Annotated in this window: 55 protein-coding genes and 1 pseudogene (2 of these 56 running past the window's edge); 29 read left to right on the top strand and 27 right to left on the bottom strand. The window is 74.8% G+C overall.

What is annotated here, in order from left to right:
* The 3 genes from ACWIX6_RS01550 to ACWIX6_RS01540 form a co-directional block, all read left to right on the top strand.
* Window positions 1–658 carry the 3' portion of an NDMA-dependent alcohol dehydrogenase gene (locus tag ACWIX6_RS01550; RefSeq protein ID WP_448615087.1) on the top strand. It extends 554 nt beyond the left edge of the window, so only the last 658 of its 1,212 coding nucleotides appear in the window; the start codon falls outside the window, past its left edge; it ends in the stop codon at window positions 656–658.
* 138 nt (window positions 659–796) lie between these two features.
* On the top strand, window positions 797–1,735 hold the full coding sequence (locus ACWIX6_RS01545; RefSeq protein ID WP_448615086.1) for an AAA family ATPase: 939 nt from the start codon (window positions 797–799) through the stop codon (window positions 1,733–1,735).
* 401 nt (window positions 1,736–2,136) lie between these two features.
* Entirely contained in the window at window positions 2,137–2,799 is a 663-nt protein-coding gene (locus ACWIX6_RS01540; RefSeq protein ID WP_448615085.1) for a vWA domain-containing protein, read from the top strand.
* A 24-nt stretch (window positions 2,800–2,823) separates the two neighbouring features.
* On the opposite strand, the gene ACWIX6_RS01535 is transcribed toward ACWIX6_RS01540, so the two are convergent.
* The 4 genes from ACWIX6_RS01535 to ACWIX6_RS01520 form a co-directional block, all read right to left on the bottom strand.
* Window positions 2,824–3,954, bottom strand: a complete 1,131-nt coding sequence (locus ACWIX6_RS01535) for a M20 family metallopeptidase (protein ID WP_448615084.1) — start codon at window positions 3,952–3,954, stop codon at window positions 2,824–2,826.
* Window positions 3,951–5,540 carry an N-acyl-D-amino-acid deacylase family protein gene (locus ACWIX6_RS01530; RefSeq protein WP_448615083.1) on the bottom strand — a complete coding sequence of 530 codons (1,590 nt, stop codon included), beginning with the start codon at window positions 5,538–5,540 and terminating at the stop codon, window positions 3,951–3,953. The genes ACWIX6_RS01535 and ACWIX6_RS01530 overlap by 4 nt, the downstream gene beginning before the upstream one ends.
* An 8-nt stretch (window positions 5,541–5,548) precedes the next feature.
* Window positions 5,549–7,249, bottom strand: a complete 1,701-nt coding sequence (locus ACWIX6_RS01525; RefSeq protein WP_448615082.1) for an AMP-binding protein — start codon at window positions 7,247–7,249, stop codon at window positions 5,549–5,551.
* Window positions 7,250–7,334: 85 nt separating this feature from the next.
* Window positions 7,335–7,793 carry a MarR family winged helix-turn-helix transcriptional regulator gene (locus ACWIX6_RS01520; protein ID WP_448615081.1) on the bottom strand — a complete coding sequence of 153 codons (459 nt, stop codon included), beginning with the start codon at window positions 7,791–7,793 and terminating at the stop codon, window positions 7,335–7,337.
* Between the two features lie 69 nt (window positions 7,794–7,862).
* On the opposite strand from ACWIX6_RS01520, the gene ACWIX6_RS01515 reads away from it, so the two are divergent.
* Window positions 7,863–8,747, top strand: a complete 885-nt coding sequence (locus ACWIX6_RS01515) for an alpha/beta fold hydrolase (RefSeq protein WP_448615080.1) — start codon at window positions 7,863–7,865, stop codon at window positions 8,745–8,747.
* On the opposite strand, the gene ACWIX6_RS01510 is transcribed toward ACWIX6_RS01515, so the two are convergent.
* Entirely contained in the window at window positions 8,725–9,303 is a 579-nt protein-coding gene (locus ACWIX6_RS01510) for an MOSC domain-containing protein (RefSeq protein WP_448615079.1), read from the bottom strand. The genes ACWIX6_RS01515 and ACWIX6_RS01510 overlap by 23 nt on opposite strands.
* Before the next feature lie 59 nt (window positions 9,304–9,362).
* Here ACWIX6_RS01510 and ACWIX6_RS01505 point away from each other — a divergent pair, with 59 nt between their 5' ends.
* Window positions 9,363–10,763, top strand: a complete 1,401-nt coding sequence (locus ACWIX6_RS01505; protein WP_448615078.1) for a M20 family metallopeptidase — start codon at window positions 9,363–9,365, stop codon at window positions 10,761–10,763.
* Window positions 10,764–10,896: 133 nt separating this feature from the next.
* Here the strand turns inward: ACWIX6_RS01505 and ACWIX6_RS01500 are convergent, their stop codons facing one another.
* Genes ACWIX6_RS01500 through ACWIX6_RS01490 form a run of 3 tightly spaced genes read right to left on the bottom strand, consistent with a single transcriptional unit; the run spans window position 10,897 to window position 14,098 of the window.
* Complete coding sequence (locus tag ACWIX6_RS01500; RefSeq protein WP_448615077.1) at window positions 10,897–12,018, bottom strand: XdhC family protein; 1,122 nt, start codon at window positions 12,016–12,018, stop codon at window positions 10,897–10,899.
* Window positions 12,019–12,033: 15 nt separating this feature from the next.
* Window positions 12,034–13,182: a vWA domain-containing protein gene (locus ACWIX6_RS01495; RefSeq protein ID WP_448615076.1), complete on the bottom strand. Its 1,149-nt coding sequence runs from the start codon at window positions 13,180–13,182 to the stop codon at window positions 12,034–12,036.
* Window positions 13,172–14,098 carry an AAA family ATPase gene (locus ACWIX6_RS01490; RefSeq protein WP_448615075.1) on the bottom strand — a complete coding sequence of 309 codons (927 nt, stop codon included), beginning with the start codon at window positions 14,096–14,098 and terminating at the stop codon, window positions 13,172–13,174. Before ACWIX6_RS01490 ends, ACWIX6_RS01495 begins: the two co-directional genes overlap by 11 nt.
* A gap of 90 nt (window positions 14,099–14,188) precedes the next feature.
* Between ACWIX6_RS01490 and ACWIX6_RS01485 the strand changes: the two genes are divergently transcribed.
* Window positions 14,189–14,839 carry a GNAT family N-acetyltransferase gene (locus tag ACWIX6_RS01485; protein ID WP_448615074.1) on the top strand — a complete coding sequence of 217 codons (651 nt, stop codon included), beginning with the start codon at window positions 14,189–14,191 and terminating at the stop codon, window positions 14,837–14,839.
* A gap of 19 nt (window positions 14,840–14,858) precedes the next feature.
* On the opposite strand, the gene ACWIX6_RS01480 is transcribed toward ACWIX6_RS01485, so the two are convergent.
* The gene (locus ACWIX6_RS01480; RefSeq protein WP_448615073.1) at window positions 14,859–17,192 is read right to left on the bottom strand and encodes a putative bifunctional diguanylate cyclase/phosphodiesterase; all 2,334 of its coding nucleotides are present in this window, start codon (window positions 17,190–17,192) and stop codon (window positions 14,859–14,861) included.
* A gap of 97 nt (window positions 17,193–17,289) precedes the next feature.
* Here ACWIX6_RS01480 and ACWIX6_RS01475 point away from each other — a divergent pair, with 97 nt between their 5' ends.
* From ACWIX6_RS01475 to ppk2, 3 genes are all read left to right on the top strand, one after another.
* Window positions 17,290–18,588, top strand: a complete 1,299-nt coding sequence (locus ACWIX6_RS01475) for a M18 family aminopeptidase (RefSeq protein ID WP_448615072.1) — start codon at window positions 17,290–17,292, stop codon at window positions 18,586–18,588.
* Between the two features lie 187 nt (window positions 18,589–18,775).
* On the top strand, window positions 18,776–19,411 hold the full coding sequence (locus ACWIX6_RS01470) for a hypothetical protein (RefSeq protein WP_448615071.1): 636 nt from the start codon (window positions 18,776–18,778) through the stop codon (window positions 19,409–19,411).
* 82 nt (window positions 19,412–19,493) lie between these two features.
* Window positions 19,494–20,477, top strand: coding sequence for a polyphosphate kinase 2 (gene ppk2 / locus ACWIX6_RS01465; RefSeq protein WP_448615070.1), 984 nt, complete (start codon window positions 19,494–19,496; stop codon window positions 20,475–20,477).
* Between the two features lie 128 nt (window positions 20,478–20,605).
* Here ppk2 and ACWIX6_RS01460 read toward each other — a convergent pair whose 3' ends face one another.
* Window positions 20,606–21,577, bottom strand: a complete 972-nt coding sequence (locus tag ACWIX6_RS01460; RefSeq protein ID WP_448615069.1) for a DUF2382 domain-containing protein — start codon at window positions 21,575–21,577, stop codon at window positions 20,606–20,608.
* Between the two features lie 288 nt (window positions 21,578–21,865).
* Here ACWIX6_RS01460 and ACWIX6_RS01455 point away from each other — a divergent pair, with 288 nt between their 5' ends.
* The 3 genes from ACWIX6_RS01455 (at window position 21,866) to ACWIX6_RS01445 (ending at window position 24,072) form a co-directional block, all read left to right on the top strand.
* Window positions 21,866–22,678 (top strand): DUF3097 domain-containing protein, encoded by an 813-nt coding sequence (locus tag ACWIX6_RS01455; protein WP_448615068.1) that lies wholly within the window; start codon window positions 21,866–21,868, stop codon window positions 22,676–22,678.
* A gap of 82 nt (window positions 22,679–22,760) precedes the next feature.
* Window positions 22,761–23,645 (top strand): hypothetical protein, encoded by an 885-nt coding sequence (locus ACWIX6_RS01450; RefSeq protein WP_448615067.1) that lies wholly within the window; start codon window positions 22,761–22,763, stop codon window positions 23,643–23,645.
* A gap of 7 nt (window positions 23,646–23,652) precedes the next feature.
* Window positions 23,653–24,072, top strand: a complete 420-nt coding sequence (locus tag ACWIX6_RS01445; protein ID WP_448615066.1) for a GntR family transcriptional regulator — start codon at window positions 23,653–23,655, stop codon at window positions 24,070–24,072.
* 15 nt (window positions 24,073–24,087) lie between these two features.
* Here the strand turns inward: ACWIX6_RS01445 and ACWIX6_RS01440 are convergent, their stop codons facing one another.
* On the bottom strand, window positions 24,088–24,924 hold the full coding sequence (locus tag ACWIX6_RS01440) for an aldo/keto reductase (RefSeq protein WP_448615065.1): 837 nt from the start codon (window positions 24,922–24,924) through the stop codon (window positions 24,088–24,090).
* A 150-nt stretch (window positions 24,925–25,074) separates the two neighbouring features.
* On the bottom strand, window positions 25,075–26,334 hold the full coding sequence (locus tag ACWIX6_RS01435) for an MFS transporter (protein ID WP_448615064.1): 1,260 nt from the start codon (window positions 26,332–26,334) through the stop codon (window positions 25,075–25,077).
* A gap of 191 nt (window positions 26,335–26,525) precedes the next feature.
* Between ACWIX6_RS01435 and ACWIX6_RS01430 the strand changes: the two genes are divergently transcribed.
* The 5 genes from ACWIX6_RS01430 (at window position 26,526) to ACWIX6_RS01410 (ending at window position 29,707) form a co-directional block, all read left to right on the top strand.
* A complete protein-coding gene (locus ACWIX6_RS01430; RefSeq protein WP_448615063.1) occupies window positions 26,526–27,386 on the top strand; it encodes a hypothetical protein in 861 nt (286 codons plus the stop codon).
* Between the two features lie 101 nt (window positions 27,387–27,487).
* A complete protein-coding gene (locus ACWIX6_RS01425; protein WP_448615062.1) occupies window positions 27,488–28,021 on the top strand; it encodes a hypothetical protein in 534 nt (177 codons plus the stop codon).
* A gap of 65 nt (window positions 28,022–28,086) precedes the next feature.
* Complete coding sequence (moaA, locus tag ACWIX6_RS01420) at window positions 28,087–29,142, top strand: GTP 3',8-cyclase MoaA (RefSeq protein ID WP_448615061.1); 1,056 nt, start codon at window positions 28,087–28,089, stop codon at window positions 29,140–29,142.
* Window positions 29,139–29,393: a MoaD/ThiS family protein gene (locus ACWIX6_RS01415; protein ID WP_448615060.1), complete on the top strand. Its 255-nt coding sequence runs from the start codon at window positions 29,139–29,141 to the stop codon at window positions 29,391–29,393. The genes moaA and ACWIX6_RS01415 overlap by 4 nt, the downstream gene beginning before the upstream one ends.
* A 77-nt stretch (window positions 29,394–29,470) precedes the next feature.
* Window positions 29,471–29,707 carry a hypothetical protein gene (locus ACWIX6_RS01410; RefSeq protein WP_448615059.1) on the top strand — a complete coding sequence of 79 codons (237 nt, stop codon included), beginning with the start codon at window positions 29,471–29,473 and terminating at the stop codon, window positions 29,705–29,707.
* 13 nt (window positions 29,708–29,720) lie between these two features.
* On the opposite strand, the gene ACWIX6_RS01405 is transcribed toward ACWIX6_RS01410, so the two are convergent.
* The 7 genes from ACWIX6_RS01405 to ACWIX6_RS01375 all read right to left on the bottom strand — a co-directional run bounded on the left by ACWIX6_RS01405 (window position 29,721) and on the right by ACWIX6_RS01375 (window position 34,673).
* Window positions 29,721–30,155 carry a molybdenum cofactor biosynthesis protein MoaE gene (locus ACWIX6_RS01405; RefSeq protein ID WP_448615058.1) on the bottom strand — a complete coding sequence of 145 codons (435 nt, stop codon included), beginning with the start codon at window positions 30,153–30,155 and terminating at the stop codon, window positions 29,721–29,723.
* A gap of 20 nt (window positions 30,156–30,175) precedes the next feature.
* On the bottom strand, window positions 30,176–30,784 hold the full coding sequence (locus ACWIX6_RS01400) for a LysE family translocator (protein WP_448615057.1): 609 nt from the start codon (window positions 30,782–30,784) through the stop codon (window positions 30,176–30,178).
* A gap of 20 nt (window positions 30,785–30,804) precedes the next feature.
* Entirely contained in the window at window positions 30,805–31,374 is a 570-nt protein-coding gene (locus ACWIX6_RS01395) for a nucleotidyltransferase family protein (RefSeq protein ID WP_448615056.1), read from the bottom strand.
* A 106-nt stretch (window positions 31,375–31,480) separates the two neighbouring features.
* Window positions 31,481–32,530 carry an ABC transporter ATP-binding protein gene (locus ACWIX6_RS01390; protein WP_448615055.1) on the bottom strand — a complete coding sequence of 350 codons (1,050 nt, stop codon included), beginning with the start codon at window positions 32,528–32,530 and terminating at the stop codon, window positions 31,481–31,483.
* Entirely contained in the window at window positions 32,527–33,333 is an 807-nt protein-coding gene (gene modB / locus ACWIX6_RS01385) for a molybdate ABC transporter permease subunit (RefSeq protein ID WP_448615054.1), read from the bottom strand. The genes ACWIX6_RS01390 and modB overlap by 4 nt, the downstream gene beginning before the upstream one ends.
* A complete protein-coding gene (gene modA / locus ACWIX6_RS01380; protein ID WP_448615053.1) occupies window positions 33,330–34,157 on the bottom strand; it encodes a molybdate ABC transporter substrate-binding protein in 828 nt (275 codons plus the stop codon). Before modA ends, modB begins: the two co-directional genes overlap by 4 nt.
* Before the next feature lie 120 nt (window positions 34,158–34,277).
* A complete protein-coding gene (locus ACWIX6_RS01375; RefSeq protein WP_448615052.1) occupies window positions 34,278–34,673 on the bottom strand; it encodes a TOBE domain-containing protein in 396 nt (131 codons plus the stop codon).
* A gap of 83 nt (window positions 34,674–34,756) precedes the next feature.
* On the opposite strand from ACWIX6_RS01375, the gene ACWIX6_RS01370 reads away from it, so the two are divergent.
* On the top strand, window positions 34,757–36,496 hold the full coding sequence (locus ACWIX6_RS01370; RefSeq protein WP_448615051.1) for a RecQ family ATP-dependent DNA helicase: 1,740 nt from the start codon (window positions 34,757–34,759) through the stop codon (window positions 36,494–36,496).
* Window positions 36,497–36,506: 10 nt separating this feature from the next.
* Here the strand turns inward: ACWIX6_RS01370 and ACWIX6_RS01365 are convergent, their stop codons facing one another.
* Entirely contained in the window at window positions 36,507–38,960 is a 2,454-nt protein-coding gene (locus ACWIX6_RS01365; RefSeq protein ID WP_448615050.1) for a PAS domain S-box protein, read from the bottom strand.
* Window positions 38,961–39,080: 120 nt separating this feature from the next.
* Between ACWIX6_RS01365 and ACWIX6_RS01360 the strand changes: the two genes are divergently transcribed.
* Window positions 39,081–40,724, top strand: coding sequence for a carbamoyltransferase family protein (locus ACWIX6_RS01360; RefSeq protein ID WP_448615049.1), 1,644 nt, complete (start codon window positions 39,081–39,083; stop codon window positions 40,722–40,724).
* Window positions 40,725–40,827: 103 nt separating this feature from the next.
* Window positions 40,828–42,039, top strand: a complete 1,212-nt coding sequence (locus ACWIX6_RS01355; protein WP_448615048.1) for an acyl-CoA dehydrogenase family protein — start codon at window positions 40,828–40,830, stop codon at window positions 42,037–42,039.
* A gap of 82 nt (window positions 42,040–42,121) precedes the next feature.
* Here the strand turns inward: ACWIX6_RS01355 and ACWIX6_RS01350 are convergent, their stop codons facing one another.
* From ACWIX6_RS01350 to ACWIX6_RS01340, 3 genes are read right to left on the bottom strand one after another with little or no spacing between them, the layout of a single operon-like run.
* Entirely contained in the window at window positions 42,122–42,319 is a 198-nt protein-coding gene (locus tag ACWIX6_RS01350) for a hypothetical protein (protein WP_448615047.1), read from the bottom strand.
* Between the two features lie 37 nt (window positions 42,320–42,356).
* Complete coding sequence (locus tag ACWIX6_RS01345) at window positions 42,357–42,551, bottom strand: hypothetical protein (RefSeq protein WP_448615046.1); 195 nt, start codon at window positions 42,549–42,551, stop codon at window positions 42,357–42,359.
* On the bottom strand, window positions 42,548–42,919 hold the full coding sequence (locus ACWIX6_RS01340; protein ID WP_448615045.1) for a VOC family protein: 372 nt from the start codon (window positions 42,917–42,919) through the stop codon (window positions 42,548–42,550). Before ACWIX6_RS01340 ends, ACWIX6_RS01345 begins: the two co-directional genes overlap by 4 nt.
* A 153-nt stretch (window positions 42,920–43,072) precedes the next feature.
* On the opposite strand from ACWIX6_RS01340, the gene ACWIX6_RS01335 reads away from it, so the two are divergent.
* Genes ACWIX6_RS01335 through ACWIX6_RS01325 form a run of 3 tightly spaced genes read left to right on the top strand, consistent with a single transcriptional unit; the run spans window position 43,073 to window position 45,959 of the window.
* Complete coding sequence (locus ACWIX6_RS01335; RefSeq protein WP_448615044.1) at window positions 43,073–43,852, top strand: (Fe-S)-binding protein; 780 nt, start codon at window positions 43,073–43,075, stop codon at window positions 43,850–43,852.
* Window positions 43,849–45,330: a LutB/LldF family L-lactate oxidation iron-sulfur protein gene (locus ACWIX6_RS01330; RefSeq protein WP_448615043.1), complete on the top strand. Its 1,482-nt coding sequence runs from the start codon at window positions 43,849–43,851 to the stop codon at window positions 45,328–45,330. Before ACWIX6_RS01335 ends, ACWIX6_RS01330 begins: the two co-directional genes overlap by 4 nt.
* Window positions 45,327–45,959 (top strand): LutC/YkgG family protein, encoded by a 633-nt coding sequence (locus tag ACWIX6_RS01325; RefSeq protein WP_448615042.1) that lies wholly within the window; start codon window positions 45,327–45,329, stop codon window positions 45,957–45,959. The genes ACWIX6_RS01330 and ACWIX6_RS01325 overlap by 4 nt, the downstream gene beginning before the upstream one ends.
* A 116-nt stretch (window positions 45,960–46,075) precedes the next feature.
* On the opposite strand, the gene ACWIX6_RS01320 is transcribed toward ACWIX6_RS01325, so the two are convergent.
* Window positions 46,076–47,908, bottom strand: a complete 1,833-nt coding sequence (locus ACWIX6_RS01320; RefSeq protein ID WP_448615041.1) for an LCP family glycopolymer transferase — start codon at window positions 47,906–47,908, stop codon at window positions 46,076–46,078.
* A gap of 380 nt (window positions 47,909–48,288) precedes the next feature.
* On the opposite strand from ACWIX6_RS01320, the gene ACWIX6_RS01315 reads away from it, so the two are divergent.
* Both ACWIX6_RS01315 and ACWIX6_RS01310 read left to right on the top strand, forming a co-directional pair.
* Window positions 48,289–49,251, top strand: coding sequence for an acyl-ACP desaturase (locus tag ACWIX6_RS01315; RefSeq protein ID WP_448615040.1), 963 nt, complete (start codon window positions 48,289–48,291; stop codon window positions 49,249–49,251).
* A 95-nt stretch (window positions 49,252–49,346) separates the two neighbouring features.
* Window positions 49,347–50,150, top strand: coding sequence for an exodeoxyribonuclease III (locus ACWIX6_RS01310; RefSeq protein WP_448615039.1), 804 nt, complete (start codon window positions 49,347–49,349; stop codon window positions 50,148–50,150).
* 269 nt (window positions 50,151–50,419) lie between these two features.
* Here the strand turns inward: ACWIX6_RS01310 and ACWIX6_RS01305 are convergent.
* A pseudogene (locus ACWIX6_RS01305) lies at window positions 50,420–50,972 on the bottom strand (DDE-type integrase/transposase/recombinase); the annotation flags it as partial.
* Between the two features lie 301 nt (window positions 50,973–51,273).
* On the opposite strand from ACWIX6_RS01305, the gene ACWIX6_RS01300 reads away from it, so the two are divergent.
* Window positions 51,274–51,969: a hypothetical protein gene (locus ACWIX6_RS01300; RefSeq protein ID WP_448615038.1), complete on the top strand. Its 696-nt coding sequence runs from the start codon at window positions 51,274–51,276 to the stop codon at window positions 51,967–51,969.
* A 63-nt stretch (window positions 51,970–52,032) separates the two neighbouring features.
* On the opposite strand, the gene ACWIX6_RS01295 is transcribed toward ACWIX6_RS01300, so the two are convergent.
* Window positions 52,033–52,632, bottom strand: a complete 600-nt coding sequence (locus ACWIX6_RS01295; RefSeq protein ID WP_448615037.1) for a TetR/AcrR family transcriptional regulator — start codon at window positions 52,630–52,632, stop codon at window positions 52,033–52,035.
* Window positions 52,633–52,950: 318 nt separating this feature from the next.
* Between ACWIX6_RS01295 and ACWIX6_RS01290 the strand changes: the two genes are divergently transcribed.
* The 3 genes from ACWIX6_RS01290 (at window position 52,951) to ACWIX6_RS01280 (ending at window position 55,517) form a co-directional block, all read left to right on the top strand.
* On the top strand, window positions 52,951–53,757 hold the full coding sequence (locus ACWIX6_RS01290) for a DUF4389 domain-containing protein (RefSeq protein ID WP_448615036.1): 807 nt from the start codon (window positions 52,951–52,953) through the stop codon (window positions 53,755–53,757).
* Window positions 53,758–53,872: 115 nt separating this feature from the next.
* Window positions 53,873–54,466, top strand: a complete 594-nt coding sequence (locus tag ACWIX6_RS01285) for a hypothetical protein (RefSeq protein WP_448615035.1) — start codon at window positions 53,873–53,875, stop codon at window positions 54,464–54,466.
* Window positions 54,467–55,385: 919 nt separating this feature from the next.
* The gene (locus tag ACWIX6_RS01280) at window positions 55,386–55,517 is read left to right on the top strand and encodes a hypothetical protein (RefSeq protein ID WP_448615034.1); all 132 of its coding nucleotides are present in this window, start codon (window positions 55,386–55,388) and stop codon (window positions 55,515–55,517) included.
* A 27-nt stretch (window positions 55,518–55,544) separates the two neighbouring features.
* On the opposite strand, the gene ACWIX6_RS01275 is transcribed toward ACWIX6_RS01280, so the two are convergent.
* A protein-coding gene (locus ACWIX6_RS01275; RefSeq protein WP_448615033.1) for a putative bifunctional diguanylate cyclase/phosphodiesterase crosses the window boundary here: on the bottom strand, window positions 55,545–55,804 show its 3' portion. It continues 1,519 nt past the right edge of the window; 260 of the gene's 1,779 nt are visible here — the last part of the coding sequence; its start codon lies beyond the right edge, outside the window — the gene reads right to left on this strand; it ends in the stop codon at window positions 55,545–55,547.

Below are 55,804 nucleotides of genomic sequence, written 5' to 3'. Positions count from 1 at the left end.
CGTGAAGATCGACAAGAGCATCCCGCTCGAGGTCGCCTGCCTCGTCGGGTGCGGCGTGGGCACGGGGTGGGGCACCGCGGTCCAGGCCGGTGAGGTCCGGGCCGGCGACACCGTCATCGTGATGGGCATCGGCGGCATCGGCATCAACGCCGTGCAGGGCGCGAAGAACGCCGGCGCCAGCCACGTCATCGCCGTCGACCCGATCCCGTTCAAGCGGGAGAAGGCGATGGAGCTCGGCGCCACCCACGCCTTCGAGAGCATCGACGAGGCGGCCGACTTCGCGCGCAGCGTGACCAACGGGCAGGGCGCGGACAAGGCGCTGGTCACCGTGGGGATCCTGAAGGGCGAGCACGTCGCCCAGGCGTTCGAGGCGATCGGCAAGGGTGGGCGGGTCGTCGTCACCGGCCTCGGTGACCTCACCGACGTGGGCATCCCGATCAACCCCAGCATGCTGGCGCTGTTCACCAAGGAGATCCGCGGCGCCCTGTTCGGTGACCAGAACCCCAGCTCGGACATGCTGAAGATGCTGCGCCTCTACCAGGAGGGCACCATCAAGCTCGACGAGCTGATCACCAAGCGGTACAAGCTGGACGAGATCAACCAGGGCTACGACGACCTGCACGAGGGCAAGAACATCCGCGGCGTCATCGTCTACTGAAAAGGACCCCCTCGCCCCCCGCCGCTCGCGAGCTCGCAGCGGGGCCCTGCGAGGGGGCCGGTCCGGGGCGTCCTCTCCTGCCGGGGAGGGCGCCCCGGCGCTCGCTCGTCCCCGCACCGCACTGCAGCAGGGAGTCCCATGGAGAAGGACCACGTCGCCCCCCGGGACTCGCAGGCTCGCCCCGGGACCCTGCAACGGGGCCACGCCGGGCTGGACGCCGTGGGGATGGTCCGCACCGCACAGGAGCGGGTGGTCGCCCGGGTCCGCGAGGCGGAGGTGGTCGCCGCGGCGCTGTCCGCCGGCCGCAACGTCGTCCTGGAGGGCCCGCCGGGCACCGGCAAGACGACGCTGCTGCGCGCCCTCGCCGACGGCACCGGCGTCCCGCTGGTGCTGGTCGAGGGCAACGCCGAGCTCACCCCCACCCGGCTGGTCGGCCACCACGACGCCTCCCGGGTGCTCACCGAGGACTACCGGCCGGAGAACTTCGTGCCCGGCCCGCTCACCCGGGCCATGACCGAGGGCGCGCTGCTCTACGTCGAGGAGTTCAACCGGGTCCCCGAGGAGACGATGAACGTGCTGCTCGGCGTGCTGAGCGAGCGGGAGATGCACGTGCCCCGGTACGGCCGGGTGCCCGCCCGGCCGACGTTCCGGCTGGTCGCGGCCATGAACCCGTTCGACGCCGTGGGCACCGCCCGGATCACCCCGGCGCTGTACGACCGGTCCTGCCGGGTGGCGATGGGCTACCAGGACGAGGACGCCGAGCGGGCCGTGGTCAGCACCGCCACCGGCGGCCCGGCCGACCTGGTCGCGCACGCCGTCCGGGCGGTGCGGATCACCCGGGACCACGCGGAGCTGCGGATCGGCTCCTCGGTGCGGGGCGCCATCGACACCGTGCTCATCGCCGGCGAGCTGGCCGTCGTGCGCGGCCGGGACGAGGTGGACGCCGACGTCGGCGAGGACGCCGCGCTCGCCGCGCTGACCGGCAAGGTCACCCTCGCCGACGGTGCGGCGCGACCGGTCGAGCAGGTCGTGCTGGACATCTGGCGGCGGGCCGGTGAGGAGCTGGGAAAAGCCTGACGCCCGAGTCGGGCGACACCGACCCGGGCGACGGGTCCCCGCCGGACGCCGGGGGGCCGCCCCAGCCGCCGCCACCGGGCGGCGGGCTGGCCGAGCCGCCGGGCCGCCGCCCACAGCTCCGCCCCGCCGTCGAGGACGAGCAGGACGTCGAGCAGCTGCTGCGCGAGCAGCGGGCCCGCCGCGCCGGCCGGGACGAGCTGTCCCGCACGCACGCCGAGTTCCAGCAGGTCAGCCCGCAGGCCGGGGAGCTGGACGAGGAGGCGCTGGCCGACCTCGCCGGCCGGGACCCCGACGCCGCGCTCCGGCTGGTCACCGCTCTCGGCCGGGCGTTCGACCCCGCGCTGCGCACCGCCGCCCGGGCGCTGGCCGCCCGGCTGCCGGTCGGCCCGCCGCGGACCGGTGTGCCGGACCGGTCCGGCAGCCGCCGGGTGGTCACCCGGCGGGACCCCACCGGCTCCGACGTCGACCTGGACGCGACGCTGGCCGCCCGCGGCGCCGAGCCGCACTGGCGGGCCGAGCACCTGCACACCCGCAGCTGGCGGGCCACCGGGCGGGCCTGCGTGCTGCTGGTGGACGCGTCCGGCTCGGTGGCCGGCGACGAGCTCGCCGCGGCGGTGCTGACCGCGGCCGCCCTGGCGCAGCGGATGCGGCCGGGCGACGAGCTGGCCGTGGCGGCGTTCTGGTCCACCGCGGTGCTGCTGCAGCCGCTGTCCGCGCAGCCGCGGCCCGAGGTCGTCGTCGACCGGCTGTTCGACCTGGCCGGCGGGGGCACCACGGACCTGGACCTGGCGCTGCGCACCGCCGCGGGGCAGCTCGCCCGCACCCGCACCGCGGCCCGCGACGTCCTCCTGCTGTCCGACGGGATGCCCACCGACAGCCCCGACCCCCGTCCGGCCGCGGCCGCGCTGGCCCGGTCCGGGGCCCGGCTTCACGTGCTCAACCTGTCCGCGGACCCCGAGTCGGTGGCCAACTGCGCCGACCTCGCCGCGGCCGGCGGCGGCCGCAGCGCCCCGCTGCACTCCCCGTCGCAGGCGCCGGCGGCCGTCCGCACCCTGCTCGACTGACGGGGACGGCTCGGCCTCGGCACGTCACCCGACGACACCCAGGGGGTCGTCGGTCGACAGCAGCGCCCGGACCAGCCGGGCGACGAGCGCGGTGCGCTCGGCCAGCGCGGCGACCGAGACCCACTCCCCGAGCGCGTGCGCGCCGGAGCCCACCGCCCCCAGCCCGTCGAGCGTGGGCACACCCAGACCGGCGGTGAAGTTGCCGTCGGACCCACCCCCGACGGCCCGCCCCGCCGGCAGCGGGAACCCCAGGTCGGCGGCGCACCGGGACGCGAGTCCCATGAGCCCTGCCGACACCGCCGCCTCCATCGGCGGACGGTTCACCCCGCCCAGCAGCTCGAGGGCCGCGCCGGGCACCGTCGGCCGCAGCGACCGCAGGGCGGCGTCCACCCGCTGCTGCTCGGCCGCCGTCCAGGCACGGACGTCGAGGGCCACCTGCGCCGCCGCCGGGACCGTGTTACCGGTCGTCCCCGCCGAGGCGACCGTCGGGGTGACCGTGGTGCCGGAGCCGGCGTCGGCCAGGCCGGTCAGGACGCCGACCTGCGCGGCGAGCTCGACGAGGGCGTTGACACCGGCCTCGGGCTCCAGCCCGGCGTGGCTCGCCCGGCCGTGCACCAGCAGGCGGTACATGGACACGCCCTTGCGCGCCGTCTTCGGCGCGCCCTCGACGCTCGGCTCCAGCACCAGGACGGCGCGGGAGCGGCTCGCCTCCCGTTCGATGAGCGCCCGGGAGGTGGGGGAACCGATCTCCTCGTCGCTGGTCACCAGGAGGTCGACGCCCGCGACCCCGCACGAGCCGATCGCGTGCAGGCCCTGCAGCAGGCCGGCCTTCATGTCGAACACGCCCGGGCCGGTGGCCCGGTCCCCGTCCACGGCGAACGGCCAGTGCGCCGTCGTCCCGGCGGGCCACACGGTGTCCAGGTGCGCCAGCAGCAGGACCGGCCGCTCGGCCCCCGACCGGAGCAGCAGGTGCGGCCGTCCCTCGACCTCCAGTCGGTCCGGGCGCTCGCCCAGCACCTCGTGCACCAGGCCGGCCACCACGTCGGCGCACGCGGAGGTCAGCGGCACGTCCTCGCTCGGCGACTCGGCCATGACCAGCCGCTCCAGCTGCCCGAGCAGAGCGCCGGGCGGCGGCCCGCCGACGGTGCCGGTCACGGCGAGGGCACCAGGCGTGCGCCGGCCCGCACACCCACGTACGTCCCGCGGTCCACGACCAGCCGGCCGCCGATCAGCACGTCGAGGATGCCGGTCGCCGGGCGGACCGGGTCGTCGTAGTCGGCCTCGTCGTCCACGGTCCGCGGGTCCAGGACGACCAGGTCGGCGACCGCCCCCGGGCGCACCTCACCGCGCCCGGCCAGCCCGAACCGCGCAGCCGGCAAGGACGTCATCTTCCGGATGGCCTCCTCCAGGCTGAGGACGCCGGTCTCCCGCACGTACCTGCTCAGCACCCGGGGGAAGGTGCCCCACATCCGGGGGTGCGGCAGGCCGCCCCCGCCGGGCGGCAGCCCGTCCGAGCCGATCATGGTCAGCGGGTGCCGGAGGGCCTGCACGAGGTCCTCCTCCCGCATCGCGAAGACGATCATGCTGGCCTCCAGCTCCTCGCCGCGCAGCACGTCGACCAGCGCCTGGAACGGCTCGACCCCCGCCGCGTCGGCGATCTGCTGCAGGCTCAGGCCGTCGTGCGCGTGGCTGCGGCTGGAGGCGACGACGATGCCCGCCCAGCCGCACGCAGCGACGAAGTCCTCCCACGTCCCGTCGTCGGACTCGACGTCCCGCCGCAGGCGCGCCAGCGCCGCCGGGTCCTCGAGGCGACGGAGGACCGCGGCGTTCCCGCCCTCCTGGAACCACGGCGGGAGCAGGGCGGTGAGCATCGTGCTCCCGGCCAGGTAGGGGTAGACGTCGTGCGTCACGTCGACGCCCCGGTGCCGGGCGTCGTCGAGCAGCTGCAGCGCCTCCCCCATCCGCCCCCAGACGGCCCGCCCGACGGCCTTGAGGTGCGAGACCTGCACCGGCCGGTCGCTGACCTCCCCCACCCTGATCGCCTCCGCGATGCTGTCCATCAGCATGCGTCCCTCGCCACGCACGTGGGTGACGTAGGGCCGGCCGGGGGGCAGGCTCCTCGCCAGCGACTGGAGCTCGTCGTCCCCGGCGAACAGCCCGGGCGGGTAGATGAGCCCGCTGGACAGTCCGAAGGCCCCGTCGGCGAAGGCCTGCTCGGCGGCGCGGCGCATGGCCGCCAGCTCTCCCTGGTCCGGCGCCCTCGCGGCCATCCCCATGGCCGCGATCCGCAGCGCGGCGTGGCCCACGAGCGGCGCGTGGTTGGTGACGGAGCCGGCGGCGTCGACCGTCCGGAAGAACTCGGCGCAGCCGGTCCAGGACACGTCCAGCGGCGGGAAGACGCGCCGCAGCAGGCCGCGCAGCTCCTCGCGGTGCGCCTCGTCGACCGGCGCGAGGCTGAAACCGCAGTTCCCGACCACCTCGGTGGTGACACCCTGGGTGATCTTCGACTGGTCGTCCTCGGCCAGCAGGGGCGCGTTGTCGGCGTGGGAGTGCACGTCGACGAACCCGGGGCACAGCACGGCACCGGCGACGTCGCGCACCGTGGCGCCGTCGACCCGGAGCCGGCCCGGCGGCTGGACCTCCGCCACCAGACCGCCGTCGACGAGGACGTCGGCCGGCCGGGCCGGGCCGCCGGTCCCGTCCACCAGGAGGCCACCGGTGAGCAGGGTGCGCGTGCTCACCAGCCGTCTCAGCTGCGCAGGTCGGGGAAGTCGGTGTCGGCGTACTCGGTCGGGCTCCCCGCCGGCGCGAGCTCCTCCTCGCGGGTGCGCAGCTCGACCCGGCGGATCTTCCCCGAGATCGTCTTGGGCAGCTCGGCGAACTCGATCCTGCGGACCCGCAGGAACGGCGCCAGGTTGGCCCGGGCGTGGGCGAGGATCGAGTGCGCCGTCTCGGCGGTCGGCTCCCAGCCGGCGGCCAGCGACACGTAGGCCTTGGGGACGGCGGCCCGCACCGGGTCGGGCACCGGGACGACGGCGGCCTCGGTGACCGCCGGGTGCTCGATCAGCACGCTCTCCAGCTCGAACGGGCTGATCTTGTAGTCGCTGGCCTTGAAGACGTCGTCGGTGCGCCCGACGTAGGTGATGTAGCCCTCGGCATCCCGGGTCGCGACGTCACCGGTGTGGTACCAACCGCCGGCCGTCGCGTCCGCCTGCCGCTGCGGGTCGCCCTGGTAGCCGGTCATCAGGCTCACCGGACGCGCGGACAGGTCGAGGCAGATCTCCCCCTCGTCCCCCGGCTCCCCGGTGATCGGGTCGACGAGCACCACCGGCACCCCCGGCAGCGGCCGGCCCATCGACCCGGGCTTCAGCGGCGCCCCCGGGGTGTTGCCCACCGACGCGGTCGTCTCGGTCTGCCCGAACCCGTCCCGCAGGGTCAGCCCCCAGGCGGCCCGCACCTGCTCGATGACCTCGGGGTTCAGCGGCTCCCCCGCGGCCGCCACCTCGCGCAGCGACCCGGAGCCGCCGGTGAGGTCGGCCTGGATGAGCATCCGCCACACCGTCGGCGGAGCGCAGAAGGTGGTGATCCGGTCGGTGCGGATCCGCTCGAGCAGGGCCGCGGCGTCGAAGCGCGTGTAGTTGTAGAGGTAGATGGTCGCCCCGGCGATCCACGGGGCGAAGAAGCAGCTCCAGGCGTGCTTGGCCCAGCCCGGTGAGCTGACGTTCAGGTGCACGTCACCGGGCTGCAGGCCTAGCCAGTACATGGTGCTCAAGTGGCCCACCGGGTAGCTGACCTGGGTGTGCTCGACCAGCTTGGGCCGGCTGGTGGTGCCGCTGGTGAAGTACAGCAGCAGCGGGTCGGTCGTGACCGTCCCCGGGTGCCCGGGCGGGGTGTCCTCGGCCTGCGCGGCGTCGGCGTAGGCCAGCCAGCCGGCCGGCGCCCCGCCGACCGCGATCCGGGTGTAGTCGCCGGGGACGTCGGCGAACTTGGCGGCGTCGGCGGCGTTGACGACCACGTGCGCCGCCCCGCCCCGGCTGATCCGGTCCAGCAGGTCGCCCGGGCCCAGCGCCGTGGTGGTCGGCATGATCACCGCGCCGAGCTTCATCACCGCGAGCATCGACTCCCACAGCTCGACCTGGTTGCCCAGCATCAGCACCACCCGGTCGCCCTTGGCCACGCCGTGCGAGCGCAGCCAGTTCGCGACCTGGTCCGAGCGACGGGCCATCTCGGTGAAGCTGTAGGCGGCGTTCGTGCCGTCCGCCTCCACCAGCCACAGCGCGATGCCGTCGTTGCCCCGGGCCAGCTCGTCGAACCAGTCGACCGCCCAGTTGAACCGGCCCTCGATCTGCGGCCAGCGGAACTCGGCCACGGCCCTCGCGTGGTCCTCCCGCAGGGCGAGCAGCTGGTCTCGGGCGGCACGGTAGGCCTGCGTGGCCGCGCTCTCTGTCATGCGGGAGGACCTCCTGGCAGACGGTGGGCGGCGTCGCTGCCGACCGGTCCGGATGCTGCCCTGCCGGACCGCCGACCGCCAGCCCTCAACCGGCGGCCCGCCCGGCGGTCACCGCCTCCGCCACGCGCCGCAGGAACCGGTCGACCGTCGCCAGCTCGGTCTCGTCGAAGGACTCCGCGACCGTGGTGATGCCCTCGATCAGCGGGCCGAAGAAGGACCAGCCCATCGCCACCGCGGGCTCGTCGACGCGCAGCAGCACCCGGCGCCGGTCCGCCGGGTCGCGTTCCCGCCGGACGTGGCCGAGCCGCTCGAGCCGGTCGACCAGCGCGGTGACCGAGGACGCGTCCAGCCGCAGCTGCTCGGCCAGCCGGCCGGGGGTGGCCGGGACGCCGTCCCGGGCCGCGTCCAGCAGGGCGATGAGGGCGCGCAGGTCGGTCGGGTGCAGGCCGTTGCGGCGGGCGAAGTCCGCGCCCAGCAGGTCCAGCTCGACGGTGAGGGCCCGCAGCCGGTGGACCAGCTGCATCCCGCGGCGCTCGTCGTCCATGCACGTCCCCTTGACAGTCCATCCTTTGGGTCATCAAAGTACCTCCACCCGACTCCCCGTGGAGGACCTGTGACCGCTCTGTCCCGTGTGCCCCGGCGGCCCGCCTTCCCCACCCCGGCCGCGGAGGCCGCCTTCGCCGCTGCCTACGACGCGGTGCTGGCCCGCTGGCCGGTCCCGGTCGAGCCGGTGGACCTCCGCTCGAAGTTCGGGACGACGCACGTCCAGGTGTGCGGCCCGGCGGACGCCCCACCGCTGGTCCTGATGCACGGCGGCGGCGCCACCTCGACGGTCTGGTTCGCCGTCGTCGGTGAGCTCGCCCGGTCCTCGCGGGTGTACGCCGTGGACCAGATCGGCGACGCCGGCCGCAGCGTGCACGACGGGCGTCCGCTGCGCCGGGCGGCGGACCTCACCGCGTGGCTGGACGGCGTCGTCTCCGGGCTCGGGCTGGAGCGGACCGCACTGGCCGGCCACTCCTACGGCGGCTGGCTGGCGCTGCGGTACGCACTGTCGGCGCCGGAGCGGGTCAGCCGGCTGCTCCTGCTGGACCCCGCCGACTGCTTCGCCGGGACCGGAGCGGCCTACAAGCTGCGTGCCGTCCCGCTGCTGGCCCGCCCCTCCGCTGCCCGGCTGCGCGCGTTCCTCGCCTGGGAGACCCGCGGCGCCGCCCTGGACCCGGCCTGGCTGCACCTGGCCGGCCTGAGCGCCGAGGCACGGACCGCCCCGATCGTGTGGCCCCGCCGTCCGGCTGCCGCGGACCTGCGGACCTTCCCGGTGCCCACGCTCCAGGTGCTGGCCGAGCACAGCCGGTCGCTGGACCCCCGCCGTGCCGCGGCCGGCGCGTCGGCCGTGCTGCCCGACGTCGTCAACACGGTGCTGCCGGGCGCGACCCACCACACCGTCCCCACCGTGGACGGCGACCGGCTGGCCCGGGTCATGACCGGCTTCCTGGCCTGACCCGGACGGCGTCCCCGGCCCGGGCGGGGTCCAGCCGGACGGCGGAGCGCAGCACCGCCGGGCCCAGCCGCAGCTCGCCGTCCGACCGCGGCGCGCAGCGCACGCCGCCGCGCCCGCGCATCCCCCGGTGCGCGCCCGGGGCGAGGACGGCGTCCAGCCAGGCGCACGGGTTCGCCGGCCGCCCGCCGGCCAGGACCACCTCGCCGGCACCGCAGTCCAGGCTGAACAGCTGCCCGCGCAGCGCCTCGACCTCCGCCCCGCGCAGGACGACGTTGCGCCGCGCCGCCCGTGGGTCCAGCGGTCCGCTGCCGAGCTCCGCGGCGACGGCCTCCACCGCCTCGGCGGCCAGCACGGTGACCGCGGCGTCCCGGTGCGCCGGCCGGCCGCAGTACCGGTCCCCGAGGACGCCCAGCCCGGCCCGGACCTGGAGGCTGCTCCGGAACTCGGCCGGCCGTGCGGCCACCGCCGGGTCCGGGCGGCCGCCGTAGCGGTGCTCCGGGGAGGCGAGCAGCCCGACGACCTCGACGTCGTAGCCGTACGGCAGCTCGGCGCTCACCCGTCGATCATGGCCGAGCCGGCTGGCGACGGCGGCGGCCCACTGACAGCGTGGACGGCGTGAGCCGCCAGACCGCCATCGACCGCGCCGCCGCGCACTTCGACTCCGGCGCCTTCCTCGACGACCTGACCCGCCGGGTGGCCCACCCCACGGAGAGCGCCGACCCCGAGCGCGCCCCGGCGCTGCGGGAGTACCTCACCGGCGAGATCGTCCCGGCGGTGCAGCGGCTCGGGTTCCGGGCCGCCGTGCGGGAGAACCCGGTCTCGCCCGGGCACCCGTTCCTGGTGGCGCACCGCTCGGAGGGCCCCGGGCGGCCGACCGTGCTCACCTACGGCCACGGCGACGTCCAGCCCGCCCATCCCGAGCAGTGGCGGGCCGGGCTGGACCCCTGGCGGGTCGTCGTGGAGGGCGACCGGTGGTACGGCCGCGGGGTCGCCGACAACAAGGGCCAGCACAGCGTCAACCTGGCCGCGCTGGAGCAGACGATCGCCGCCCGCGGGGGCCGGCTGGGCTACGACGTGACGCTGCTGCTGGACATGGGCGAGGAGTCCGGCTCGCCGGGCCTGACCGAGTTCTGCGCGCAGCACCGCGACGAGCTGGCCGCCGACCTGCTGATCGGCTCCGACGGGCCGCGGGTGTCCGTCGACCGCCCCACCGTGTTCCTGGGCACCCGGGGCTCGGCCGACGTCACGCTGGGCCTGCAGGCGCGCGCCGGCGCGCAGCACTCTGGGAACTGGGGCGGGGTGCTGGCCAACCCGGCGACCGTGCTGGCCAACGCGGTCGCCTGCCTGGTCGACGGCCGGGGCCGGCTGCTGGTGGAGGCGCTGCGGCCGGCCGGCGTCCCGGACGCGGTGCGCCGCGCGCTGGCCGACGTCCCGGTCGACCAGGGGCCGGACAGCCCGGTCGTCGACCCGGAGTGGGGCGAGCCGGGGCTGACACCGGTCGAGCGGCTGCTGGGCTGGAACACCCTCGAGGTGCTGGCCATGACCGCCGGCGACCCGGACGCCCCGGTCAACGCCATCCCGCCCAGCGCGCGGGTGCACTGCCAGCTGCGGTTCGTGGTCGGGACCGACGGCTCCCGCGTCGCCGACGAGGTCCGCGCCCACCTCGACCGGGCCGGGTTCCCGATGGTGACCGTGACCCAGGGGCACCTGATGGCGGCGACCCGGCTGGACCCCGAGGACCCCTGGGTGCCCTGGACGCTGGCCTCGCTGGAGCGCACCACCGGGCGACGGCCCGCGCTGCTGCCCAACATCGGCGGCTCGCTGCCCAACCACCCCTTCGCCGACGTGCTGGGGCTGCCCACCGTCTGGGTGCCGCACTCCTACCCCGGGTGCTCCCAGCACGCGCCCGACGAGCACCTCCCGGCCCCGCTGGTCCGCGAGTCGCTGCAGCTCATGGCCGGCCTGTGGTGGGACCTCGGCGAACCCGGCGCCCCCTGGCCCGCCGCTCGGACCTGACCTGACCGGCGGCCCCCCGGCCCTGACCAGCGTTGATCATGGGCGTTCTGCCGGCGACACGCCGGTGCACGGCGAGTCCGCGGGCGACAAGCCCATGATCAACAGGGATGAGGGAGGGGACAGGGGTCCTTCCTCAGCGCTCGGCGGTGCGGTGGATCGGGCCCTCGATGCCGGTCAGCCGCTCGCCGCTGCCGCCCCAGCGCCCAGCGATGATCTCCGCGGCGATGGACACCGCGGTCTCCTCCGGTGTGCGGGCGCCCAGGTCCAGCCCGATCGGGGAGGACAGCCGCTCCAGCTCGCCGGGCTTGAGCCCGGCCTCGCGCAGCCGGTCCAGCCGCTCCTCGTGGGTGCGCCGGCTGCCCATCGCCCCGACGTAGGCCACCGGCAGCCGCAGCGCGACCTCCAGCAGCGGGACGTCGAACTTCGGGTCGTGGGTGAGCACGCAGAGCACGGTCCGCTCGTCGATCCGCCCGGCGTCGGCCTCGGCCTGCAGGTAGCGGTGCGGCCACTCCACGACCACCTCGTGCGCGTCGGGGAACCGGCGGGCGGTGGCGAACACCGGACGGGCGTCGCAGACCGTCACCCGGTAGCCGAGGAACGACCCGACGCGGGCGACCGCGGCGGCGAAGTCGATCGCGCCGAACACCACCATCCGGGCCGGCGGCGCGAAGGAGGAGACGAACAGCGTCAGGTCGTCGCCGCGCCGCTCGCCGTCGTGGCCGTAGGTGAGGGTCGCCGTCCGGCCGGCGGCCAGCATGCCGCGGGCGTCGGCGGCGACGGCGTCGTCCAGCCGCTGCAGGCCGAGCGTGCCGGACGCGCGGTCCGGCCAGAGCACCAGCCGCTTGCCCAGCCGGTCGTCGGGGCCCTTCACGCAGGTGACGACGGCGACCGGCTCGTGCGCGGCCACCGACTCGGCGATCTCGCCGAGCTCGGGGAAGGACTCCCGCGACACCGGCTCCACGTAGACGTCGAGGATCCCGCCGCAGGTCAGGCCCACGGCGAAGGCGTCGTCGTCGCTGACGCCGTAGCGCTGCAGGGTCGGCGTCCCGGTCTCGACGACGTCCTTGGCCTCCTCGTAGACCGCGCCCTCGACGCACCCGCCGGAGACGCTGCCCACCGCGGTGCCGTCCGGGCCGACCAGCATGGAGGCACCGGGTGGGCGCGGCGCGGAACGCCAGGTGCCCACCACGGTCCCCACCCCGACCGTCTCCCCGGCCTGCCACCACCCGATGAGGTCTTCCAGGACGTCACGCATCCGACAGCTCCTTCGTCATGCCCGGGTGATGACCCCGGCCAGCCGTTCGAACGCCGCCAGGCTGTGCCCGGCGACGAAGTGGTCGATCGAGGGCAGCGCGGCCTGCATGCCGCCGGTCAGCGGCTCGTAGCCGGCCCGGCCCTTGTGCGGGTTGACCCAGACGACGGCATGCGCGAGCCGCCGCAACCGGGTCATCTGCTCGGCCAGCAGCTCGGTGCCGCCGCGCTCCCAGCCGTCGCTGCAGATGACGATGATGGCGCCGCGGGCGGTGCCGCGCTGGCCCCAGCGGTCCAGGAAGGCCTTGAGCACCTCGCCGATCCGGGTGCCGCCGGACCAGTCGGGGATCGCCGACCCGCTGGCCGCCAGCGCCCGGTCGGGGTCGCGCAGCCGCAGCTCGCGGGTGACCCGGGTCAGCCGGGTGCCGATGGTGAACACCTCGGTGCTGGCCGGCCGGGCCCGGACGGCGGCGTGCGCGAAACGCAGCAGTGCGTCGGCGTAGGGGCTCATCGACCCGGACACGTCCACCAGCAGCACCACGCGCCGGGGCCGGGGCCGCGACCGGTGGTACAGCAGCCGGCTCACCTCGCCGCCGTCGCGCAGCGCACGCCGGACCGTGCGGGCGGCGTGCACCGACCCGTGCGGCCCGGGCCGCCGGCGCCGGGACAGCCGCATCGGGACGGCGGGCACCAGCAACGCGAACAGCCGGCGCAGCTGCTCCCGCTCGGCGACGGTCAGCTCGCCGACGTCCCGGTGCCGCAGCACCTCGTCGCCGCTGGCCTTGGTGGCCAGGTCGGCGGGCTCGCCGGCCTCCTCGCTGCCGTCGGAGGTCTGCACCGGGGCGCTGTGCACCACCCGCTCGCGTTCGGGGCCGGTGACCGGGCGCATCCGCGGGGCCTCGCCGCCGAAGAACGCGGCGAAGGCGGCGTCGTAGCGGTCCAGGTCGTCCGGGCCGGCGCACAGGGTCAGCCGGCCGGCCCAGTAGACGGCGGAGGGGTCCAGGACGTCGAGGTGCGCGATCGCGTCGAGCATCGCCTCGACCCGGTCTGGCGACGCGGTCACCCCGGCGTGCCGCAGCGTCCGGGCGAAGGACAGCACGGTGTCGACGACGTCCCGCGCGACGCCGGCCGCCGCCCCGTTCCCCGTGGCTCCGCCGTCAGGAGCCACCGAACAGGGCTCCTCGGGCCAGCGCGTGCACCCGGTCGGTGTCCTCCCGGTACTTGAGGACCGCCCCGAGGGTGCGGGCGGCGGTGTCGGGGTCGAGCTCCCGCGCGCCGAGGGCGTGCAGCGCGCTCGCCCAGTCCATCGCCTCGGCCACGCCGGGGGGCTTGAGCAGGTCCAGGGTGCGCAGCTTGGCGGTGGCGCGGGACACCTGGCGGGCGAGGTCCTCGGTGACCTCGGGCAGCCGGCGCCGCAGGATGGCGACCTCCCGCTCGAAGTCGGGATGCTCCAGCCAGTGGTACAGGCAGCGGCGCTTGAGCGCGTCGTGCACCTCGCGGGTGCGGTTGGAGGTGAGCACGACCAGCGGCGGGGTCTCCGCGCGGACGGTGCCGAGCTCGGGGATGGAGATGGTGAAGTCGCTGAGCACCTCCAGCAGGAAGGCCTCGAACTCGTCGTCGGCACGGTCCACCTCGTCGACCAGCAGCACCGACGGGGAGTCCTCCAGCGCCTGCAGCAGCGGGCGGGCCAGCAGGAACCGGCGGTCGTAGAGCGAGGCCTCGAGCTCGGCGGTGCCGTGGCCGTCGTGCGCCGCCTCGGCCGCGCGCAGGTGCAGCAGCTGGCGGCCGAAGTCCCAGTCGTACAGCGCCTGGCTGGCCTCCAGGCCCTCGTAGCACTGCAGCCGGTACAGCGGCCGCCCGGTGACCTCGGCCAGCGCCCGGGCGAGCGCGGTCTTGCCGACCCCGGCCTCGCCCTCGAGGAACAGCGGCCGGTGCATGACCAGGGCCAGGTACGCCGCCGTCGTCAGGCCCTCGTCCGGCAGGTACCCGGTGCGCTCCAGCGCGGCGGCGAGCGCGCCGGGGTCGCTGGGCAGGTCCGGCCGGGTCGCGGTCGGCCGGGGCGCGGTCGTGGTGGGCTCGCTCACACCGTGCAGCATCCCACCTGACGGCGTCCGTCGGCGGCGGGGACCCCGGCGCGAGCAGCTCCGACGCCCTGCCGCCTAGCGTGCTGTCCCATGAGCACCGACACGGCGGGCAGGGCGACGCTGCCCTCCGGGCGGCCACTGGTCGGCCGGTACGTCCGGCTCGACGTGCTGGGCGAGCCCGATCTCGACGAGCTCGGCCCGCTGCTGACCGACCCGGAGGTCTACCGCAGCGGGTACGTCATGCACCGGCGGCCGGCGTCCCCGGCCGACGGCCGGGCGCTGGCGGCCGAGCGGTTCCTCGCCCGGGAGGCGCCCGACGGGCGCGGGAACGGCCGCACGGCCTACGCGGTGCGGCTGGTGGCGGACGGCCGGCTGGGGCCGGCCGGGACGCTGGTCGGGACGTCGTCCCTGGGCGAGGCCGACCTGGTGAACGAGAAGGTGCACCTGGGCTGGACCCTCTACGGACCCCGCTGGTGGGGCACCCAGGTCAACCCGGAGGCGAAGCTGCTGCTGCTCGGGCACTGCTTCGAGGACTGCGGGTACGGCCGGGTCAAGATCCAGACCGACCTGCTCAACACGCGGTCGCAGGCGGCGATCAGCCGGCTGGGGGCGCGCCGGGAGGGCGTGACGCGCCGCGACGTGCGACGCGAGGACGGCAGCTTCCGCGACTCCGTGGTCTTCAGCGTGCTGCGGGACGAGTGGCCGGAGGTCCGACAGGGCCTCGAGGCGCGCCTGCGCTGAACCGGTCGGCCCGGCGCGCTCAGCCGCGGTCGAGCGCGGACGCCGGGACCGGCGGACCGACGACGGCCAGGTCGAACCCCGCCGCGTGCTCGCGCAGCCAGGTCCGGAAGTCCTCGACCGGCATCGGCCGGGCGATGCCGTAGCCCTGGGCGAGGTCGCAGCCCAGCCCGGCGAGCACCTCGGCCATCGCCAGGTCCTCCACCCCCTCGGTGACCAGGCTCAGGCCCAGGTCGTGGGCCAGCGCGGCGGTGTGCCGGACGATGGCCGCCGCCCGCGGGTCGGTCTGCACGCCGGCGGTCAGCGAGCGGTCGAGCTTGAGCTCGTCGGCCGGCAGCCGGTGCAGGTAGCCCAGCGAGCTGTAGCCGGAGCCGTAGTCGTCGATCGACGTCCGCACACCGAGCTCGCGCAGCTGGCCGAGCACCTCACGGGCGCGCTGCGGGTTGGTCAGCAGCGTGTCCTCGACGAGCTCCAGGGTCAGCGCCTGCGGCGGCAGGCCGGCCCGCGACAGCGCCGCGGCGACCTTGGCCGGCAGGTCCAGGTCGGTGACGTCGGGCGCGGACAGGTTGACCGAGACCGGGACGGGCTGGCGGTCCCACCAGCTCGCCGCCGCGGCGAGCGACAGCTCCAGGACCACCTCGGCGAGCGGCTGCAGCAGGCCCGCCTGCTCGGCGGCCGGCAGCAGGTCCCCGGGCATGACCAGGCCCCGGGTCGGGTGGTGCCAGCGGACCAGCGCCTCGACCCCGACCACGCGCCCGTCGGTGAGCGCCACCTGCGGCTGCAGGTGCACCGCGAGCTGGTCGGTGGCGATCGCCGTCCGCAGCTCCTCCATCATGTGCAGCCGGTCGAAGGACGACCCCGTCGGGTCGGGGACGTGCACGTGGACGCCGGCACCGGAGCTCTTCGCCACGTACATCGCGACGTCGGCGTACCGCAGCAGCTCCGAGACGGTCGCGGCGGGGACCGGTCCCGAGGCGATGCCGATGCTGACGCCGATGTGCAGCCGGATGCCCTCGACCGCGAACGGCTCGCGCAGCAGCTCGCGCAGCTGGACGGCCTTCCGCTCGGCGTCCGGCAGGCCGGTGTCGGCGAGCAGGACGGCGAACTCGTCACCACCCAGCCGGGCGAGCAGGTCCTCGCTCCGCAGCACCCGGCCGAGCCGCGCCCCGGTGAGACGGAGCAGTTCGTCCCCGGCGTGGTGCCCGAGGCTGTCGTTGACCTCCTTGAAGCCGTCCAGGTCCAGCAGCAGCAGGGCGACCGGCCTCTCCGGGGTCGCCGAGCGGAGCGACTCGGTGGCCCGCTCCAGCAACGCGCGCCGGTTCGCCAGGCCGGTCAGCTCGTCGGTCCGGGCCTCCACCCGCACGTCCTGGAGCGCCCGGATCTCGTGCAGGGTGGCGACGGTGCGGCCCAGTCCGGCGAAGACGCTGGCGATGGCGCACCACCCGGCGACGGCGGAGAAGTCGTCCCCGCGGCTGAGCCCGAGCAGCACCAGGCTCGCCACGTTGGACACCAGCGGGACGGCGATCACCCGCCAGCCGACCCGGGACGACGCCGCCTCCACGGTCCCGGCGGCCGGGGGACCGTCCGACCGGGCGAGGTGCGCGGCCACCGACAGCTGGACCACCCCGGCCAACCAGCTGAGGTCCAGCAGACCGCCCTCGACGTAGATGTCCCGGGCGATGAGGTCGAGGAAGACGATGTCGCCGAGCAGGAAGCAGGCCAGCCCGCCGCCCAGCAGCAGGAGGGTCGGCTCCATCCGCACGCCGAGCATCGCGCTGACCCCGACCAGCAGGGACAGCAGCAGCACGTCGGCGACCGGGTAGGCCAGGTTGACCGCGACCGCGGCCGGATGGCCGCCGGTGGCCTCGAGTGAGGGCGCGAGCAGCACGGCGACGGCGACGGCCGCCGCGCCGAAGCCGCCGACCAGCCCGTCGAGCCACATGCTGGCGGGGAAGCGGCGCACCCGGGCGCGGAGCAGCCCGATGATCGCCACGTACAGCGCCGGGTAGCTGCCCAGGTAGAAGAGGTCGGCCAGGGAGGGGTAGGGCTCCACCGCCATCCGGGCGACGACCAGGGTGTAGACGACGTTCCCCAGCACGTTGGTCAGCAGCGCGACCATCAGGGCCAGCCAGGCCAGCCGCTCCGCCCGCACCCGGCGGGCGGCCTGCCAGCACATCACGGCACCGAGCAGGTAGACCGCGTTGTACAGCACCAGGTCGTAGCCCAGGGCCCAGCCGGGGCCGTCGGGCCGGCCGGCGACACCGGTGCTGAACAACAGCAGGCACGCCAGCAGCGCGGACAGCAGCCGTCCCGAGGACGACGCCGTCCGCCGCGTGCTGTCCGCGCCGGGGTCCATGAGGTCGTGATCGGCAGGATCGGCGTGCCGATTGAGGGTTCCTCCCCCCGCTGACCCGAAGGGAGTGGCCGCGGGGGCCGCCGGGGAGGATCACCGCATGCCGACGACGGACGCCGCCCCGACCGACGACCTCGCCCTCGGCGACGACCTGCGGGCCTTCGTCGACGCCTCCCCCTCCCCGTCCCACGCCGGAGCCGAGCTCGCCCGCCGGCTCCGTGCCGCCGGCTTCGCCGAGCTGGCCGAGACCGACCGCTGGGAGCTGTCCCCGGGCGGCGAGCACTTCGTGGTGCGCCGGGGCGGCAGCGTGATCGCGTTCCGGGTGGGCACCGCGCCGCCGGCCGAGGCCGGGCTGCGCCTGGTCGGTGCGCACACCGACTCCCCCACCTTCCGGGTGCGACCGCACTCCGACGTCCGGCAGGCCGGCTACCGGCTGGTCGGGGTCGAGCCCTACGGCGGCGGCCTCTGGCACACCTGGCTGGACCGGGAGCTGACCGTGGCCGGGCGGCTGGCGCTGCGCGGCGGCGGGACGGCGCTCGTCCGGCTGCCCGGGGCGCCGCTGCGGCTCCCGTCGCTGGCGATCCACCTGGACCGCGGCGTCCGCGAGGGGCTGACCCTGGACCCGCAGCGGCACCTCGTGCCGGTCTGGGACGGCGAGCTGGGCACCGCGCCGGGGCTGGCGGAGGCGCTGGCCGACGCCGCCGGGGTGGCCGCGGGCGACGTGGTCGGGCACGACCTGGTGCTGGCCGACACCCAGCCGGCCGCCCGGGCGGGCGCCGACGGGAGCTGGGTGGCCGCGCCCCGGCTGGACGACCTGGCGTGCTGCCACGCCGGGCTGACCGCCCTGCTCGCCGCGCCGGCGACCCGGCGCACCCAGCTGCTGGTGTGCAACGACCACGAGGAGGTCGGCAGCGGCTCGATGGAGGGCGCGCGCGGCAGCTTCCTGGCCGACGTCGTCGCCCGGCTGGCGGCCGCCACCGACCCCGCTGACCCGCAGGCCGTGCACCGCGCCGTCGCCCGGTCGGTGCTGGTGTCGGCGGACATGGCGCACGCCGTGCACCCCACCCGGTCCGACCGGCACGAGCCCCAGCACACGCCGCGGCTGGGCGGCGGGCCCGTGCTGAAGGTGAACGCCAACCAGGCCTACGCGACCGACGCGGCCGGCGGCGGATGGTTCGCCGAGCGCTGCGACGAGGCCGGGGTGCCGCTGCAGCGGTTCGTCAGCCGGGCGGACCTGCCCTGCGGCAGCACCATCGGCCCGCTGACCGCCACCCGGCTGGGCGTCGCGACCGTCGACGTCGGCGCGCCGATGCTGGCCATGCACTCCTGCCGGGAGCTGGCCTCGGCCCTCGACGTCCCGCTGATGGTGGGTGCGCTGACCGCCTGCCTGCGGGACTGAGGCCGGCGCCCGGGGGCTGCTGTCGCGCCGCAGCGGCGACTCTGGTCAGGTGTGCGGTGCGGCCGGGGCCGGTGCGACGGCCCCGGCCGCCCGCGTTCCCCGACCCGGGCGAGTTCGCCGCCTGCCCGCCGGTCGCCCGTCGACCGGTGGACACCGCGGCGACACCGGGCGCCCCGAACCTGGCGACATGACCGCTGTGCCCCTCGGGTCCGCACCGGCAGCCGCCGTCCACCCGCCCCCGGCGGTGGCCGCCGGCGTCCGGCAGCGGCGCCTGCTGCGCCTGGCCGGCGCCCTCACCCGGGCCGCCGCGGGGCTGCTCCGGGCTCCGCTCACCGGGACGCGGGGCCGACGCCGGCTGCTGGTCTGCGGCGCCGCCCGGGTGCTGAGCGCCCTGGACGTGCGGGTGGAGGTGCGCCCGTCCCCGGCAGCTTGGCCACGCACCGGACCGGGACACCTCGTCGTGGTCGCCGACCGGGTGGGCTGGCTCGACGGTCTGGCCCTGCTGACCTCCGTCCCCGGCCTCCCGGTCGCCACGCCGGAGGTCGCCGGGTGGCCGCTCGTCGGCCGGCTGGCGCGCGCGGCGGGCGTCGCCGTGCTGGACCCGGGCGGGCGGGTGACGCTCCCCTGGGCCACCGCCGACCCGGCGGCACCCATCTGCCCGGTGGAGGTGCATGCCCGGGTGTCGGCCCCGGCGGCGGGCCGGCTGTCCTGGCGCGGACTGGCCGACGTCGTCGCCGCGCCGGGTGTGGTCGTGGCCGTGCGGCTGCGGTCCCCGCTGGACCGGGCCCCGGCCGGCCGGCTCGCGGTGGACGTCGAGTCCTGACCCGGGCGAGCCGCGCGGCGCGTACGGCGCTCCAGGAGCAGGATCGACGCGTGCAGCCCGGCCCCGCCCTCCCGGAGGCGACGTGACCCAGCCCGCGCCCGACCGCACTCCCGACGACCAGCTGTCCTCCGTCGTCGACCTGAGCCGATGGCGGCTCAACTCGCTGCCGGACACGAACTCCGACGAGGACTGGGACGACGACCGGGAGCTGTTCGACCCCGACGGCCGGCGGGTCGACACCTGGCGCGAGGGCTATCCGTACAGCGAGCGGATGGAGCGCCGCGAGTACGAGATCGAGAAGCGGCGCCTGCAGATCGAGCTGCTCAAGCTGCAGGGCTGGGTGAAGGAGACCGGGCAGAAGATGGTGCTGGTCTTCGAGGGCCGGGACGCCGCCGGCAAGGGCGGCACCATCAAGCGCTTCACCGAGCACCTGAACCCGCGCGGCGCCCGGGTGGTCGCGCTGGACAAGCCCTCGGAGCGCGAGCGGACCCAGTGGTACTTCCAGCGCTACGTGCGGCACCTGCCCGCCGCCGGGGAGATCGTCCTGTTCGACCGGTCCTGGTACAACCGGGCCGGCGTGGAACGGGTGATGGGCTACTGCAGCGCCGACGAGTACCTCGAGTTCATGCGCCAGGCCCCCGAGCTCGAGCGGATGTTCGTCCGCAGCGGGGTGCACCTGGTGAAGTTCTGGTTCTCGGTGACCCGCGGCGAGCAGCGCAGCCGCTTCATCGTGCGGCAGATCGACCCGGTGCGGCAGTGGAAGCTCTCCCCCACCGACCTGGCCAGCCTGGACCGGTGGGACGCCTACACCGAGGCCAAGGCGGCCATGTTCCTGCACACCGACACCGAGCACGCCCCGTGGACGGTGATCAAGAGCAACGACAAGAAGCGGGCCCGGCTCGAGGCGATGCGGCACGTGCTGGCCCGCTTCGACTACACCGGCCGGGACGACGCCGCGGTCGGCACCCCTGACCGGCTGATCGTCGGCTCTGCCGCCGACGTGCTGGAGGAGGAGGCGGGCGCCCCGGTCATGCCGCGCCCGGGGGACGCGCTGCCCATCGGCTGAGCGGGACGGCGGACCACAGCACAGCGCCCGCCCCGGTGGGTCGGGACGGGCGCTGTGGGGTTGAGGCCCCGGCCCCGTTCAGGGCCCCACCGCGAGCTCGCGAGCGGTGGGGGGAACGGGGTCCTTCGTCAGCGGCGGGTGTCCCCGCGCGCGTCGTCGGTGTCGATCTGCTCCTTGCGGACGGTCTCGTCCACGGTCACCTGGTCGGTGACGGTCTCCTTGTCCAGGCGCACGCGCTCCACCGGCACGGCTTCCTTCTCCACGACGGGACGCTCGGCGTGCAGCGTCACCTCGTGCTCCTCCTCGCTGATCGCGGGCCCGTCCATCGCGTTGCCGACGTTGGCGTCGGTGATCGGCTCGCGCTCGACCCGGACCTCTTCCCGCGTCACCGGGACGGTCTTGGTCACGTTCTCGGTTACCACGTACTTGCGCAGCCGGGCGCGGCCGGCCTCCTCCGTGGTGGTGCCGACACGCAACTGCTCCTCGGAGCGGGTCATGGCCTGGTCGGTCGTCGGACCGGAGGTGTCGTGACCGACCGTCCCGTGACGGTTCGTGTCGGTCTCCATCCCGGCCGACGTCCCCGTGCCGGCCGACGTCCCTGTGCCGGCCGACATGCCCATGCCGGCGGTACCGGTCCGGCCGTCGGTGTCCATCCCGGCCGTCGCGTCCATCCCGGCGGTGCCCGTCCGGCCGTCGGTGTCCCGCGTGCCGGACGTCATGCCCGACGTCGTCCCGGCCGTGGTGGTGTCGGTGTCGGTGCGACCGGTCGTCATGCCGGCCCCGCCGCCCATGCCCATGCCGTAGTGGCGGTAGAGGGCCTCCTCCTCCTGCGGGGAGAGGTGCCCGTCGGAGTCGATCTTGGGAGCGTCCTTGACCGCCGCCTTGCTCACGGGTACGCGCACGCCGTCGTTGGTGAGGTCGGCGTCCCGGATCGGGACGAAGGTCTCCTTCGTGCCGAAGAGGCCGGTCTTCACCGTGACCCACTCGGGGTTGCCGGACTGGTCGTCCAGGAACACCTCGGAGGCAGTGCCGATCTTGTCGCCGTCGGCGTCGTAGACGTCTGCGCCGATCACGCGGTCGAGGGTGTCGGTGCCGATCATGGGTTCCGCTCCTCTGCTCGGGGGATCTGGTGTCTCGGACCGTCACTGCCCGTCAGGGGCGCCCGGAAACGAGCGGTGCATGATCGACTCACCGTGGGTGACCGTGCCGGGCCCGGGCCGCTCGGCCCGGCGCGCGGATACCTCCTGGTCAGCGGCTCGCCCTGACCGCGGCGGCGGGTTCTACCTCATCGCCGCGACGGAGTCGCGACACGCCGGTCGGTCGCCGGACGACGCACCCCGGGCGTGTCGTGACGGCGCACCGGGGCCGGTCACACGGAGCATGGACCCGTGCCTCCTCGCTCCCCCTACGACGACCTGGTCCACCCCCGCACGAAGAAGAAGCCGACCCCCGAGGTCGAGGCCGCACGGGACGTGGTGGTCGAGGACCCCAGCAGCGGCTTCGTCGGCGCGGTGGTGCGCTGCGAGAAGGACGTCGTCCACCTGGAGGACCGCAACGGGCGCGTCCGCGCCTACCCGCTGGGCCCGGGCTTCTGGGTGGACGGCCGGCCGGTGGTGCTGGTCCGCCCCAGGCAGAACGCGCCGTCCGGCCCGCAGCGCAGCGCGTCCGGGTCGACCTACGTCGTCGGCGCCCGGGCCCGGGTGGCCCGCGAGGGCCGCATCTACGTGGAGGGCAAGCACGACGCCGAGCTGGTCGAGAAGGTCTGGGGGCACGACCTGCGCATCGAGGGCGTCGTGGTCGAGCCGCTGCACGGTGTGGACGACCTGCCGGGGATCGTGCGGGAGTTCCGCCCCTCGGCCGGGCGGCGCCTCGGTGTGCTGGTCGACCACCTGGTCACCGGCTCCAAGGAGACCCGGATCGCCGCCCAGGTCACCGGCGCGCACGCCCTGGTGGTCGGCCACCCGTTCATCGACATCTGGCAGGCGGTGAAGCCCTCGGTGGTGGGGATCGAGGCCTGGCCGGTGGTCCCGAAGGGCGAGCCGTGGAAGGAGGGGGTCTGCCGCCGACTGGGCTGGGAGGACGACACCGGCTACGTCTGGGCCCAGCGGATCCTCGCCCGGGTGCGGACCTGGACCGACCTCGAGCCCACCCTCATCGGCCGGGTGGAGGAGCTCATCGACTTCGTCACGGAGGCGCCCTGAGGGGTGAGGTGCTTGCGCCGCGGACCGCCGGGCGTCATTGTCTCAATCGCTTGAATCAATGGACCAATGACGGGACGTCGCCATGAGCGTGCTCCTCCTGCTCCCCGCCCTGCTCGTGGCGGCGGCCGTCGCCGCCGGGACCGGCCTCGCCCGCCGGTCGGCACCGAGCCGCGAGACGGCCGTGTCCGCCGCCCGGCGGCACGCCCGGCTGACCTCAGCGGCGGCGCTGGTCCTCGGGGCCGCCGCCGCGGTGTGGGTCGCCGTCGTCGACCTCGGGAACACCTCCCCCGGCGGGCAGGGGACCACCGTGCTGCTGGTGCCGATCACGTTCGCGCTCGTGCACACGGGGGTGCTCGCCGTCGGGGAGTCGACCTGGCCGCGGCCCGCGGGCGAGGTCCGCCGGGCCCGGCTGGTCCGACGTGGGCCGCTGGACGCAGCGCCGCGGTGGCTGCTCGGCGCCACCGCGGGGGGCGTCGCGCTGGCCGTCGTCACCGTCGTCCTCGGCGCCCTGCTCGCGGCGCCGGACGGCCGCAGCTACACGCGGACCTCCCCGGGCGACGTGGACGGGACCGGCCTGCTCACGGCGACGGCGAGCCCGTTCCCGGGGCTGTTCTACGGCGGCCCGACGGCGATCGGCCTGCTCCTCCTCGCCGTCGCCGTGCTGGGCGCACTGTGGCTCGTCGCCGAGCGCCCCGCGGTCGCGACGCAGGACGACCGCATCGAGGCGGCGCTGCGCCGGGCCTCGGCGCACCGGGTGCTCCGCGCGGCCACCGCCGCCGTCCTCGTCGACACCGGCGGGCTGCTGGCGATCGGCGGCATGGCGATGCGCGTGTCGCCCGGCCTGCTGGCGGTGACCGGGGTCGCCGTGGCCGTGCTCGGGCTGGCGTCGATGCTGGCCGGTGTCGCCGTGGCGTGCGTGCGGGCCCCCGCCGTCCCTGCTGACGCGCCGGCCGTCCCGGTCGGCTGACCCGCCCGTGGACGCGCTCGACATCACCGTCGACGTCAAGGACCCGACGCCGCCCTACGAGCAGATCCGCAGCCAGATCGCCGCGTACGTGCACGGCGGGCTGCTGGCCCGCGACACCCGGCTGCCGACGATGCGGGCGCTGGCCGCGGACCTGGGCGTGGCCACCGGGACCGTGGCCCGCGCCTACGCCGAGCTGGAGGCGGCCGGCCTGGTGGCCAGCCGCCGCCGCACCGGGACCGTGGTCACCGGCACCCGGGCAGTGCTCCCGGACGACGCCGCGGTCCGGGCCACGGCGGCGGTGCTCGCCACCCAGGCCCGCGCTGCCGGGATCGACACCGAGACCGTGGTCGCCATCGTCCGGGCCGCCCTGACCGAGCGCGTCACTGCGGCCCCGTCCAGAGGCTCACCCCGAGCCTGCGAGGGGTGAGGAGGACGGGGTCCTTCACGGGATGTAGTTGAAGGTGTCCGGGTCGGGGCCGACGCGCTCGCCGCGGTCCAGCGCGGTGATCTCCCGCATGTCGTCCTCGCTGAGCGCGAAGTCGAAGAGCGCGAAGTTCTCCTCGACCCGGCTGCGGGTGACCGACTTGGGGAAGACGACGTCGCCGCGCTGCACGTGCCAGCGGAGGGTCACCTGGGCCGGCGTCCGGCCGACCCGCTGGGCCACCCGGACGATGGTCGGGTCGTCGAGCACCTTGCCCTGCGCGATCGGCGACCACGCCTCGGTGGCGATCTCGTGCTCCGCGTCGAAGGCACGCAGGTCGTCCTGGGCGAGGTAGGGGTGCACCTCGATCTGGTTGACCGCCGGGCGGACCTCGCTCTCGCTGAACAGCCGGCGCAGGTGGTGCTCCTTGAAGTTGGAGACGCCGATCGCCTTGGCCCGGCCGGAGTGGTAGATCTCCTCCATCGCCTTCCAGGTCTCGACGTAGTCCACGTCGATGCCCGGCAGCGGCCAGTGCACGAGGAACAGGTCGACGTAGTCCGAGCCCAGCGCGTCCAGGGTGCCGTCGAAGGCCTTGAGCGCGTCGTCGTGGGCGTGGAAGCCGTTGTTCAGCTTGGAGGTCACGAACACCTCCTCGCGCGGGACGCCCGCGGCGCGGATGCCCTCGCCGACCCCCTGCTCGTTGCCGTACATCTCCGCGGTGTCGATGTGCCGGTAGCCCACCTCGAGCGCGGTCCGCACCGCGTCCGCGGTGTCCGCCGGCGGGACCTGGTAGACGCCGAAGCCGAGCTGGGGGATCTCGACGCCGTTGTTCAGGGGGATCGTGGGCACGGTGGCCATGGGTGTCCTCTCGTCGGGTGGTCGGGGGAGGCGCACACCGCACACGGGGGCGCGCCGGTCCTCCTCCGGCCTACCCGGCCCTCCGGACGTCAACCCGCGAGCGATCTCACCGCGGGGGACGGGAATGCGCCCGGGGGCCGGCAGCAGTGCTCAGCGGGCGGCGCCCTGCTCCACCAGCGGGGCCGCCGTGCCGGCCGGCCGGCGCAGCAGCAGACCGCCGGCCAGGGCGCACAGCGCCGCGAGCACCGCACCGGCCGCCGGGACGGCGAACGCCGCCTCGGCACCCCAGGCGTCGACGGCTGCGCCGGTCACCGCGGCCCCGGCGGTGAGCCCGAGGGTGAGACCGGTGGAGGTCCAGGTCAGGCCCTCGTTCAGGGTGGACCGGTCGGTGCGGGACTCCACCAGCGACATGCCGGCCACCAGCAGCGGCGCGATGGACAGCCCCGCCAGGAACGCGACCGGGACCAGCCAGCCCAGCGAGCCGACCAGGAGCAGCGCCTGGGCCGCGGCGCCGAACAGCGCGGCGCAGACGAGGAACCGGGCGACCAGGGTCCCGGGCAGCCGCAGCACGCCGTAGAGCAGTCCGGCCAGCAGGCTGCCGGCCGCGTAGACCGCCAGGGCGATCCCGGCGGCCGCCGGGGCCCCCTCGTCCTCGGCGAAGCCGACCACCACGACGTCCATGGCCCCGAAGACGACGCCGACGGCGACGTAGGTGACCGAGACGACGACCAGGGCCGGGTGCAGCACCGAGCGGCGCACCGGCCGGCGGCCGGCCGGGACGGCGACCACGGGCGGCTGGGTCGCCACCTGACCGGACAGCACCAGCCCGCCCGCGACGCCGACGAGCAGGCCGGCCAGGAACCCGGCGGGCGGGGCGACCAGCGCCGCCAGGAAGGTGACCGCCGGGGGGCCCACGACGAACACCACCTCGTCGACCACCGACTCGAAGGCGAACGCGGTCTGCCGCTGGTGCTGGTCGGGCAGCGCGTGCGCCCAGCGCGACCGGACCACCGCGCCGATGTTGGCGCCGCTGGCCCCGCTCAGGGCGGCGAGCAGGAACCAGGTCCAACGGGGCGCGTCGGCGACGACGACGCCGACGAACGCCAGCCCGAGCACCAGGTAGACCACGCTGGTCACCCGGAGGACGGCGGCCTGGCCGCGGCGGTCCATCTGCCGCGCCCACTGCGGGCTGCCGAGGGCGAAGGCCAGCGCGAGGGTGCCCGAGACGGCGCCGGCCAGGCCGTAGCTGCCGGTCTCGCCGGCCACGAGCAGGATCGAGCCGAGCCCGACGGTGGCCATCGGGATGCGGGCCAGCCAGCCGGCGAGGGAGAACGCCCGGGCGCCGGGGACGGCGAACAGGCGGGCGTAGGGGGCGAACAGACTGCGGGGTGCGGGGACTCTTCCGGACACGGACTGCTTCTCGCGCTTCCTGGCCACAGGCGAGTGCGGGGGTGCCCGCCGGGCTCTCGGGTGGCGACCTGAACGTAGCAGCGTCAGCGGAGCGGCGTGTCTGGCGTGGCGGCTCGACTTGCTTGACCGTTCATGCATCAATGAGTAAGCCGTCGCACACGCACGGTGACACGTTCGCCTGGAGGACGCCCATGTCCCGCCCCCGCCTGCTCACCGCCCTGGTGCTCGCCGCCACCGTCCTGTTCACCCCCGGTGTCGCCGCCGCCTCGGGCGGGGACGACGGTGGTGCCGGAGACGGCGGCACGGCCGTCGTGTCCAGCACCGGCGACTTCGCCGTCACCGTCAACGGCCGCACGTCCAACCCGGCGACGGGCAAGGAGTTCCGCCTGGACGGTGTCACGCCCACCGGGCGCGTCCTGGTCCGCGGCACGCACGTCGGCTTCGCCATCGACCCGGCCACCCTCGGCGTCTACGACTACACGCTGACCGGCGCCCCTGACGCCCAGCGGATGGTGACCTCGCCGACCGTCGTCTTCGCCTCAAAGGTGCCGACGCTGAGCGCCGCCCAACTGCGCGGCGTGCGGATCGAGCAGCTCCGGCTGCGCGACGACACGCTCGTGGTGACCTTCTCCACCGCGGCCGGCAAGTTCAAGGTCCAGGCCAAGGACGCCCCGCAGGGCGGCATCTTCCAGATGGAGCAGGAGTTCGGCGGCGCCGTCGAGTACACCCACACGCTGGGCGCCGGCCTCTTCTACTTCGTCAACGAGTACACCGGGAAGGTCAACTTCGGGGACGGCGTGGCCGCCGACGCCACCCACCAGATGCTGCTGGGCAAGGACAGCCCGCAGGTGGCCACCAAGCTGCAGCAGACCGCGACGACGACCCGCTGGTCGGTCGCCTCCGGTGGGCGGATGGGCGGCGTCCTCGGCGAGGACTCGATCGAGCTGTCCGCCGGCGCCACCAACTGCACCACCGACTGCCAGGCCCGCAACCGCATCCAGGACTCCGTGCCGGTCCCGCCGGACCCGACCGACCCCACCCCGATCGGCTGACCCGGCACTCCGCCGGGCACCCGGAGCCCCCTGGCAGCACCGCTGCCAGGGGGCTCCGCCGCGTCCGGGGCGGGCCCGGGACGTGCGTCCACACTGGCCCGGTGACCACGTCCGGGAGCGCGCACGGCACCAGCCCCTCGGCCCGCCGGGTGGACGTCGCAGCGGCCCGGGCGGAGAGCCGGGTCTCGGCCTACGTCTACGGCAACGTCCTGGTGCTCGCGGCCGTGGTCGGCGCCTCCCCGGCAGCGGTCGCCTCCGGCGCCGCGGTGGCCATCGTCGCCGGCACCGTGCTGTCCACCTACGTCGCGCACGTGCTGGCGCACTCCATCGGCTCGCTGTTCGGTGGGCACGCCCTGGGGACGGCGGTGCGCGAGCACCTGCGCGACGCCGTCCCGATCATCAGCTCGGGCGCCACCCCGGCGGCGCTGCTCGGCGCGACCGCCCTGGACTGGCTCCCGGCGCTGTGGGGACAGGCCCTCGCCTCGGTCATCGTGCTGGGCCGGATCGCGGCCATCGGCATCGTCTACCGCCGGCTGCGGGAGGACGTCCCCGTCCGCCGGGCCTGGACCGTCGGCGCGACCGCGGCCGCCGTCGCCGGAGTGGCGGTGGTGCTGAAGCTCGCCCTCACCCACTGAGGTCCGTCCCCGGGGCCGTGAGCGGGACCGGCGCCGTCCGGCCGCCCGCCTACTACATTCGGCCTGTGACCACGGCCAGCCCTCTCCCCGACCCCAGGGTGCGACCGACCGAGCCGGCTGCGCCGGGCAGCGGCGGCCTGGTCGACCGGCACGGACGCGTCGCCACGGACCTGCGGGTCTCGCTGACCGACCGGTGCAACCTGCGCTGCAGCTACTGCATGCCGCCCGAGGGGCTGGACTGGCTGCCCAAGGTCGAGGTGCTCACCGACGACGAGATCGTCCGGCTGGTCCGGATCGGAGTGGAGCAGCTCGGCATCCGCGAGGTGCGGTTCACCGGCGGCGAGCCGCTGCTGCGGCCGGGGCTCCCCGGCATCGTCGCCGCCGCCACCGCGCTGCGCCCCCGGCCCGAGGTCAGCCTCACCACCAACGCGATCGGGCTGTCCCGGATGGCGCCGGCGCTGGCCGCCGCCGGCCTGGACCGGATCAACGTCAGCCTGGACACCCTGGACCGGGACCGGTTCAAGCAGCTGACCCACCGGGACCGGCTCGACGACGTGCTGGCCGGGCTGCAGGCCGCGAAGGACGCCGGCCTCACCCCGGTCAAGGTCAACGCGGTGCTGCTGCGCGGCATCAACGAGGACGACGCCGTCCCGCTGCTGGAGTACTGCCTCGAGCACGGGTACGAGCTGCGCTTCATCGAGCAGATGCCGCTGGACGCCCACCACGCGTGGACCCGCGGCGAGATGGTCACCGCGGAGGACATCCTGGCCCGGCTGACCGCCGCCCACACCCTCGTCCCCGATGTGGAGGAGCGCGGCGCGGCGCCCGCGGAGCGCTGGCTGGTCGACGGCACCGGGCTCACGGTCGGCGTGATCGCCTCGGTGACCCGTTCCTTCTGCGGCGCCTGCGACCGCACCCGGCTCACCGCCGACGGACAGATCCGCAACTGCCTGTTCGCCCGCGAGGAGTCCGACCTGCGGACGGCGATGCGCGAGGGGGCCACCGACGCCGAGCTCGCCGATCGCTGGCGGATCGCCACGCTGTCCAAGCTCCCCGGGCACGGCATCGACGACCCGGCCTTCCTGCAGCCCAGCCGGCCGATGTCGGCCATCGGAGGGTGACGGTGCCGGGGACGGTGACCGTCCGGTACTTCGCCGGCGCACGGGCAGCCGCGGGGGTGGACACCGAGACCCGCGAGGCCGGGACGCTGGCCGACCTGGTCGGGCAGATCGTGGACGAGCACGGGGAGCGGCTGGAGCGGGTGCTCACCGCCTGCTCGTTCCTGGTCGACGGGACCTCGACGCGGGACCGCGCGTTGCCCCTGGCACCCGGCGCCGTCGTCGACGTCCTGCCCCCGTTCGCCGGAGGATGAGGAAGGACCCCCTGCCCCCCGCTGCTCGCGAGCTCGGCGCAGGCCCCTGGAGAACGGCCGTTCCACAAGGAGGAGCCATGAGCGTGTTCGGCAGGGCGAAGGCCAAGGCGGAGGAGCTGCTCGGCCGCGCCGAGCAGGTCTACGGCGAGTCGCACGGGGACGCCGCGGCGACCCTGGACGGCGAGGCCCGGCGACTGGAGGCCGAGGCCGAGGAGGAGCGCGCCGAGCGTGACCGGGCCGGACAGGAGGGCGAGCGGGAGGCGGAAGGCCGGCACCGCCACCCCGACGACGACGGGCTGGCCGGAGCGCGCTGACCCCGGGGCCGCCTCAGGGGCAGGCCACCCACTCCTCCTGGCCGTCGGTGAACACCTGGCGCTTCCAGATCGGCAGCCGGGCCTTCACCTCGTCGACCAGCTCGGCGCAGGCGGTGAAGGCGGCGCCGCGGTGGGCGGCGCTCACCGCGCAGGCCAGCGCGACGTCGCCGATGCCCAGCAGCCCGACCCGGTGCGAGACCGCGAGGGCCCGCACGTCCGGGCGGGCGGCGAACTCGGCGGCGATCTCGGCGATCAGGTTCTCCGCGGTCGGGTGGCCGACGTACTCGAGCTCGGTGACCGAGCGCCCGCCGTCGTGGTCGCGGACCACGCCGCAGAAGGACACCACGGCGCCGGCCGCCTTGTCGGCGACCGCGGCCTCGTGCTCGCCGATGGACAGCGGCTGGTCGGTGACCTGGGCCAGCAGCGGGGCGGTGGCGGGGGTGCTCACGGCCGCGAACCTACCCGCGCTCAGCGGGACGTGACGGCCAGCCGGGCGCCCAGCGCGACGAAGGACCCGGCGAGGACCCGCCGCAGCCAGGTCATCACCCGGGGACGGGAGACCACGCGGTCCCGGACGCCGGCGGCGCACGTCCCGTAGCCCACGAAGACGACGAAGGTCAGCACCATGAAGACGCCGCTGAGCTGCAGCATCTGCGGGAGAGCGGGCTGCCCGGGGGTGACGAACTGCGGCAGGAAGGCGAAGAAGAAGATCGTCAGCTTCGGGTTGAGCAGGTTCACCAGGACCCCGGAACCGATCACCCGGGCCGTGGACCGGGGCGAGCTGTCCCCGCGGACGTCGAGTGCCCCCTTCTCCCGGAGCGTCGCCCAGGCCATGTACAGCAGGTACGCCACGCCGAGGTACTTCAGCACCTGGAAGGCCAGGGCGCTGGTGTGCAGCAGGGCGGCGAGGCCGGTCACCGCGGCCAGCACGTGCGGGACGATGCCCAGCGTGCAGCCCACCGCGGCGACCACGCTGGCCCGCGCACCGCGGGAGAGCCCGGCGGCCAGCGTGTAGACCACGCCGGTGCCCGGGGTGGCGACGACGACCAGGGTGGTCACCAGGAACTCGGCTGTCACCCGCGCGACCGTACCGCTGGTCAGCCGGGCGGGACGTCGAGGTCGGTGGGGTCGGCCAGCCCGGTGCAGTCGACCTCGGTGACCGGGTGGGCGGCCAGGTAGCTGCGCGCGCCCTCGTCGCCGGTCGCGCTCGCCGCCACCCCGGCCCAGTGCTCACGGCCCAGCAGCACCGGGTGGCCGCGGACGCCGTCGTAGGTGGGCACGGCCAGCACGTCGGGCGCCGCGTGCTCCGCCATCGCGGCCAGCGCCGCCGCCGTCATCCCGGGCATGTCCACCAGCAGCACCAGCGCGGCGTCCACCCTCCCCGGCCAGCCCCGCAGGCCGTCCAGCCCGGTGCGCAGCGAGGAGGCCATCCCGGTCTCCCAGTCCCGGTTGGCCAGCACCGTGGCGCCGGTGAGGTCGGCGGTCCGCCACACGTCGACCGCCTGCGCCCCGAGGACGACGAGCACCGGGTCGCAGACGGCCCTCGCCGTCCGCACGGCGCGTTCCACCAGCAGGCTGCCCTCGTACTCGACGAGCGCCTTCGGCATCCCGTACCGCCGGCCGCCCCCGGCGGCCAGCACCAGCGCAGCGACGGGTCGGTCGGTCACTCCCCCACCCTGCCATCCCGCCGGCCCAGCCCTGGCCGACCGCACGGCTTCGGCCCCGTCCGGAGGCTCAGCCCGAGCTTGCGAGGGCTGAGGGGGACGGGGTCCTTCAACGGGCGTAGACGGTGACCTCGGCGGCCTTGACCGACGCCCACACCCACGACCCGGGCGCGAGGCCCAGCTCGGCGAAGGACGTGGCGGTCACGTCGGCGGTCAGCGGCACCTCGCCGGCCAGGTCGCAGCGCACCACCGAGCCGTGCGGGGTGGCGGAGGCCAGCTGCAGGTGCCAGACGTTGCGCGGGCTGCCCGTCGGCCGCTCCGGGTACAGCGCCACCGACTCGGGCCGGACGGCGGCGAACACCGGTCCGCTGACCTCCTCGGGCGCCACCACCGTGCCGCCGCCCTCCAGGCGCACCTCGCGGCCGGCCCCGGTGCCCGGCAGCAGCACCAGCCCCACCAGCCGGGCCACGTAGTCGGTGCGCGGCCGCCGGGCGACGTCCGCGGGGGTGCCGGCCTGCACCACGGAGCCCTCCTCCACGACCGCGACCCGGTCGGCCAGCGCCATCGCGTCGACCGGGTCGTGGCTGACCAGCACCGTGCTGCCCCCGAACTCCGCCAGGTGCCGGCGCAGCTCGGCGCGCACGGTGAGCCGGGTGCGCGCGTCCAGCGCCGACAGCGGCTCGTCCAGCAGCAGCAGCCGGGGGTCGACCACCAGCGCGCGGGCCAGCGCGGCCCGCTGCGCCTGCCCGCCGGACAGCTCGCCGGGACGCCGGCCGCCGAGGCCCTCGAGTCCCACCCGGGCCAGCCACGCCTCGGCGGCCGCGCGGGCCGGCGCCCGCCGGGTGCCGCGGGTGCGCAGCCCGAAGGCCACGTTGTCCGCGACGGACAGGTGCGGGAACAGCAGGTGGTCCTGGAACACCATGCCCAGCGAGCGGCGGTGCGCCGGGAGCGGGCGGACGCCGTCGTCCCAGACCGGCTCCCCGTCGACCTCGACGCGGCCGGCGTCCAGCGGCAGCAGGCCGGCGAGCACCCGCAGCACGGTGGACTTGCCCGCGCCGTTGGGTCCCAGCAGGGCGAGCACCTCGCCGTCGGCGACGGCCAGGTCGACGTCGACCGCCAGCGACCCGCGCTGGACTCCGACCCGCGCCCGCAGGCTCATGCCGTCGCCCCGCCGCGGCCCAGCCAGTTGCCCCGCAGCAGCACCAGGGTGCCCAGCGAGACGGCGAGCAGCACCAGGCTCAGCGCGATCGCGGCGTCCGGGTCGGACTGCAGTGCCAGGTAGACCGCCAGCGGCATGGTCTGCGTCGTCCCGGGGAAGTTGCCGGCGAAGGTGATGGTCGCGCCGAACTCGCCCAGCGCCCGCGCCCAGCACAGCACCGCGCCGGCGGCCACCCCGGGGGCCACCAGCGGCAGGGTGACCCGGCGGAACGTGGTCCACCGGTCGGCGCCCAGGGTGGCGGCGGCGTCCTCGAACCGGGCGTCGGCGGCCCGCAGCGCGCCCTCCACGCTGATCACCAGGAACGGCATGGCCACGAACGTCTCGGCGATGACCACCGCCGTCGTGGTGAACGGGATGGTCAGGTCGAAGGTCTCGAACAGCCAACGCCCGATCAGCCCCTGGCGGCCGAGCACCAGGAACAGCGCCACGCCGCCGACCACCGGGGGCAGCACCAGCGGCACGGTGACCAGCGCCCGCAGCACCGTCCGGCCGCGCACCCGGGACCGGGCGAGCACCCAGGCCAGCGGCACGCCCAGCAGCAGCGAGAGCAGCGTGGCCAGGGTCGCCGACACCAGGGACAGCCGCAGCGCCGAGCCGACCCCGGGCCGGGTCAGTGCCGGCAGCAGGTCCGGCCAGGGCGCGCGCACGACCAGGCCGACCAGCGGCAGCACCAGGAAGGCGACCGCCAGGACGGCGGGGACGAGCAGCGGGACCGGGACCCCGCCGTCACGCGAGGCCCTCACGGGGCGAGGAAGCCGGCGTCCGCCAGGGCCTGCCGTCCCTCCTCGGAGGTGACCAGGTCCACGAACGCCTGGGCGGCGACCGGGTTGGGCGCGTCGCCCAGGACCGCGACCGGGTAGCGGTTGCCGGCCGGCTCGGCCTCCCGGAACGCGAAGGCCAGCACCGAGTCGCCGGCCGACCTCACGTCGGTGACGTACACCAGGCCCGCGTCGACCTCGCCCAGCTCCACCTTGGTCAGGACGGCGCGCACGTCCTCCTCGTAGGTGTCCGGCTCGTCGCCGAGCCCGGTGGAGCCCAGCACCTGGGCAGCCGCCGCTCCGCACGGCACCTCCGCGGCGCACACGGCCAGGGTCACGTCGGGCGGGAGGACGTCGGCCAGCGAGGGGATCCCGGCTCCCTCCGGTAGCTCGATGCCGGCCGGGTTCTCCCGGGGGACGACGAGCATCAGCCGGTTCTCGGCGAACACCTCCGGCTCCTCGGCGAGGCCGGCGTCGGCCACCCGCGCCATCTGCGCCTCGTCGGCCGCGGCGAAGACATCGGCCGGGGCGCCCTGGGCGATCTGGGTGGCCAGCGCGGAGCTGCCGGCGAAGTTGAACTGCACGGTGAGGTCCGGGTTCTCCGCCTCCAGCTGCTCGCCGAACCCGGTGAACACGTCGGTGAGGGAGGCGGCGGCGAAGACGGTGACCGTGCCGGTCGGGGTGTCCCCGGCCGGGGACGTCTCACCGGCGGGCGTCGACCCGGCTGCGGCGTCCGGGGACGAGCCGCCGCACGCGGTGAGGGCCAGCAGGGCCGCGGCCGGCACCACGAGCAGGGCACGGGACGTCATTCCGGTCCTCCCTCCCGCCGGGCCGACAGGAGCGGACCGCGCGAGCGGCACCATAGCCCACAAGTGCCCGTTGCTGCGGACCGTCGTCGCCACCCGTCCCGCACCTGCGGTCCGCCGGGCTCAGGGCACGTCCACGCTCACCTGGGTGGCCTTCACGGTGGCCACCGCCCGGACGCCGACGTCCAGGCCCAGCTCGTCGGCGGCCTCCCGGGACATCAGCGACACCAGCCGGAACGGCCCGGCCTGGATCTCCACCTGGGCCATGACGGTGTCCCGGACCACCCGGGTGACCAGCCCCGGGAGCCGGTTGCGCGCCGAGGACGACCGGGTGGCACCCGGCTGCGGGGCGGAGTGCAGCTCGGTGGCCACCCGGGCGAGGTCCGCTCCGTCCACCTGGGCGGGCCCGCCGGCCGGGCGGGTGGCGGCGAGCCGGTCGCTCTCGATCCACCGGCGGACGGTGTCGTCGCTGACACCGAGCAGCGCGGCGGCCTCGGCGATCCGGTAGGAGGCGGGCATGCGGGCACGGTAGCTGCGGCTCCGCGCCCCGGCGCCCACCTGGACGCCGTTTGTCGATCTCGGGCGCCGGGAAACCGGCGCCGGTGCCCCCGCGAACCGACACCGCTCCTGCCGACACCGTTGCCGCCGACGTCCTGACCACGGCGGGGGGCTCGGCCTCCGTCCGCACCCGCCGCATCCGGCAGACCGCTCGCGAGGTGCTGGGCTTCGCCGACTTCCGCCCCGGCCAGGAGGCGGCCATGAAGTCGATCGTCGCCGGCCGGGACACCCTCGCCGTGCTGCCCTCCGGCGCCGGCAAGTCGGCGGTCTACACGGTCGCCGGGCTGCTGCTGGAGGGCCCGGTGCTCGTGGTGTCGCCGCTGATCGCCCTGCAACGCGACCAGGTGCAGCGCCTCGAGGACCTCGGCCCCGAGGTCGGCGGCGTCGCCCTGCTCAACTCCACCCTGTCCGCGCTGGAGCACCAGGCGGTGCTCGACGGGCTGGGTGACGGAACGGTCCGCTTCTGCTTCCTCGCCCCGGAGCAGCTGGCCAAGCCCGAGGTCGTGGCGGCCATCCGGCAGGCCGGGCCCGCCCTGTTCGTGGTCGACGAGGCGCACTGCGTGTCCGCCTGGGGCCACGACTTCCGCCCGGACTACCTGCGCCTGGGGGGGGTGGTGGAGCAGCTGGGGCACCCGCCGGTGCTGGCGCTGACCGCCACCGCGGCGCCGCCGGTCCGGGCGGAGATCGTGGAGCGACTGGACATGCGGGACCCGGCGGTCGTCGTCGCCGGTTTCGACCGGCCGGAGATCCGGCTGGAGGTCGAGCAGCACGCCGACGCCGAGGGCAAGCGCCGCGCCGTCCTGGACCGGACCACGGAGCTGACCGAGCGGGGCACCGGGATCGTCTACAGCGCCACCCGCCGGGGGACCGAGGACCTCGCCGCCGCGCTGGCCGACCGCGGGCTGTCGGTGGCGGCCTACCACGCCGGGCTGCGCAAGGCCGACCGCGAGGAGGTCCAGCGGCAGTTCATGGCCGGTGAGCTGGCCGTCGTCGTCGCGACCACCGCCTTCGGCATGGGGATCGACAACCCGAACGTGCGGTTCGTGGTGCACGCCGAGCCGGCCGACTCGGTGGACAGCTACTACCAGGAGATCGGCCGGGCGGGGCGGGACGGCGAGCCCGCCCTCGCCCTGCTGGTGTACCGCCAGGAGGACCTGGGACTGCGCCGCTTCTTCGCCGCCGGCGCCCCGGCCGAGGAGGAGCTCCAGCAGGTCGCCGGCCTGGTCGCCGCCGGTGTCGAGTCCGGCATGGACGGCGTGGACGTGCGCGAGCTCCGCGAGGAGACCGGCCGGGCGGCCACGCCGCTGGTCCGGGACCTGAACCTGCTGGAGCAGGCCGGAGCGGTGGTGCTGGACGAGGAGGGGACGGCGTCCCCCGCGCCCGGCGCCCCGGCGCCCGGCGACGCGGCCGCGGCGGCCCGCGAGCTGGCCGAGCACCACCAGCAGGTGGACGAGAGCCGGGTGGAGATGATGCGCGGCTACGCCGAGACGACCGGCTGCCGCCGGCAGTTCCTGCTCGGCTACTTCGGCGAGCAGCTGGACGAGCCCTGCGGCAACTGCGACACCTGCTCGGACGGGACGGCGCTGCGGCACCAGCCCGACGTCACCGAGGACCAGCCGTTCCCGGTCGACACCGCGGTGGAGCACGCCGAGTGGGGCCCCGGGATCGTCATGCGGCACGAGGAGGACCGGGTCGTCGTCCTGTTCGAGACCGTCGGCTACAAGACCCTCGCGCTGCGCGCCGTCCTGGAGCACGACCTGCTGCGGCAGAGCGCCGGCACCTGAGCGGCTCCGGTCACCCCGCCGGGACCGGCACGGGCCCGGAGTCGGTGGCCTCGTCGAGCAGCCGGCGGAAGTCGGCGAGCCGGACCGGCTTGGTCAGGAACTCCTGGACCCCGGCCTCCTCGAACGCGGCCCGCTGGTCCTCCCCGGTGCTGGCGGTCAGCGCCACCAGCCGGGTCGCCGCGGCCGGTCCGGGCAGCGCGCGGATCGCCGCGGCCGCCTCCACGCCGGACATCCGCGGCATGTGGTTGTCCAGCAGGACCAGGTCGAAGGCCTCCCGCCGCACCGCCTCCACGGCCTCGTCGCCGTCCTCCACCGTGACGACGTCGGCGCCGATGCTGGTCAGCAGCGCGGTGGCCACCATCAGGTTGATCTCGCTGTCGTCGGCGAGCAGCACCCGCGCCGGCCGCTCCCCGGCGACGGGGGCACCGCCGTCCGGCGCGCCGCCGGGCTCGCCGTCGGCGGAGGAACGGGGCGCGCCGGCGCCGGCGACCGGCAGCTCGACCTCGACGACGAACGTCGAACCCTCCCCCGGCGTGCTGCTGACCTCGATCCGGCCGCCCATCAGGTCGACCAGCCGCTGGCTCAGCGCCAGCCCGAGGCCCGTGCCGCCGTACCGCTGGCCCTGGGCGCCCTGCACGAAAGGCTGGAAGAGCTGGGCCAGCTCGCCGGCGGTCATCCCGGCACCGGTGTCCCGCACCGAGAAGCGGACCAGCGCGTGGTCCGCCTGCGCGGCGGCGGAGAGGCCGACGGCCAGGGTGACCTGCCCCCGGGCGGTGAACTTCACCGCGTTCCCCACCAGGTTCATCAGGATCTGGCGCAGCCGGGCCGGGTCGCCCACGAGCAGCTGGTCCGCCGGGGCCTCGAGCACCAGGCCCAGGCCCTTGCGCGCGGCCACCGGGCCCATCGCCGCGGTCACGTCGCTGGCCACGTCGCTGGGGCTGAAGTGCTCACCGGCCAGCACCACCGCGGTGGTCTCGGCCTTGGACAGGTCCAGCACGTCGTTGAGCAGCCGCAGCAGCGCCTCACCCGACCGCTGGGCCACCGACACGTACTCGGCCTGCTGGGCGGTCAGCCGCTGCAGCCCGAGCAGTTCCAGGGTGCCGAGCACACCGTTGAGGGGTGTCCGGATCTCGTGGCTGGCCGCGGCCAGGAAGGCGGTCTTGGCCCGGGTGCTGGCCAGCGCCTGGTCCCGCGCCTCGATGAGCGCCTCCTCGGCGGCCACCCGTCCGGTGACGTCGCGGAGGAACGCGTTGTACCGCCAGCCGTCCCGCCCGCGGCTGCGCCACAGCGTCAGCTCGACCGGCAGGGTGTGGCCGTCCTTGTGCCGGCCGGGGACCTGCACCTGCTGGCCCAGGATCCGGGCCTGCCCGCCGGCGCGCAGCCGCGCCAGGCCGGCCCGGTGCTGGGCCTGCATCTCCGCCGGGACGATCAGCTCGGCCAGGTCGCGGCCGAGCGCCTCCTCCCGCGACCAGCCGAAGGTCGCCTCCGCCGCCGGGTTCCAGTCCAGGACGGTGTTGTGCTCGTCGATGGACACCAGCGCGTCCGCGCAGGTGTCGACCAGGCCGGCCGCCTGCTCGGCGACCTGGGCGAGCTCCTGGGTGGCCCGCACCCGCTCGGTGACGTCCCGCGCGGCGGAGTGCAGCTCCAGCACCCACCCGTCGACGTCCCGGATCGGCGCCAGCCGGCTCTCCAGCCAGCGCAGCGACCCGTCGGCGTGCCAGGCCCGGAACAGCACCGACGCCCCGTCCCGCCGCCCCTCGAGCACCACGCGCATGGCCTCGACCAGGTCCGGCTCGTCCTCCCGGTGGACCTGGAGCAGCGGCGCGACCCCGACCCCGACCACCGGCGCGTGGCCGAGCACGTTGGCCAGGGACGGGGACACGTAGCGGACGGTGCCGTCGGGGGCCAGCCGGCACAGCACGTCGGCCGACCCCTCGGCCACCATCCGGAACAGCGCCGCCTGGTGCGCGGAGTCGCGTGCCTCGTGGGCCCGCTCGATCATCGCGGCGGCCTGCTGCGCGAGGTCACCCAGCGCCGCGCGCTGCACCTCGCTCAGCGCGCCGGGTTCCTCGGCGAAGACGCACAGCGAGCCGATCACCGACCCGTCGCCGAGGGAGATCGGCACCGAGGAGTAGAACCGGACGCTCGCCAGCCGGCCGTCCACCCACGGGTTGTCCGCGAACGCCGGCTCCAGGGCTGCGTCGACGACGTGCCGCAGCGCGGGCTCGCCCAGCGCGACGGCGCACATCGAGTCGGCCACGTCGGTGGTGCCGCCGCAGAAGCCGACCTCGCCGACCTGGTGCTGGAAGGCGTCGTCCAGCAGGTTGACCACGGCGGTGGGGGTGCCGCAGAGCGCCGCCGCCACCCGGGTCAGTGACCGCAGCTGCTCGACCGGAGCGTGTTCGGGGAGCCCGTAGGCCGAGAGCAGGGCGGCCGAGCGGGGCGGGAGCGGCGAGGACGACACACCTCTCCATCGGCCGTCCGGCCCGGGAACTGGAGCGTCCTCGTCCTGCGGGCTCGCCGCGCAGCGGTGATCATCATCAGAGGAGCGGGCGGCGGAGCCCGGTCGGGAGGAGTGCAGCGCGTGAAGGTCCTGGGCGTCAACGCCATCTACCACGACCCGGCGGCAGCCCTGGTCGTCGACGGCCGGGTGGTCGCCGCGGCCGAGGAGGAGCGCTTCAGCCGGCGCAAGCACGGCAAGCGCCCGTTGCCCTGGAGCGCCTGGGAGCTGCCCGAGCTGTCCGCCGCGTGGTGCCTGAAGGCCGCCGGCATCCGGCCGGAGGAACTCGACGCCGTCGCCTACTCCTTCGACCCGGCGCTGATGGGCCTGCCGGCGGACTCCGGGCTGTTCGACGACGGCGACACCATGCGCAAGAAGTACGCCGAGATGGCGCCGGACTTCCTCGCCCACGCCCTGCCCGGACTCGACCCGGCCAAGGTGCGCTTCGTCAAGCACCACGTGGCGCACGCCGCGTCGGCGGGACTGGCCGCGCCGCAGCGGGACAACGCGGTGCTGGTGCTCGACGGCCGCGGCGAGGCGCACAGCCACCTCGCGGGCCGCTACGTCGACGGCCGGCTGGAGGTCCTCGCCGGGCAGTCGCTGCCGCACTCCCTCGGCCTGATGTACGAGGAGCTCACCGACCACCTCGGCTTCCTGCGCAGCTCCGACGAGTTCAAGGTCATGGCGATGGCCAGCTACGGCAAGCCGCGGTTCCTCGGCGAGCTGTCCGAGCTGATCCGCGCCACCGGCGACGGCGGCTTCCGCACCGAGCGGATCGACTTCGCCGAGTTCGCGCCGCGGCTGGGCAAGGGCGAGGACTGGACCGAGGCCCACGCCGACCTCGCCGCCAGCGTGCAGACCCGGCTGGAGGAGGTGCTGGTCGACCTGGCCCGCTGGGTGCACGAGCAGACCGGCGAGAAGACGCTGACCATGGCCGGCGGCACCGCGCTCAACTGCGTGGCCAACACCCGCGTCCTCGCCGAGAGCCCGTTCGAGCAGGTGTGGGTGCAGCCGGCCGCCGGTGACGCCGGGACGGCGCTCGGCGCCGCCCTGCACGTGGCGCGCGAACTGGGCGAGGACACCGAGCCGATGCCCGGCGCGGCGCTGGGCCGGAGCTGGAGCGACGACGAGATCGAGCAGGTGCTCACGACCGCGGCGATCGACTACGAGCGCCCGGACGACGTCGCCGAGGCCGTCGCGGAGGTGCTGGCCGACAACGGCATCGTCGCCTGGTTCCAGGGGCGCAGCGAGTACGGCCCGCGCGCCCTGGGGCACCGCTCGCTGCTGGCCCACCCGGGCCACGAGGCCAACCTCGAGCGGATGAACGACGTCAAGGGCCGGGAGCAGTTCCGTCCGGTGGCGCCGATGGTGCTGCTGGAGCGCGCGCCGGAGATCTTCAGCCGCGGGCCGATCCCCTCGCCGTACATGCTCTTCGTGCACGACGTCGCCCCCGAGTGGAAGAGCCGCATCCCCACGGTGACCCACGTCGACGGGACGGCGCGGATCCAGACCATCGACCCGGACACCCAGCCGCTGGTGCACCGCATGATCAGCGCCTTCGAGCGGCGGACCGGGATCCCGGTCGTGGTGAACACCAGCCTGAACACGGCCGGCCGGCCGATGGTCGACGACCCGCGCGACGCGCTGGAGTGCTTCGGCTCGGCACCGGTGGACCTGCTGGCCATCGGTCCCTTCGTCGTCCGCCGGCCGAGACCGACCCGCAGGTGAGGACCGGTCCGCCGGGAGCCGCTGCTCCCGCCGGACCGACCCGCACCGCCCGGACACCGCCCCGGTGTCCGGGCGGTGCCGTGTGCGGCTACGGTCCGGGACCATGGACTTCGCCCTCTCCGCTCGAGCCGAGGACGTCACCGGTCGGATGTGGGACTTCATGCGGGAGTGCGTCTTCCCCGCTGAGCCCGTCTACGCCGAGTGGCGGGCCGCCCGCGGCCACGACGACCACGGCCACCCACCGGTGCTCGAAGAGCTCAAGGCCGAGGCGCGCAGCCGCGGCCTGTGGAACCTGTTCCACCACGAGCTCGCCGGGCTGACCAACCTGGAGTACGCCTCCGTCGCCGAGATCACCGGCTGGTCCCCGGTCATCGCGCCGGAGGCGATCAACACCGGCGCGCCGGACACCGGCAACATGGAGACCCTGATGCTCTTCGGGACCCCGGAGCAGAAGGAGCGCTGGCTGAACCCGCTGCTGGAGGGGGAGATCCGCTCCGGTTTCGCCATGACCGAGCCGGACGTCGCGTCGTCCGACGCGCGGAACATCCAGACCTCGATCGTGCGGGACGGCGACGACTACGTCATCAACGGCCGCAAGTGGTGGATCACCGGGACCGCCGACGAGCGCTGCCAGATCTTCATCGTGATGGGGAAGACCGACCCCGACGGCCCGCCGCACCGCCAGCAGTCGATGGTGCTCGTCCCCCGGGACACCCCGGGCTTCGAGATCGTCCGGCACCTGCCGGTCTTCGGGTACCAGGACCAGCACGGGCACTCGGAGCTGCGGTTCACCGACGTCCGGGTGCCGGCCACCAACATCCTGGCCGGTGAGGGCGACGGCTTCATGATCGCCCAGGCGCGGCTCGGGCCCGGCCGGATCCACCACTGCATGCGGGCCATCGGCATGGCCGAGCGGGCCCTGACCCTGATGGTCGAGCGGGCCACGTCCCGGGTCGCGTTCGGCCGGCCGCTGGCCGAGCAGGGCACCGTGCGCGAGTCGATCGCGCTGTCCCGGATCGAGATCGACCAGGCCCGCCTGCTGGTGCTCAAGACCGCCGACCTGATCGACAAGTACGGGGCCAAGGGGGCCCGCACCGAGATCTCGGCGATCAAGGTGGCCGCGCCGAAGGTGGCCCTGGACGTCATCGACCGGGCCATCCAGCTGCACGGCGGAGCCGGGGTCAGCGACGACACCCCGCTGGCCGGCTTCTGGGCGCACGCGCGGACCCTGCGCATCGTCGACGGCCCGGACGCCGTGCACATCCGCGGCGTCGCGAAGGAGGAGCTGGCCCGGGAGCGCCCCTACCGCGGGTGAAGGACCCCCGTGCCCCCGCCGCTCGCAGGCTCGCGGCGGGACCCTGCACGGGGGCCTACCCGGGGGGGCGTGCCGAGCGGCCTTAAGGCGCCAGGGAACCGCCGAAGCCGGCCGCGGCCAGCTTGGCCATCAGCTGGGTGCGGTCCAGGCCGATGGCCTCCAGCGCCTCGCCGTCCCGGTCGGTGTCGATCTGGTCCGGCAACCCGGCTGCCTTCTCGGCGGTGTCGTTGTCACCCTCGGTGCGCAGCACCGTCATGAGCTCGTCCTTGGTGATCTTCATCGCCCCGGTTTTCCCCGCCTGCGCCAGGTGAAACAGGTCACGTCCGCGAACGGCGGACCAGGACGACGCCCAGGACGGCCAGCACGACGCCCAGCGCCACCTGGCCGATGCCCACACCGGCGCGGTCGCTGCCGAACCAGGTCACGGAGGAGAACAGCAGGACGGCGGCCACCCCGAGCAGGAACAGGCCCGCGAGCCGCTCGCGGCCGCCCCGGCGGTCCGGCGCGGTCACGCCGCCGGCTCCAGGTCCTGGGTCAGGTTGACCGCGTTGCCGTCGGGGTCGCGCAGGTGCACCACCCGCTGGCCCCACGGCATGTCGGCCGGCGGGCTGAGCACCGTCCCCCCGAGCTCGGTCACCCGGTCCAGCAGGGCGTCGATCCCCGGCACCTCGATGCTGATCAGCAGTCGCTGCGCCGCCCCGAGGTCGGCGCCGGCGTCGGCGATCAGCCCGAGGTCGGAGTCGCCGAGCCGGAGGCCGACGTAGAACGGCGGCCCCTCGGCCGGCATCCGCTCCACCTCCTCCGCGCCCAGCAGCCGGCCGTAGAAGGCCAGCAGCCGGTCCAGGTCCGGCGTGATGATCATGGCGCGCACGGTGGTCACGGTGCCCAGCCTGCCGTCCGCGCGCGGGTCCGTCCGCACCCCCCTCCGGACGAGCGGCGTCCGGGCCGCCACCTGTGGCAACCTGACCTCCACGCGGGCACGGACCGTGCCGCGGCCCCGATCGGAGCAGGACGGCCTGATGAGGATCCCGGGATGAGAGTCGCGCTCTTCGCCACCTGTCTGGTGGACACCCTGACGCCGTCGGTGGCCCGGGCCACCGCCACGCTGCTGCAGCGGCTGGGCCACGAGGTGGTCGTGCCCCGGGACCAGGCCTGCTGCGGTCAGATGCACGTCAACACGGGCTACCGGCGCGAGGCCGTGCCGATCGTCGCCAACCACGTGCGGGCGTTCGCCGGCGCGGAGGCGATCGTGGCGCCGTCCGGGTCGTGCGTGGCGTCCATCCACCACCAGCAGGCCGACGTGGCCCGCCGGGCCGGGGAGCTCTCCCTCGCCGAGGACGCCGCCGAGCTCGCCGGGCGCACGTACGAGCTGTCCCAGTTCCTGGTCGACGTCCTCGGCGTCACCGACGTGGGCGCCTACTACCCGCACCGGGTCACCTACCACCCGACCTGCCACTCGCTGCGGCTGCTCAAGGTCGGCGACCGGCCGCTGCGGCTGCTCCGCGCGGTGCGCGGGCTGGAGCTGGTGGAGCTGCCCGGCGCCGAGCAGTGCTGCGGCTTCGGCGGCACCTTCGCGATCAAGAACGCCGACACCTCGACGGCGATGCTGACCGACAAGATGGCCAACGTGCTCGGCACCCACGCCGAGGTGTGCACCGCCGGCGACGCGTCCTGCCTCATGCACATCGGCGGTGGCCTGTCCCGGCTGCGCGCCGGCACCCGGACGGTGCACCTGGCCGAGATCCTCGCGTCGACGGAGGACGCCGTGACCCCGCACCAGTCCACCCGGCCCGCCCCGGCGGTGACCGCATGACTGCCACCGTCCCGCCGAAGGCGCCCACCTTCCTCGGCCTGCCCACCGCGCCCCGCGGCGTCGGCCACCTGCGCGGCGACCAGTCGTTCCCGGACGCCGCGCGCACCGCCCTGCGCGACGGCCAGCTGCGCGCCAACCTCGGCCACGCGACCACCACGATCCGCAACAAGCGGGCCCGCGTCGTGGCCGAGGTGCCCGACTGGGAGCAGCTCCGCGCCGCGGGCAAGGCGCTCAAGGCCGCCACCATGGCGCGCCTCGACGAGCACCTGGAGGAGCTGGAGCGCCAGGTCACCGCCCGCGGCGGGACGGTGCACTGGGCGCGGGACGCCAACGAGGCCAACGAGATCGTCACCCGCCTGGTGCAGGCCACCGGGGCGAGCGAGGTGGTCAAGGTCAAGTCGATGGCCACCCAGGAGATCGGGCTCAACGAGGCGCTGGAGGCCGTGGGGCTCGACGTCTTCGAGACCGACCTGGCCGAGCTGATCGTCCAGCTCGGGGAGGACAAGCCGTCGCACATCCTGGTCCCGGCCATCCACAAGAACCGGGCCGAGATCCGGGAGATCTTCGCCCGGACCATCCCCGGCGTGGACCCGGAGCTCACCGACGAGCCGCGCAAGCTGGCCATGGCCGCCCGGGCGCACCTGCGCGAGCGGTTCCTGCGCGCCCGGGTGGCGGTCAGCGGGGCGAACTTCGGCATCGCCGAGACCGGCACCCTCGCCGTGGTGGAGAGCGAGGGCAACGGCCGGATGTGCCTCACCCTGCCGCAGACGCTGATCACCGTGATGGGCATCGAGAAGCTCGTCCCGACCTGGCAGGACCTCGAGGTCTTCCTGCAGCTGCTGCCGCGCTCCTCGACCGGCGAGCGGATGAACCCCTACACGTCCACCTGGACCGGGGTCACCCCCGGCGACGGGCCCCAGGAGTTCCACCTGGTGCTGCTGGACAACGGGCGGACGGCGGTGCTGGCCGACGAGGTGGGCCGCGAGGCACTGCACTGCATCCGCTGCTCGGCCTGCCTCAACGTCTGCCCGGTCTACGAGCGGGCCGGCGGGCACTCCTACGGCTCGGTCTACCCGGGCCCGATCGGCGCGATCCTCTCCCCGCAGCTGACCGGCGTGGAGGACAACGCCTCGCTCCCCTACGCCTCCAGTCTCTGCGGCGCCTGCTTCGAGGTGTGCCCGGTGGCCATCGACATCCCGTCGATCCTGGTGCACCTGCGCGCCGAGCACGTCGAGGCCCAGGAGAAGCTGACGGCGGAGGCGATCGCCTTCCGCGGCCTGGCGAAGGCCATGTCCAACCCGCGGCTGTGGCACCTCGCCCAGCGCGCCTCCCGGCTGGGCCGGCTGTTCGCCCGTGGCCGGCCGACGCTGCCCAACGCGCTGCCTCCGCCGATGTCCGGCTGGACCCGCAGCCGCGACCTGCCTACGCCGCCGACCTCGACGTTCGTCGAGTCCTGGACGCGGGAGCACGGGCGATGACGGCCCGCGAGGACGTGCTGAGCCGGATCCGGACGGCGCTGGGCGAGACCCGGACACCGCCGCCCGAGGTGGTCCGCGACTACCGGCGGGCCGGCGGGCACCCGGCGACCGGCGCGGAACTGCTCGACCTGCTGGTCGACCGGGTGGAGGACTACCGCGCCTCGGTGCTGCGCTGCGGCCCCGGCGAGGTGGGCGCCACGGTCGTCGCCGCGCTGGACCAGGGCATCGGCACCGGGTGGGCGCCGGGCGACGTCGTCGTCGCACCCGGACTGCCCGAGGAGTGGCGCCCGCCGGGCAGCGACGTGGACGACGACCGCCCGCCGGTGCAGCTGGCCGAGCGGTCGGCCGCGGTGACCGCCGTCGCCGTGGCCATCGCCGAGACCGGCACGCTGGTGCTCGACGGCTCCCCGGCCTGCGGGCGGCGGGCGCTGTCCCTGCTGCCCGACTGCCTGGTCTGCGTCGTGCGGGTGGACCAGGTGGTGGGCGGCGTGCCCGAGTCGCTGACCCGGCTGGACCCGCTGCGCCCGCTGACCATGGTCAGCGGCCCGTCGGCGACCAGCGACATCGAGCTGCAGCGGGTCGAGGGGGTGCACGGTCCGCGCACGCTGATGGTGGTGCTGGCCGGTTAGCAGGAGCACCCTCCTGCCCCCCACGGCTCGCACGCTCGCCGCGGGCCCCCTGCAGGCGGTGCGGGGCACGTTCCGGCACGCCGCGCCGTTCGCCCGGCCGTGAGCGCCGGAGCGGCTCAGCCGCCCCGGGTCGGCGGCTTCCCGGCGGCGAGCGCCTCGGCGGCCGCCGCCGGGTCGAAGGCGCAGGCGTCGCCGACCTCGCTGGCCGCACCGGCGCCGTCGGTGGGCGCCGGCTCCGGCGACGGGGCCGGCGAGGTGCTGGGGGCCGGCGTGCCCGAGGGGGCCGTGTCGTCGGCGTCGTCCACCGGCGCCGGTGCGGCCAGCGCCTCCTGCACCAGCGCCCGCATCCGGTCGTAGTCGGGGTAGGCCGGGTCGATCACCGTGTCGTCGAAGACGACGCTGCGGATCTCCGAGTCCTTGACCCGCAGCGCCAGGTCGACGACGTCGCCGAGGACGTTGGAGGGGACGTCGGTGCTCACGATGTCCTGGGTGGTCGCCGCCAGCTCCCGGTACGAGGAGAGCAGCGTGACCGGGTCCGCGGCCTGCACGATGGCGTCGAGCACGCAGCGCTGCCGGTCCATCCGCTGGTAGTCGGTGAGCCCGAAGCGGCCCCGGGCGAAGTCCAGCGCCCGGGTGCCGTCCATCTGCTGGTCCGGCCCCGGGGCGATGTAGTCGTCGGGGAGGATGCCCCTGCTGGGCTCGCCGTTGATCGGCACGTAGTAGTTGACGTTGACGGTGATCCCACCGAGCGCGTCGACCAGCCGAGCGAAGCCCTCCAGGTTGACCAGCACGTAGTAGTCGATGTCCAGGCCCAGGGCCTCACCGACGCCCAGCTTGAGGAAGTCCGCACCCGGATCGGCGGTGGGGCCCAGCACGTCGGGGTGGGCGGCCGGCCCGTTGCGGTAGACGGCGTTGAGCAGGCTCTCCGACTCGCTCCCGGCGTCGAAGCCCTCCGGGTACAGCGCGGCCAGCGGGCTGTCCGCCGGGAACGGGAGGTCCTCGAGGTTGCGGGGCAGGCTGAACAGCGTCGTCCGCCCGGTGGCGACCTCGACGTGCGCCACGATCACCGTGTCGGTGCGCACGCCCTCCCGGCCAGCACCGCCGTCGCCGCCGAGCAGCAGCACGTTGATCGACTCGCGGCCGCCGAAGGGGTCCGCCTCGTCCTCGGCGTCCACGACCGTGGCGCTCTCCCGGTCGGCGAAGACGGTGTCGACCAGGTCCCGCTGCGCGGCGGCGAGCCGGACGGCGGTCACCGCGGGGACGACGACGGCCGCGCACAGGACCGCCACGACGAGCCCGCCGAGGGCCCGCTGCCAGGACCGCAGCCGGCGTGGGCGCAGCGACCGGTAGCTGAGGACGACGACCGCCACCCAGCCCAGCGCGGCCAGCGCCACCCCGGCACCGAGCACCAGCAGCGCGGTGGAGTCGACCGCCACCCGCAGCAGGACGGCGCGCTGGCCGGCGAGCACCAGGTAGGCGCCCAGGGCCAGGACCAGCAGGAACACGGCGAACACGGTCCAGCCGAGCCGGCGCCGGCCGGCCGCGACCAGGCCGGCGCCCGGGAGGACCGTGCCCAGGGCGGTGAGCCCGAGCGCCCGGCCCAGTCCCCGCGGCTCGCGAGCGGGCCGGTGGTGGGAGGTGCCGCCGGCCGGCTCGGGGCGGCCGGCCGGCCCGGGGCGGCCGGCCGTCGTCGTCCCGGACGGCTGCGGAGCAGGGGTGGACCGGTCCGTCCCGGTGGCCGGGCCGGTGTCCGGACGGGCACCGGGGACGGCCGCGTCGGCGTGCGGCGCCGGCTCCGGTCCGCCGGACGGGGTGCTCCCCCCGCCGAGGATGAAGGCGGCCGGCCCGATGGGCGGCGCGGTCGGGTCGACGCCGCGGGCGGAGTCGGGGACACCGGGGCGCGCGGACCAGGGCCGGCGGCGGGCGCCCGGCCGGTCGTCGGACGTCACGGTCGGTCTGCCCGCCTTCCGCTCCTGGTCATCGCGCCATGATCGCACCGATCCCCGGCCGGAGCAGGGGTCGAGCCGACGTGGCACCACCCGTCGGGAGGGGCCGGGGCGGCGCCGGTCGGGCCGCCGACCCGGTCGGCCGGAGCGGCGTCACTGACGGTGCTCGGACCGGTGCCGGCCAGCTCGACCAGCGGGCATGGGCGCGGGCTCGACGGGGTAGTGAGCCTCATCACCGCGGCCGCGGGTGGCCTGGTCCGGACGACGGACGACCGGGCCGCACCCGGCCGCCGTCCCCTCGCCGCCCCGGGAACCCCCGGGCCGGTCACCGGGCTACGGTGCGACAGCCCCGACGCCGTAGGTACACCGACCAGGAGGCCCTCGTGTCCCGGACGACACAGCAGACAGCACTGCTCACCGAGCTCGAGCCGGTCGTGGAGGAGAACCTGAACCGGCACCTGAGCCTGGCGCAGGAGTGGCACCCGCACGACTACGTCCCGTGGTCGGAGGGTCGTGACTTCGCCTTCCTCGGCGGTGAGGACTGGGCTCCGGAGCAGTCGCGGCTCGACGAGACGGCCAAGGCCGCGCTGGTCACCAACCTGCTCACCGAGGACAACCTCCCCAGCTACCACCGGGAGATCGCCACCAACTTCGGGACCGACGGCGCCTGGGGCACCTGGGTCGGCCGCTGGACGGCGGAGGAGAACCGGCACGGCATCGCGCTGCGCGACTACCTGGTGGTCACCCGGGGCGTCGACCCCGTGGCGCTGGAGCGCGCCCGGATGGACTACATGACCGCGGGCTACGACTCCGGGGACAAGACCGCCCTCGAGGCGGTCACCTACGTGTCCTTCCAGGAGCTGGCCACCCGGGTGAGCCACCGCAACACCGGCAAGGCCACCGGTGACCCGATCGCGGACAAGCTGCTCGCCCGGATCGCCAAGGACGAGAACCTGCACATGGTCTTCTACCGGAACCTGGTCAGCGCGGCCTTCGACATCGCCCCCGACGACACGATGAAGGCCGTCACCAAGGAGGTGGTCGGGTTCGAGATGCCCGGCGCCACCATGGCCGGCTTCCGGAAGAACTCCGTGATCATCGCCAAGGCCGGCATCTACGACCTGCGGCTGCACCACGACGACGTCGTCAGCCCGGTGCTGCGCGCCTGGAACGTCTTCGAGCGCACCGACCTCGGCCCGGAGGGCGAGCAGGCCCGCGAGGAGCTCGCCGTCTTCATGGAGGGCCTCGACGCCCAGGCGACGAAGTTCGTGGAGAGCCGGGACCGCATGCGCGCCCGGGTGCAGGCCCGCTCCGACGAGGAGATCGCGCCCCTCGCCCAGGCCTGACGAAGGACCCCGCTGCCCCCCACCACTCGCAGGCTCGCGGCGGGACCCTGCAGCGGGGCCGTGGCCGGTCTCGGCCCCACCTAGAGTGGGTCTCCGTGCGCCTGGCGACCTGGAACGTGAACTCCATCCGCAGCCGAGCCGACCGGGTGGCCGCCTGGCTGCAGCGCAGTGACGTCGACGTCGTCGCGCTGCAGGAGACCAAGTGCCGCGACGACCAGTTCCCGGAGGAGCGCTTCCGGGACCTCGGCTACGACGTGGCGCACGTGGGCCACTCGCAGTGGAATGGGGTCGCGCTGCTGTCCCGGGTCGGCCTGACCGACGTGCAGGTGGGCTTCCCCGGGATGCCCTCCTGGGCGACCAAGGAGGGCGCCGAGCCGGCGCCCGAGGCCCGCGCGCTGGGCGCCACCTGCGGCGGGGTGCGGGTGTGGAGCCTGTACGTGCCCAACGGCCGCCAGCTCGGGGACCCGCACTACGACTACAAGCTGGCCTGGCTGGAGGCGCTGCGGGTCACCGCCGGCGGCTGGCTGACCGAGGACGCCGACGCGCAGGTGGCGCTGGTCGGGGACTGGAACATCGCCCCCCAGGACGACGACGTCTGGGACATCTCGCTGTTCAGCCACTCGACGCACGTGACCGAGCCCGAGCGGGCCGCGTTCCGCGGGGTCGTCGACGCCGGGTACGCCGACCTCGTCCGCCCGTACACCCCCGGCCCCGGGGTCTACACCTACTGGGACTACACGCAGCTGCGCTTCCCCCGCCGCGAGGGCATGCGGATCGACTTCGTGCTGGGCAGCCCGGCGGTGCAGCGCCGGGTGACGAACGCCCTGATCGACCGGCAGGAGCGCAAGGGCAAGGGCGCCAGCGACCACGCACCCGTCGTGGTCGACCTCGCCGACTGACGCACCGACCGGACGCCGTGGGGCACATCTGGGGCCACACGCGGCACCCGCTGCGCCCCACGCGGCGTCGACGGCTCGGCGCGTGCGGTCCTCGCTGTCCGGCATCAGATGGCCGTAGGTGGACAGCACCAGCGAGGCATGGTCGTGGCCGAGCCGCTCGGCGACGGCCACCACTGACTCGCCGGCGGCCAGCAGCAGCGACGCGAAGTGGTGCCGCAGGTCGTGGGCTGGTCGTTCCCGCCCGCAGCCCTGCCGATGCCACCGCTCTTCTGGCGGGCGCCCAACTGGCCGATGACCTGGTGCAGCGAGTACCGGTAGGCCCAGGCGTTGTCGGTCATCACCCGCTCGATCCGCGGAATGCCGTGGTCGGCGAAGTAGGCCGCGGCGCGGGCGAGGAAACCTGCGCAGGTCGCGCCCTTCTCATCGGTGGGGATCTCGGAGTAGGCCAGCCGGGACTGGTCGTCGACGAGGGAGTGCACGTAGTCGTAGCCGACGACGGTGGCGCGGCGGCTGGTTCTGCCGGCGGCGCGGCCGTGCGCCCGCCAGCCGCCCCCCTCGGGGATGCGGGCCAGCTTCTTGACGTCCATGTGCACCAGCTCGCCGGGCCGGGACCGCTCGTAGCGGACGGCGGTCACCTTCGAGGACCGGATGACCTGCCCGGTCATCGGGTCCAGGACGGCCGGCCGGGGCTGCCCCCGGCGGAGCAGGACCCGGGAGACCGTGCGCGCCGGCACGCCCAGCTCAGCGCCGATCCAGGCCGGGCCCCCGGCGCTCTCGGGCGCGGAGTTCGACGATGCGGCCCTCGACCTCGGCCGGGGTTCGCCCTGCCGGTGTCAGGCGATGCCCGACGCCGCTACGGCGACGGCCTCGCCCGGCTCATGCCTGCCGCCGAGCCGCCTTTGAGGCCGTAGCGACCGATCGACGAGGGTGATGGGGCGACCCCTTGCGCGGCGGAATCCTCCGGGTGGACCCTGGCCGCGCCTCGTTGTGCGAGGCCGAGTTCTCCAGACACCGGGGCCGCTGTGTTCCCCGAGCGCGGAGCGCAGGGGTCCCGGGTTCGGTCCGTCCTGCCTGCAGCGTCGAGGCGCGGGTCAGGCACGAGCACGCAGAGGGGACCTGGAAGATGACCGTTGAATCCGTTCGTACGCCGCCGCCGTCGTCGGGCACCCCGGGTGCACGGGCCGATGCGCTGGCCCGGTTCTTGCCCGTCGCTGGGACCGTCTACGTGCTGGCCTGGGTCCTGGGGCTCCTGACCGGGCCGAGCGCCCCCGCCCCGACCGCACCCGCCGTCGAGATCCGGACCTTCTACGTCGACAACACCGGCGGAGTGGTGCTGCAATCGCTGCTCGTCCACGGACTGGCCGGGCTCGCACTGATGGCACTGGCCCTCGGCTTTGCCCGCGCGCTGCCCAACTGGCCGGTGGAGGCCCGGTGGATGCAGGTCACCGGCCTCGCCGCCGCGTTCGTCTCCTTCATGCAGGTGGCCCTCGCACTGGTCGCCGTGGCCGTCGCTGACACCACGGCGGCGTCGACCAGCAGGGCGCTCTTCTCCGCCGTCAACTACGCCGACACGCTCAAGTTGATCCTGCTGGCGTCGTTCGCGATCACTGTCACCTGGGCCGCGACGCGCGCCGGCGTCATGCCCGGATGGGTGCGAGCCCTGGGCTACTTGCTGGTTCCGCTGCTCATCGTCGGGGGGCTCGCGTTCATCATCGACAGCGTCGCGCTCTACCTCGTCCTTGAGATCTCACTGGTCGTCCTGCTCTTCTGGGCGGCCGCGGCGAGCTGGGTGGTCGGCCATCACCGCAGCACCAGCTGAGCACGGTTCCGTTTCCTGGCCACTCGGGGCGGACGCCCGGCGGACGTCCGCCCCGGTGCCCCGTCATCCGGTTGCCGCCGGGTCCACAGAGAAGGCGGTCAGCACCGCCTCGACGTTGGCGTCCACGTACTCCTGGGTTATGGGGTCGTGGGTGATCAGCAGTCGGGTCCACACGGGCCCGATGAGCAGGTCGATCATGAGCTCCTGGTCGACCGTGGGAGCGAGCTCGCCCCGGGCGACCGCCAGCGCGAGGACTCTCCGGTAGGCCTGCCGGCGAGTGTGGATGACGGTGTAGAGCAGGTCGGCGATCTCCGGGTGGTGCCCGGTCTCGCGCAGCAACCGGGGGACGAACTGCCCGCGGCCGCGGACGAAGGACTCCACCGCACCCTGCAGCAGCGCCCGCAGGTCCCCGCGAAGGCTGCCCGAGTCGGGCACGTCGACGGTCTGCAGGGCCAGCCGCTCCACTCCCGCGGCGGCCACCGCAGCCTTCGAGGGCCAGCGACGCAGGATCGTGGTCTTCGCGACGCCGCTGCGGACAGCCAGCTCGTCGAGGGTCAGACCGGCGTAGCCGTGCGAGCCGAGCAGGACGAGCACCTGGTCGAGGATGCGCTCGTCGAGGGTGTGGTCTCGTGGGCGTCCCCGGACAGGAGGCGGTGAGGTCACGCCAGAACCTCCTTCGTCAGGATCCTCGGTATCGGAATCAGATCGGGATTCTATGCAGCTCAACCGGTTGCCCGGGCATTGGCGACCCCCTTTACGACACTGAGGGTTGCGTAGCGCGGAGAGGCGGGTCTACGGTGACTCGCGTCGGCGCAGTGACCTGTTTCCAGGGGCGTTCCGACGCCGACGCTGCGCGGAGACAAGCGCGTTGATTCTGGTCGGTGGTCCAGCGTGCCGACGACAGTCGGTCCTGTGGCCTTGGTGGACGAGTCCACCCCGGCGCCCACGCCGCGGTGGACTCCCTGCACGGGAGGAGGAATCGTGACGGAGAACCGGACGCCGTATCCGGTCCGCGTGGACGCGTCGGAGGACGCGTCGGTCTCACGTGGGCTGTGGCTGGTCAAGTGGCTGCTGCTGATCCCGCACTACGTCGTGCTGGCCTTCCTGTGGCTGGCCTTCTTCCTGGTCAGCGTGGTGGCGTTCTTCGCGATCCTGATCACCGGGCGCTATCCGCGGGGGTTGTTCGACTTCAACGTCGGCGTGCTGCGGTGGAGCTGGCGGGTCAACTACTACGGCTACTGGGCCCTGGGCACCGACCGGTACCCACCGTTCACCCTGGCCGATGTGCCCGACTACCCGGCGCACCTGGATGTGTCCTACCCCGAGCGGCTCTCCCGCGGCTTGGTCCTGGTGAAGTGGTGGCTGCTGGCCATCCCGCACTACCTCATCGTGTCCCTCTTCGTCGGCGGCGGGATCTGGCTGGGTTCCCGGGCGGGGACCGCGGACGACGGCTGGGTCGACAGCTGGGGTGCGGGGGTGAGCCTGGTCAGCCTCCTGCTGTGCATCGCGGCGATCGTCGTGCTGTTCACCGGCCGCTATCCCCGGTCGCTGTACGACTTCGTCCTGGGCCTGGACCGTTGGGCGCTTCGGGTGGCCGCGTACGCCGCGCTGATGACCGACCGCTACCCGCCGTTCCGGTTGGACACCGGCGGACCCGACCCCGGCTCCATCGGGGCCGTCCGTCCGACCCCGCCGCCTGCCGGAGCCCCGGCCGCACCCGGCGGCCCGCCCCCCACCGCGGCCACCCCGGGTGCGACCGGCCCCACCCCGGCCGGCGCACGCCCGTAGCCCTGAGCCCGCCGCGGCAGCCATCACGCCGCCAGGTCCATCGCGCGTGATGGCTGCCGCTCAGGCCCGGTTCCGAGCCCATCTGTTCCGAGCCATTCTCGAAGGGGGCTGCGCAATGTCCGACTCCGAAGTCCGCTCTTCCTCTCCATGGCTGGCCTTCACCGGCCTGCTGCCGGTCGTGCTGATGGTGCCGATCCTGATCGCCCACGCGTACGCCGCCGGGGTGATCGTCGCGGTGGTGGGCTGTGTCGGTGTCCTGATCTACCACCTCGCCCGACGGCAGGGCGTTACCAGCCTGGATCTGTTGGCATTGCTGTTCGCGGTCGGGAACGTGGTGCTCTACTTCGGGCTGCACAACACGTGGCTCATCGGCCACGTCGCGATCGTCTTCTACACGCTGCTGGCGCTGCAGTGCGCAGTCAGCCTGGTTCGGGGTGACCCCTGGACGGTGCAGTTCACCCGGCGGGTCGTGCGCCCGGAGTTCCTGACCGACCCGCGCTTCCACGAGATGAACGTGCGCACCACAGTGGTATGGACCCTGTCCTTCGCAGTGTGTGACGCCCTGGCGGTCCTCGTGCACGGTGCCGCGGGCACGTGGCTCCCGCTGGTGGTACTGGCCCTGGCGGTGGTCGTGTCCCGGGTCAGCGGTCGCCTGTACCTGAATGCCGCCATGCGTCGCGCTGATGGGCGAGCCGCAACTGTCAGCTGACGTCGTCACCAGCAAGCTCTTGGGCCGCGGCAAGGTTGCCCGAGCGACACTCGACCGTGGTGGGGATGTCCGCGACGCCCTGACCTCCCGCGCCTTCGGCTGTCCAGCCGAGCGCGACGCCTCATCATCCAGGAGTTCGTCATCGCCGCAGCCGTCATCACCGTGCTCGTCACCTGGGACCTGGTCGGCAACCTCCCCCTGCCCCTGGGTGTGGCCGGCCACGAAGGTTCGACCATCCTGGTGGCGCTGAACGGACTTCGCCTGCTGCGTCCCTCGGAACGGAAGCCAGCAGGCCAGCTGGCCCACGGCCGAGGGGGTGCGGCCTATCACAGCCCAGCACTGGCGCAAAGGCGGCGGGCTCGCAGGCTGGGTGACGTGACGGTCGCCCGCTTCAATCGCGCAGACTGCCCGTAGCGAAGGAGGCGGCAGGCCGCCGGTGCCCTGCCCCGCAGGTTGGGGCTACAGCTTCGTACCCCGGCGTGCACCAGCTCGCTGGGCATCGTCATCTCATAGCGGCGGACCGGCTCGCCGATGACCGGTCGACGTACCGGCAGGCCGTCGTCCCCCTCGCCGCGCAGCAGTGGCGCGCGGTTCGCCCCCCACGTCACCTCCCGAGAAGCCCCGCCGCACGGGCGACATCGAGTGGCAGGCGAACGCTGGAAGGACGATCACTGCCTCCGGTCACGGTTGCGCCGACGCCGCCCTCGTTCGTGGGCTCTCGGAGCAGTTGCCGCGACCTCCGAGCTTGCCCTTGGGGCACATATGGGGCACACGAGACCATGGTTGGACGGCATCGGCACGGATTGACTGACCTGTACATCCGCAGGTCAGGTCCAAATTTGCGCCGTACGGGCCGGTCAGCGAAGCCTCCGGACACCTACGGGACTACACGCAGCTGCGCTTCCCCCGGCGCGAGGGCATGCGGATCGACTTCGTGCTGGGCAGCCCGGCGGTGCAGCGCCGGGTGACGAACGCCCTGATCGACCGGCAGGAGCGCAAGGGCAAGGGCGCCAGCGACCACGCCCCCGTGGTCGTCGACCTCGCCGACTGACGCACCGACCGGACGCCGTCCCGCGGGTCAGGCGGGGACGAGCATGCGGGACGCCGACCGGCCCCCGGTCAGCATGAACTTGACCGCGTCTCCGGCGACCAGCGGCCGGGAGAAGTGGTACCCCTGGCCGAGCGGGCAGCCCAGGGCGCGTAGTGCCTCGACCTGCTCGGCGGTCTCCAGCCCCTCGGCGACGACCTCCATGCGCAGGGTCTGGCCGAGCTGGGTGATGGCCGCGACCACGGCATGGTCCTCGCAACTGGACGCCACGCCGTCGATGAAGGACTTGT

The sequence above is a fragment of the Modestobacter sp. URMC 112 genome, assembly GCF_053502575.1.
The sequence above is the reverse complement of the archived record's forward strand: the minus strand, read 5'-3'. Positions and strand labels throughout refer to the sequence as shown.

Bases quoted from the DNA above. Each gene is read 5' to 3' on its own strand.
- ACWIX6_RS01480 (WP_448615073.1), bottom strand. From the start codon at position 17,192: ATGGACCCCGGCGCGGACAGCACGCGGCGGACGGCGTCGTCCTCGGGA.
- ACWIX6_RS01350 (WP_448615047.1), bottom strand. From the start codon at position 42,319: ATGAAGATCACCAAGGACGAGCTCATGACGGTGCTGCGCACCGAGGGT.
- ACWIX6_RS01460 (WP_448615069.1), bottom strand. From the start codon at position 21,577: ATGATCGGCACCGACACCCTCGACCGCGTGATCGGCGCAGACGTCTAC.
- ACWIX6_RS01440 (WP_448615065.1), bottom strand. From the start codon at position 24,924: ATGGCCACCGTGCCCACGATCCCCCTGAACAACGGCGTCGAGATCCCC.
- ACWIX6_RS01390 (WP_448615055.1), bottom strand. From the start codon at position 32,530: ATGAGCCTGCGGGCGCGGGTCGGAGTCCAGCGCGGGTCGCTGGCGGTC.
- ACWIX6_RS01485 (WP_448615074.1), top strand. From the start codon at position 14,189: ATGAGCACCGACACGGCGGGCAGGGCGACGCTGCCCTCCGGGCGGCCA.
- ACWIX6_RS01335 (WP_448615044.1), top strand. From the start codon at position 43,073: ATGAGAGTCGCGCTCTTCGCCACCTGTCTGGTGGACACCCTGACGCCG.
- ACWIX6_RS01280 (WP_448615034.1), top strand. From the start codon at position 55,386: ATGCGGATCGACTTCGTGCTGGGCAGCCCGGCGGTGCAGCGCCGGGTG.
- ACWIX6_RS01545 (WP_448615086.1), top strand. From the start codon at position 797: ATGGAGAAGGACCACGTCGCCCCCCGGGACTCGCAGGCTCGCCCCGGG.
- ACWIX6_RS01450 (WP_448615067.1), top strand. From the start codon at position 22,761: ATGAGCGTGCTCCTCCTGCTCCCCGCCCTGCTCGTGGCGGCGGCCGTC.
- ACWIX6_RS01410 (WP_448615059.1), top strand. From the start codon at position 29,471: ATGAGCGTGTTCGGCAGGGCGAAGGCCAAGGCGGAGGAGCTGCTCGGC.
- ACWIX6_RS01285 (WP_448615035.1), top strand. From the start codon at position 53,873: ATGTCCGACTCCGAAGTCCGCTCTTCCTCTCCATGGCTGGCCTTCACC.
- ACWIX6_RS01355 (WP_448615048.1), top strand. From the start codon at position 40,828: ATGGACTTCGCCCTCTCCGCTCGAGCCGAGGACGTCACCGGTCGGATG.
- ACWIX6_RS01470 (WP_448615071.1), top strand. From the start codon at position 18,776: ATGACCGCTGTGCCCCTCGGGTCCGCACCGGCAGCCGCCGTCCACCCG.
- ACWIX6_RS01325 (WP_448615042.1), top strand. From the start codon at position 45,327: ATGACGGCCCGCGAGGACGTGCTGAGCCGGATCCGGACGGCGCTGGGC.
- ACWIX6_RS01300 (WP_448615038.1), top strand. From the start codon at position 51,274: ATGACCGTTGAATCCGTTCGTACGCCGCCGCCGTCGTCGGGCACCCCG.
- modA (WP_448615053.1), bottom strand. From the start codon at position 34,157: ATGACGTCCCGTGCCCTGCTCGTGGTGCCGGCCGCGGCCCTGCTGGCC.
- ACWIX6_RS01430 (WP_448615063.1), top strand. From the start codon at position 26,526: ATGTCCCGCCCCCGCCTGCTCACCGCCCTGGTGCTCGCCGCCACCGTC.
- ACWIX6_RS01330 (WP_448615043.1), top strand. From the start codon at position 43,849: ATGACTGCCACCGTCCCGCCGAAGGCGCCCACCTTCCTCGGCCTGCCC.
- ACWIX6_RS01375 (WP_448615052.1), bottom strand. From the start codon at position 34,673: ATGCCCGCCTCCTACCGGATCGCCGAGGCCGCCGCGCTGCTCGGTGTC.
- ACWIX6_RS01525 (WP_448615082.1), bottom strand. From the start codon at position 7,249: ATGACAGAGAGCGCGGCCACGCAGGCCTACCGTGCCGCCCGAGACCAG.
- ACWIX6_RS01500 (WP_448615077.1), bottom strand. From the start codon at position 12,018: ATGCGTGACGTCCTGGAAGACCTCATCGGGTGGTGGCAGGCCGGGGAG.
- ACWIX6_RS01520 (WP_448615081.1), bottom strand. From the start codon at position 7,793: ATGGACGACGAGCGCCGCGGGATGCAGCTGGTCCACCGGCTGCGGGCC.
- ACWIX6_RS01475 (WP_448615072.1), top strand. From the start codon at position 17,290: ATGCCGACGACGGACGCCGCCCCGACCGACGACCTCGCCCTCGGCGAC.